Raw genomic sequence first — 57,671 nt, 5'->3', positions numbered from 1 at the left:
TCTCTGGCGCGCCAGACACCCCTAAATCAAGGGCTAATGTGCGCTTTAAATCTAAGATATTGAATTGATATGGGTCGCCAGCACGATTAAGCATACTGGTAACGTCTTCGCGTAGTGCGTTAATATCAAACTGGCCATCAAAGTCAGGGTCGTAGCCTTGCTCGTAGTATAAGCCAACAATCTTAACGCCCTGCTCTCTAAGCTCAGTTAAATAGCCCAACTCAGCTAAACAGGTCGGGCACCATGTGCCCCACACATTGAGTAAGTAAACTTCACCTTTTAAATCACTATCTGTCCAACGCGTTGACTCATCCATCAAGTCTGGCAAGTTGAAAGCTGGCATAGCCTGCCCAATACGCCCAGTTTGCAGCTCACGCGGGTTAGCAAACAAGCCTTGATATAAAAACACACACAGTAAAACGAAAACCAGTAAAGGTGCTAGTGCGAGTAGTTTACGGTTCATGCTGATGCCTCCTGCTTAGTCGATTTTTGGCGATAGCGTTTATCACCAAGCACTAAAAAGCCTGCCAGTGAAATCAAGATACCACCGAGCCACATCCAACGAACATAAGGCTTATGGTAAATACGTAACGACCACGCACCTTGGCTTAATTGCTCACCCAGTGCTAGGTATAAGTCACGCGTAAAGCCAGCATCAACAGCTGCTTCTGTCATAAACTGCATGCCAATGTCATAACGGCGTTTTTCAGCATGTAAAACGGTTACTTGTTTATCATTTTTCAGCACAGTGACAACCCCAGCATGGCCGCTATAGTTAGCGCCGCGAATAGACTTAACACCATCAAAACGGTACTGGTATTCATTTAAAGCCACAGTGTCACCCGGCTTCATTGATACATCACGCTCTACTGAATAAGCAGAGGTTAACGTTACACCTGCAATCACGAACGCTAAACCAACGTGACCTAATACCATCGCCCAATAGCTTAGTCCTAAACGTTTAAAGCCTTCGCCTAAGGTTTTGTGAATAGTTACTTTTGCCGTTAAATCAACCACTGTAGTAACAACAATCCATACCGCTAGCGCAGTTGCAATAAAGGTAATTGGCGCAATTACATCGTAACTTGAATATAACCACGCTGCCGTAGCCACGAGACTGACAACAGCCGATAGTGCAAATTTGTTTTGCAACATTGACCATTTATTTTGTTTCCAGCGTAACAGCGGACCCATACCCATTAAAATGGCAAACGGTACCAGTAAAATAGCAAACATCTTATTGAAGAACGGCTCACCAATCGAAATGCTACCTAAGCCAAGTTCTTTGTGGATCATTGGCAGTAATGTACCTAGCAATACAATCAGTGTTGCCACAACTAAGAAAATATTATTTAACCAAAGCGCAACTTCACGTGAGGCAAACTTATAACGGCCTTCACTTTTCACCTGCGAAACACGCAGTGCATAAAGCGATAAACCACCACCAACTACAATGGCTAAGAATGCTAAAATAAACATACCGCGGTTAGGATCTGAGGCAAAAGCATGCACAGATACAATGATACCCGAGCGAACAATAAAGGTACCCAGTAAGCTTAACGAGAATGCTGCAATAGCCAGTAATACGGTCCACGACTTAAATACACCACGCTTTTCGGTGGTTGATAATGAGTGCAGCAATGCGGTTGCCACAAGCCATGGCATTAATGATGCGTTTTCAACGGGATCCCAGAACCACCAGCCGCCCCAGCCAAGTTCTGAGTATGCCCACCAACTACCAATGGTAATACCAAGTGTTAAAAAGCCCCATGCTGTCATAGTCCAAGGACGAGACCACTTAGCCCAAGTATTATCAAGCTTACCAGTAAGTAACGCTGCAATAGCGAATGAGAATGACACAGATAAACCTACATAGCCCATATAAAGCAATGGCGGGTGAATAATCATACCTGGGTCTTGCAATAACGGATTTAAATCGCGACCTTCAACAGGGAAATACGGTAATAAGCGCTCAAATGGGCTCGACATTAACAAGGTGTATAACATAAAGCCAACACCTAAAAAGCCTAGTACACCAAGTACACGAGCACGTAATACCCAAGGTAATGATTGCGAGCGCATAGCTACTACGGCTGTCCAACCCGCTTGCATCACTAACCAAAGTAATATCGCCCCTTCATGACCACCCCATGTCGAGGTTATTTTGTAGTACCAAGGTAAGGTGCTACTTGAATGATAAGCAACATACGAAACAGTAAAGTCGTCGGTTAAACTAGCATAAACAAGTGCCGCAAAAGACAAAAGCACAAATACGAACTGTCCAATTGCCAGTGATGGGGCGGCACGCATTAAACGTAAATTGCCGGTATGCGCCCCCCACATAGGAAAAATACACAATAGAACACTGAGCACCATGGCCAGTGTTAAAGAAAAATAACCGAGTTCTGGGATCATATTAATTGCCGTTATCTAAGTTATACGTCGGTTTTTCGTGCTTGATACCCTTCACTGCTTCAGCAACTTCTGCAGGCATGTATTCTTCATCATGCTTTGCAAGTACTTCAAAGGCATCAATTTCATTGGCTTTAACTAACACGCCCTGCGCCACAATCCCTTGGCCTTCACGGAATAAGTCCGGCAAAATCCCTTGATAATTAATTGTCACCATAGGGCCTTTATCAATCAGCTTAAAGCTTACCTTTAAGCTTGATTCGTCACGAACAACTGAGCCAGGTACAACCATGCCACCAATACGTAACTTTTGACCAATATGCGGTTTTTCTTTATTTGGTCCTTTACCATCAACAAGTTCACTTGGGGTATAGAATAAATTGATGTTTTCTTGCAGTGCATACAGCACTAAACCAATCGTTGCACCCACACCAAAAATAATGGCTACAACTGCTAATAAACGTTTTTTACGTCTTGGATTCATTGCCCTGCCTCTTGCTTCGCTTTCTTAATGCGCTCTTCACGTTGTGCTTGCTGCTTTACTGAAGAGAAAATACGTTTTGTATCGTTTAACGAACTAAATAATATACCGAGTAAAATTAATGCACAGCTACCAAAAGACAACCATACATAAAAGCCATAGCCACCCATGGCAATAAAATCTGCAAAAGAATCAAACTGCATGATTAACCTCGCTCAACCATATCACGCACCCAAGGGCGATGCTTTTCACGTTGTAGAATTTCGTTTTTAAGGCGGATTAACGTCACCACACCAACAAAACCTGCAAACGCAACAATGTTAACCATTAATGGCCAAAACATGCTTGGATCAATAGCTTTAGTATCAAACTTTGTAATGGTTGCACCTTGATGCAAGGTATTCCACCACTCCACCGAGAAGTGAATAATCGGTAAGTTGATAACCCCAACAATGGCTAAGATACAAGCAGCACGCCCCGCTGCTTTTTTATCTTCAAAAGCATGATAAAGCGATAACACACCAAGGTATAAAAATAACAGAATTAACTCAGAGGTAAGACGTGCATCCCACACCCACCATGCGCCCCACATAGGTTTACCCCATGCTGCACCGGTAATTAATGCTATCGCTGTCACACATGCCCCGACAGGTGCAATTGCAATCACTGCAAGTTCTGCATTACGTAATTGCCATACTAGTGCGATCACTGCTGCAATCGCCATAGAAGAGTAAGCGCCCATAGATAAAATAGCTGAAGGCACATGGATAAAAATAATTCGGTAGCTGTCTTTTTGTTGGTAATCGGCTGGGGCATAAGCAAGCCCCCAGACCCATCCAACAATCATACAAACCACCGTAACGACGGCGAAATAAGGCAGTAAGGTGTTACACAATTGGTAAGCACGATCTGCTTTTGCGTAGGGATGTAACCACTTCCACATATTAACTTACACTCACTTTCAATGCTGACGATATGGCAATTGGCGCCGCTATAATCGCTACGATTAGCATGGCACCAAGGATTGCAAGCTGTCCGCTATAGGCAAGCTCCATAGAGCTGGTATCAATAGCCGAGGTTGCAAAAATTAGTACAGGGATATACAAAGGCAGAACAAGCAAACTCATTAAAATGCCGCCTTTTTGTAGTCCCACAGTGAGTCCAGCGCCAATTGCGCCAATGAAGCTAAGCAATGGCGTACCTAACAATAAGGTCAGAACGGTTGCTAAAAGCGCTGAACTTTCTAAATTCAATAACAAAGCAAATACAGGAGTCATTAACACTAAAGGCAACCCCGTGATCACCCAATGCGCTGCCACTTTTGCAAGGACAGTTAACGGTAAAGGGTATGATGAAGCAATTAATTGCTCTAGTGTTCCGTCGTGATAATCATCACGAAATAGCTTATCTAGGCCTAACATGGTCGAGAGTAACGCAGCGACCCAAATAATGCCCGGCGCCATACGAGCAAGTAGACCGGGTTCAGGGCCAATTGCTAACGGAAAAAGTGTAATAACGATAAGAAAAAACAAGATAGGGTTAACGATTTCAGCACGCTGACGAAACGCTAATTTAAGATCTTTAGAAAAAACCGCAGAGAATAATTGCCAATACGAATGCTGTTTTACCATCAGTGGCGATACTCCAAAGTCACTGTTTGAAGGTCACTAAAATGTGTCGTTAAATCTTGGTGGGTGGTTAATAGAATCGCGCCGCCAGCATTTAGGTGCTCAACAAAGCGTTCTTGTAAAAATGCAACACCGCTTTTATCAAGGGCTGTAAATGGCTCATCAAGGATCCATAGTTTGGCACTGTTTAACCACAGTCTTACGAGAGCGACACGGCGTTGTTGCCCTGCTGACAACATACGAACAGGTACATCTTCAAGACCTACCAAGCCTATTTTTGCTAAGATCGGATACAAGTCTTGTTTGCTATCGTAGCCATTTATTTTTAGCCAAAATGCGACATTCTCAAGGGCGGTAAGCTGTGTATTTACCCCAGTTTTATGGCCGATGAATAATAACTCTTGTGCATATTCATCATAGTATTTTGTAATTGAGCGATCTTGGAACAAAACATCACCTTCATCCGCCATAGCGAAACCCGCGATAATACGCAATAATGATGTTTTACCAGCCCCATTCGGACCAGCTAATTGCATAATTTGTCCCGATTTCAAGCTGAAATTAAGATCCGCAAACAAACAACGATCTTGCTTGATGCAGGTGACGGCCTTAATGTGTAACAAGATGACGATTCTCTATACCCAAAATTAGGCGTTAGTCTACCATAATGATAGGGTAATACGAATATTGCTTTAAAACGATTAACTTATATTTGATCTAAAATAATGAATAAACAAAGCCAGTTGACTCTCAGCACTCAGCTTAATCTAGACCCAAAAGCAATCAGCAGTGCACTACTGCAATCACCTAATGATGCCTTGAAAATGCTGGCTGAGCAGAGCCTAACTGCTCGTAATATTGTGGTTGGTAAGCACAGTGTGCAAATGGACGTGCTAATCAATAACTCATGGCAAACACTGCGCTTATCAACAGAGCAAGAAAACCTCAAAACTGAGCGCTTTTTAGCGGCCAATATTCAATTAAGTAGTGATGGTAAACAGCTGACTATCACACCAGCACCGCTGACTATTACTCTTGGCAAAAGCCAGCAATTACAAGCACTGCTGAACTTGCTAACGCAAGGGAGTGCAAATACAAATATGCCGCACCCAGCTCAGATTGCGCCAAGTAAACCTTTACTACAACTACCGGCATTAAAAGCTGAGTTTGCTCTTAACAATAGCCTGGTTGCTCTTTTAAAAGCTGAAGCACCACTTAAAGCCATTTTGCTGCCTGCTACCAACCAACAAAATAGCTTTAATTTAAACATTATTAATCGCTTTGGGGATTCTCTCCATCAGCAAAGTGTTAGCCAACAAAAAGTCGCTGAGTTGGTGGCTAAGCTAACCCCTGAAATGAATTTAAAATTAGCTGGGCAACAAGTACAGTTAAGCGTTGCAAACAAGCAAAGTAATGAATTAACTTTACCACTGCCGGCCATATCGCCAAAACAAGCTAAGCAAATTCAAGCCCAGTGGCAATTTCATCCTCATGCATTAAAACTAACCCCCCAGCAAGTTAAAAATACTGTTGAACTTATAAATAAAGCACCTGTGCAACAAATACTATTAAAGAACTCGCTGTCAGAGACATTCAATCATGCATTAAAAAGCCAAGCAGTTGAACCTAAGAAAACGTTGTTAGCACCATCGAGCAGCTCACATTCACCCATTAGCTCTTGGCTAAAAGACAGTTTTGCTGATTTAAAAACGCGTATTAGTGATGCAGTGCGCTATTTTGAAAAGCTTCCTGCTACCACTAAAGCGGCTGTTAACCAGTCAACCCATCAGCTGATTGAAAGCAAAAATACGATTAGCCAACTAGGTTTTAATGCTAATAAAATCAATATAGTAAAGTTTGCCGCTGCTCAACAAAGCACGCCAAAACTTGCTTCGTCTCAAGTGCTGCAAAAAGAAAGTAGGCCAGTTACAGCTAATACGCCACCACCTGCGGCTAAACAAACAGAGCCATTAACCGAAAGTCAGCCTGCAAAGCAAGTTAGTTTACCCGTGAGTTATAACAAGGCAGCACCTTTAATACAGTTACTGCAACGGTTAAAAGTCAGTTTAGAGCCGCTTGTTAGCGCACAAAATCAAGCGACTCAGTTGGCTACAAACCATAGCAAAGCGCAACTCCCTGTATTGAGCATAGACAATGCTATGCAAAAAGCACCTGCAGACAACAAGTCAATTAACAGTTCTGTTAATACTCTAAACTCTGACAAAGCAACATCTGAACAGCTTGCCCCAGTTAAAAGTAGCCTCGCTAATTCAGTACTGAAAAATATGAGTGAGCAAACTAAACAGCATAACTTCGTGACTCGAGCACCCAATGAGCAAACCGTAGGGTTACAAAAAGTTGTTCAACAGCAAACTCAATTACACGCCCCCTTCTTAGCAACAAAAGAGCCGAACTTGAGTCAGCCATTATTGCCGATAAGGCCAATCGAAGCCGCGTTGATTGCTAAGCTATTACCGCTCCCTGAAAGTAAACCGTTAGCAAGTATGCCTCTGCCAGTGCAATTAACAGAGAAACTTGTAGCCCTGAGTGAGCAAAACACATCGCCTTCGGTAGATTTAAACAGGCTCGTTAATCAAGCATTTAATCGCATGATCTCGAGTCAAAACATGCACCCTACAACGATTGAACGAGAGCTTTTAAGTATCCTCAGGCCAACAGCACTGCCTAGTCAAACTCAGCAGGCAAGCTTCAGCCAAGGGTTAGAACAACTAGCAGTGGCTTCACTTGCCGCGCCAATTATTAATCAAGCACCAACCAACCTTAGTTTTAATAATCAAACTGGTCTTGATGCCTTACTGCAAGTGTTAGTGCCCAACTTTAAAGCCGTTAACGGCAATAAATTACTCGAGCAACTACAGCAGCCTGCGATGCAAGCCATGGCGGCTGAAGCCTCGCAACTGAAAAACACTCTAGCTCAGGTGCAAACAACGCCCATCAATCAGCAACAAGATAACAGTGCTTTAGCGCAGTTTTTCTTACCGATGAAATTACCTCCTGAAACAGGGCAAACAGAAATCAGCTTAGGACAATATAAAAAGCCAAGTAAAAATAAACTCGAAGCAAAGAATGTCTGGTTTGTGCGCTTGAACTTTGATTATGCACAGCTTGGCAAGTTACAAATTACCGCAGAGGTGATGGATAAAGCAGTTGATTGCCAGTTGCTAGCGTCTTCACAAGAAGTGACAGCGCTTGCTCATCCGCATTTAGAAACACTACGCCATAAATTAGCAGGCCATGGTTTAAATGTAGGTGAGTTAAACTTGCAACAAGGGACATCAAACCACCAAGCTTTTTATAAATCCCATGCGATTATTAACATTAAGGTGTAATTTTTATGAGTGAACAAGCGGTGCATAAATCAGCAATTGGCTTACTCTACGAAGCGGGTAGCTCGCCACGAGTAACCAGTAAAGGCTTTGGTGAATTGGCTGAAGAAATCGTCAAACTTGCTGAGCAAAAAGGCATTTTGATACATCAAGATGCGGACTTAGCTCAAACCTTATCGCATCTTGAGTTAGGTGAAGAAATCCCGAAAGAGCTCTATTATGTTATTGCCGAATTAATTGCTTTTTCGTACGTATTACGTGGTAAGTTTCCACCGGGGTGGCAAGACTTTCAAGGTAAGCTCAACATCAAAGCTTAGCTCAAATAAAAAAGCGCCTATTCGGCGCCTTTTTGTTTATGAAGTGACATGAGTAGCTCAGCTTCAGCTCTGGGTAATTCGCATTCACGAATTATTTCTTCTAAATCAGCGCCTAGCTCAACCATTTTAACCGCTCGCGAATAAATTTTCGCATTCGGATCATCATATTTTTGTGCATCTTGTAGCTGTTCAAGCTCTTTACTTTTTTCTTCAACAGCAACAACACGTTTGCCAATACTTAGCATGCCAGCTCGCATTTCAGCCACTTCGCTACGTAAAATACTCAATTGCTGTTGAGCTTCTTGTAACTGTTTTTGCTTAGCTTGAATCGCCGCCGCTTGCTTATTGTTATTGACAAAAATAAGCCCCAAACACACTAATACAAGTAAGATTGAGGCACCAAACAAAGAGTATAACAGCATATAATTTCCAAACGCTTATAGTGCGCTTAGCTCGTCCCACTCATCGTCATTTAATAATTTATTAAGATCAACCAAGATCAGTAACTCACCATCACGGTTAGATACACCTTGGATAAACTTAGCACTTTCTTCTGTGCCAATATTTGGCGCACTGTCAATTTCAGAGCTACGTAGGTAAACCACTTCAGCAACACTGTCGACTAAAATACCAATCACTTGCTTTTCAGCTTCAATGATAACGATACGAGAGTTATCAGTAACCTCAGCACCCATTAAACCAAAACGTGCACGCGTATCGATCACAGTAACAACATTACCACGTAAGTTAATAATACCTAATACATAAGAAGGCGCACCTGGCACAGGAGCAATTTCGGTATAGCGAAGTACTTCTTGTACTTGCATTACGTTAATGCCGTACGTTTCTTCTTCAAGTTTAAAGGTTACCCACTGTAACACTTCATCGTTGCTATCAGCATTTTTATTTGCTGACAGTAGTCTTTCTTCACTCATGCTATTACTCCGTAAAAATAGTTACTGCTCACGGCTGTCTAAGCCCTGCTCTAGCAATTGATTTAAATTTTCAACGTCAATCAAGGCGCACATTTTCTCTTTGATAACACCTGCAAGCCAAGGCCGCTTACCTGATTTTGCTCGCCATTTTACATCTTCTTTACGAAGCGTAATATTATTTACGAGCTTTTCAGCCAATAATCCCCATTGACTGTCACCTAAGGTGATTAAATACTGATAATCTAATGATTGTTCTAATTTTTCATCATACTTTTCTGGCATAACCCAACGTGCAGTATCAACAACATTTAGTTTTTCTTCACGGTTTAGCATGACACCTTTAAACCATTTTGGTTTACCAAATAATTGGTTAACCTCTGCCAGCTGATGAATTCCCCCTAATGCTTTTAACGGTACAGCAAGGGTTAACCCTGCAACCTCAAAGAATAATGCCTGAAATTCACCATCAAAATAGTCTTCTTGACGATCAGACGAGGTTTTTGCAACCAGTTCAGCTTTAGGTTCTGCGACTATATCTTTGATATTAGCTTGGTTCTCGGTTTTCTCAAGCTCTTTAGTCGGTTCTGGGGGTAGTAAAACAGGTTCAGGAGTAGGCTGAACGTCTGTCAGCTTTTCTTCTGTCTTAGTTTCAGGCTCTTTAACCTGCTCCAGCAGCTTTGCGACTGGCTCAAGATTTTGGTCTGTAGGCTCATCTTCACACAACAAAGCGCCCAAATATTGGGTCATCACTTTTTCATTGGCAAATAAATGCTTACTCATCTTTAACCTTGTGCAACTAAGTAATCAAGCAGGGCGCGATAGGCAAATACCCCACGCGAACGCGGGCAAAATTGAATCGGCACTTGCTGTGCTAAACTAGCATCTCTAAACTTTGTATCGACAGGAACCACGCCTGACCATACTTTATCTTTGTAATTATCCTGCAGAGTCTTGTAAGCTTCAAGTGATGCTTTAGTACGTTTATCGTACATTGTAGGAATAATTGTATATTGGTACTGTTTTGCTTGCGATGTTTGCATCAGCTCCATGGTGCGCATCATACGATCAAGCCCTTTTAAGGCCAAAAATTCTGTTTGTACTGGTACTAAAATTCGCTCACTAGCTGCAAGAGCATTGACCATCAAAACACCTAAAACAGGCGGGCAATCAATAATTGCATAGTCATAATGGTCGCTAATTTTGGCAAGCGCTTTTTTTAGTATTAAGCCCATGCCATTTTTATTGCCCATGCTTCTATCAAGCGTCGCGATTGCCATCGTCGCAGGTAAGATATCTAGGTTTTCAAGTGTTGATGGACATAGAGCCTGCAAAATTTCTTCACTGGCCATGCTGTTACCACGCGCGAAAATATCATACACGCTGACTTCTAAGTCTTCTGAATCTATACCAAAATAATAAGTCAATGATGCATGCGGATCGGTGTCAATAAGTAACACGCGTTTTCCTTGTAAAGCGAGAATACCAGCAAGGCTAACGGCTGTTGTTGTTTTCCCTACCCCACCTTTTTGATTCGCTACGGTCCAAACTTTCACATCACACCTTATTATTGTTCATTGCGCGTGGTAATCCTAATTCCACCATGTGGTAATTGAATCACTTTAATGCTGTTATCATCGCTTGGCAACTCAATTTCTGTCGTCTGTTGCGGTTGGTTTTGTGACTCTTGTTCAGTATTTTCTGGCTCTTTTGGCGGTAAACCATATTTAGACAATGCAACAACCACTTTGCGGTTTTCTGCGCGTCCTTGCTCAGTGTCATTACTTGCGAAAGGTGAATATTGCCCGTAACCTTCAATAGCCATACGCGCAGGGTTAATACCTAAACTCTCAAGCTCAACTAGGACAGATGTCGCCCTCGCTACAGATAGCTCCCAGTTAGAGCGAAACATCTCATTACGAATACCTTCGTTATCGGTATAACCACGCACACGAATGTAATTATCAACTGGTGCAATAATATCTTTCACTAAACTAACAACTTGTTTTGCACGCTGCTGTGCAACAGCACTGCCCGATGAAAACAACATACCAGAGCTTAATTCAATGATGAGCCAATCTTGATGAAGCTCTAAACTTGCTTCGCCATCACGAATTTCATCAATGAGCGCAGACTGTAATTTAGTAAGTAAGCTGTCGAGAGACTTGCCGAGATGTTTTTTCTCAATATTGCTGGTTTCGCTTTGCCCATCGAGTAATTCAGGGCCTTGCTCATCTTTACGAATGCTCTCACCGTATAGAATGTCGTTCTCAGGGCTGACTCTGTCAGTTAGTATGCCTGTGCCGTTAACCCCAGTGCCAACCTGTTGTTGCTGACGAGCAGACTTTTCAAACACCTGCTCTAGTGAATCTGAGAGAATTTGAAAATCTTCATTTTTACTAATTGCGATCGCATACATGACCACAAAAAAAGCAAACATGATGGTCATATAATCGGCATAAGAGACAAGCCAGCGTTCAGTATGTTGGTTTTTTGACGTGTTATGACGCAGACGACGGCGCATCATAATAAATTACTCGTCAACTAAGCTTGGGCGCTCTACACGGTACGCCTCAAGTTTTAGTTCAATATTTAGTGGGCTTTCACCTTGCGAAATAGCAATAATGCCTTCAGCAAGTAGTTCATGATACAGCATTTTTTGTTCCACTTGCTGCTTAAGTTTATTCGCCATTGGCAAGAATAATAAGTTCGCTAGGCCAACACCATAAATCGTGGCAATAAACGCTGTAGCAACACCGGCACCCAGTTTTTCAGGATCCGTTATAAATTGCATAGCCTGAATCAAACCGAGTACTGCACCTAAAATACCGATTGTAGGGCTATAACCGCCCATAGCTTCATAAACTCGGCTTACCTCGAGTAAGCGTTCGCGTTCAAGCATTAAATCAATTTCAAGCGTATCTCTAAGCTTTTGCTCATCAATCCCATCAACAAGTAGACTCAAGCCCTTTGCCGCATACGGGTCTGAGTGCGACAGCGCTTCCGACTCAAGGGCTAAGTAACCTTCTTGACGTGCTTTATGTGACCAACGCTTTACTTGCTCGATGGCTGCATCAATATCGTGATACGGCGGAAAAAACACCCAATGACTGATCTTAAGTGTTTTAGTAAAAACACTTGCTGGGGTCTGAAGCATGACAGCCCCAAGCGTACCACCAAGCACGATGATAAGCGCAGGACCATTAAACAGTGCAGAAACAACCCCGCCCTCTAATGCATAACCAAAGGCGATGGCACTTACTGCGACAATTAAGCCAAGGAAAGACAGTTTATCCACAACCAGTCTCACGCGTTAAACGATTCGCAACATCTGCGAGCGCTAAGCTTTCACTCGCCAAGCCGGCATTAGCAACAGCTTGTGGCATACCATACACCACACTGGTTTTTTCATCTTGCGCCCAAATAGTCGCACCGACTTGCTTAAGCATACGCGCACCATCACGGCCATCTGCGCCCATGCCCGTTAATACTACAGCTAGCACATCACCGCCGAAGGTTTTTGCAGCACTTGCAAAAGTCACATCAACACTCGGCTTGTAAGTAATACGCGGACTATCGTCTTCAAATACTCGCAGAGTGCGAGAACCACCACGCCCCTCTATTAGCATTTGTTGGCCACCTGGCGCTAAGTAAGCGGTGCCAGGCACTAAACGGTCACCATTTTGCGCTTCTTTAACATTGATTTTGCATAAGCCATTTAGCCTTGCAGCAAAAGCTGGCGTAAACGCAGCTGGCATATGCTGAATAAGCAAAATAGGATGTGGGAAATTAGCTGGCAGCTGAGTCAAAATTGTTTGCAGTGCCACAGGTCCACCGGTTGATGTACCGATAGCAACCAATTGATATTTCTTGCCCGAAGCGCGAATATTACTCGTACTCGATGACGATGCAGCCGGCGAACTTGCAGCAGCAGGACGGCTAAAACTGCGATCAGGCTGGACAATACCGCTACTGCTTGTAGCGCCACTACTTCTTAGTGTAGGAGTCGGAGTTGATCTCGAAATAGGTGCTGGGCGCGAGAAACGAGAAATGCGACGGCGACCAATTTCTTTTACTTTATTTTGTAAAAGCGCGATTGCATCTTCATTATTGCGTGCAATGTCTTCGAACTTTTTCGGTAAAAAATCAAGGGCCCCAGCATCCAATGCATCTAGGGTTGCTGTTGCGCCATCACGGGTGAGTGATGAGAACATTAAAATAGGAGTCGGTGTTGCTGCCATTATTTCTTTCACGGCACTAATGCCATCAAGAACCGGCATTTCAACATCCATAGTAATTACATCAGGTTTTAATTCACGGGCTTTATCGACCGCTTCACGACCGTTTACGGCAAAACCAATTACTTGAATATTGCTGTCTTGCTCTAAAATTTCGCTGACTCTGCGGCGAAAAAAGCTTGAATCATCAACAACTAATACTTTGACTGCCATTGGCACTCTCTTGTTTTATATCACTTAAAGTGCAGTTAAACGCTGCACTTTATTATTTATTATTAGCCAACGTAGTGTTTAAGCATGCTAGGTACGTCGAGGATCAATGCAATCCCACCATCAGAAGTAATTGTCGCACCAGCCATGCCTGGCGTACCTTGCAATAAGGCATCTAAAGGTTTGATAACAACTTCTTCCTGGCCAATTAACGAGTCAACCACAAAGCCCACTTGTTTAGTACCGATTTGCACAATAACTACGTGACCTTCAGCTTTACGCTCTTGGCGGTTGGCACCTTTTACTAACCAATGTTGTAAATAGAAAAGCGGGATCGCTTTTTCACGCACAATTATTGTCAGTTGACCATCAACGACATTAGTTTTAGTTAAATCAAGATGGAAAATTTCACTCACACCAGCAAGTGGTAAAGCAAATGTTTGCTCGCCAACAATAACCATAAGAGTCGGTAAAATAGCCAGTGTTAATGGCACCTTGATTTCTAATACAGTACCTACACCAAGCTCTGACTGAATATTGACAGAGCCATTTAGCTGGGTGATTTTTGTTTTTACTACATCCATGCCGACGCCGCGGCCTGAAATATCAGATATCTCTTCTTTGGTTGAGAAACCCGGAGCAAAAATTAAGTTGTAAGCTTCGGTATCCGACAAGCGGCTTGCTTGGTCGTGATCAATCACACCTTTGCTGATAGCAATTTTTTTCAACTTCTCAGCATCCATACCTGCACCATCATCACGAATGGTCAATAAGATATGATCGCCTTCTTGCGAAGCAGAAAGAGTGACTGTACCGGTACGTGGTTTACCCGCGGCTTCACGCACATCTGGCATTTCAATACCATGGTCAACAGAGTTACGAACTAAATGCACGAGCGGATCGGCAAGCGCTTCTACTAAGTTTTTGTCTAAATCGGTTTCTTCACCAACCAGCTGCAGGTTAATGTCTTTTTTCAAGCTGCGAGCTAAGTCACGCACAACGCGTGGGAAGCGGCCAAATACTTTCTTAATTGGCTGCATGCGGGTTTTCATCACCGCACCTTGCAGGTCTGCAGTTACCACATCTAAATTAGAGATGGCTTTACCCATTGATTCGCTGTTACTGTTATTTGCAAGGCTAACCAAACGGTTGCGTACTAATACCAGCTCACCCACCATGTTCATGATTTCGTCCAAGCGCTTGGTATCAACACGAACCGTTGTTTCAGCTTGTGGTGGTGGCGCTTTTTTCGGTGCAGCAGAAGCTGCTGGTGCTTTTGCAGGAGCTGGAGCCGGTTTAGGTGCAGCTGCGGCAGGCTTAGGAGTAGGTGCCGGTTTTGATGCTGCAGGCTGTGCCGGTTTTGCAGGTTCAGCTTTAGGTGGTTCAGGCGCTTTTTCTGGCGCAGCCGTTTCTAAAGACTGTGGAGCTGTACCTTTACCATGTAATTCATCAAGCAACGCCTCAAACTCGTCATCGCTAATTTCATCGTCTGAGTCACTGCTTGTAGTATCTACTGCTGGCGCTTGAGGAGTTGGTTGTGCAGATTTTACTGTTTCAGGTTTGGCTATATTTTCTTGTTTTACTTCACCAAAATTACCAACACCATGTAATTCGTCTAATAAACTGTCGAATTCATCATCGGTGATGTCATCACTATCACTGCTAATAGCTTCAGGAGCAGCCGCTGCCGGCCCTTGACCTTTACCATGTAATTCATCGAGGAGGCTTTCAAACTCATCTTCAGTAATTTCATCAATATTCTGTGGTTCTGCCTTACTATCAGCAAGACCGCCGCCATCAAACAACATATCAAACGCAAATGGATCATCTTCATCAATATTGTCTGCTGCCGTGTTAGCTGTTACTTCAGGTGCATCAACAACAGCCTCTTCAACAGCAGGTTCTTCAGGTGCAACTGCTACATCGTCTGCTACTGATACATCTTCACCTGCAAGCTCTTCCGCTGTAGGTGGTTGGCTTAATTTATGAAGAACGTCTAGAAGCGCAGGATCTGCAGGCTCTGGTTGCTCACGATTTTGAATCGTTGCGAACATTTCGTTGATGGTATCCAGAGCTTGTAAAATAACATCCATAAGCTCAGGAGTGACACTGCGAACACCTTGGCGTAATAAATCGAAAACATTCTCTGCACCGTGACACGCATCAACAAGTTCAGTCATGCTTAAAAAGCCTGCACCGCCTTTGACAGTGTGGAAGCCTCTAAAAATGGCGTTTAAGAGATCTTTGTCTTCGGGATTGTTCTCAAGCTCAACTAATTGCTCTGACAAAAGCTCTAAGATTTCTCCTGCCTCAACAAGGAAATCCTGTAAAATATCTTCATCGACTTCAAAGCTCATGCAGCTACTCTCCTCTTAGAAGCCCAGACTTGATAATAGATCATCGACTTCATCTTGTCCTGAGACAACATCATCACGAGAGTCTTTATCAATAATCGGCCCTTCAGGACCTGCTAGTGTATCACTTGTTGCAGGTGCTTTTTCTATGGCCTGTTTTTCTTGTTGTTGATGACCATCTTCTTGACTGCCAAACACAGTTAAGAGATTAATTAAACTGTCTTCTACTTCTCGCACTAACTCAATGACGCGACGGATTACTTGCCCCGTCAAATCTTGATAGTCCTGTGCCATCAGCACATTGGTCATCAAGCCCTGTAGCTCATCGGTTTTAGTATGCGAGTTATTCATAAAATTATCTAAGCTATGACATAGCTTTTTAAACTCACCGAGCTCTATTTCTCGGCTCATTAAACGATCCCACGTTGGTTTAATCGTCGCTATTTCATCTGCAAGTTGTTGCGCTATAGGTAAACTAGCTTCAACTGCATCCATGGTTTTGTTAGCGGCGCTTTCTGTCATTTCCATAACATAATTTAAGCGCTGCTTAGCGTCTGGGATCGCATCGGTAGTTAAATCTGAAAGACGAGTATCTAGATCAAAGTTTTTTAACGCTTCATGTAATTGTCGCGTCAGTTTACCGATTTCAGCAAACAGCTCTGATTGTTCTTTTGATGCTGTTTCAAGTATCAGCTGATCAGCTTTTTCTTGTTCACCATTTTCAAGAAACTCAACAAGTTGACGAGCTTGCTCTAAACTTATTTGAGGCGCAGCTAGTGCTGACATAAGCCTCTCCCCTTAGATTAACCTAAACGTTCAAACACTTTTTCCAATTTGGTTTTAAGTGTCGCAGCAGTGAATGGTTTAACGATATAGCCATTAACACCCGCTTGAGCAGCAGCAACAATTTGTTCTTTTTTCGCTTCAGCTGTCACCATTAATACAGGAATATGCTTAAGGCTATCATCAGCACGAATTGCTCTTAACAAATCAATGCCTTGCATACCTGGCATGTTCCAATCTGTTACAACAAAATCAAATTCTTGATTTTGTAGCATTGGCAATGCTGTTGACCCATCGTCAGCTTCCTGCACATTGGTAAAACCTAAATCCCTTAATAGATTTTTAATGATACGTCTCATTGTAGAAAAATCATCAACAACAAGAATTTTCATGTTTTTATCCAAAACATCCTCCGGTGAGGTTTGAACCTATATTTACTTACTACTAATTAATCCAGTCATTGATTTTTGCTTTGAGCTTAATCATCGCCTGACCATGTATCTGACTCACACGCGATTCACTAACATCGAGTATGTGTCCTATTTCTTTTAAGTTCATTTCGTCGTTGTAGTACAAAGACAAAACAAGTGCATCTCTTTCTGGTAACGATTGGATAGCCGTTAATAGAGACTGGTTAAACCGCTCATTTTTAACGTTATTAAACGGTTTGTCTAGTCCTAAATCCTGACCTACAGGTGTAATGACGTCTTCATCAACGCCTAAGTCCTCTATACCTAATACTTTACTAGAATTTACATCATGTAGAATATGATGGTACTCATCGAGCGTTATATCAAGTTTTTCAGCGACTTCTGTATCTTTAGGTTCACGATTTAGCGTGCTTTCTAATTCGGAAATGGTTTCAGCCACAAGGCGAGCATTTCGGTGAACTGAGCGTGGTGCCCAGTCACCTCTACGAATTTCGTCTAACATCGCACCACGAATACGAATTCCAGCGAAAGTTTCGAAACTAGCCCCTTTGCTAGCATCAAAGTTTTTTGATGCTTCAATTAGGCCTATCATGCCTGATTGAATTAAATCATCGAGTTGGACACTGGCAGGTAAACGAGCAATTAGATGGCACGCCACTTTTTTAACTAAAGAGGCATGTTTTTCAACAATCGCATTTAAGTTTTGTGCTGATTGATATCCCATCGCTTTATTCACCGATGTTGTCATAGTTAGCCGTTTACTAGTTTTTCAATGAAAAATTCTAAATGGCCAGAAGGTTGATTAGGGATCGGCCACTTAACTGCTTTTGTTGCTAATGTTTTAAACGCCACCGCAGCTGGTGAGTTTGGAAATAATTCAACAATCACCTTTTGGCGTCGCGTAGATTTACGCATGTTCTCGTCATAAGGAATGGTAGCTACCAACTCCATTGAAACGTCTAAAAAGCGATCCGTTACTTTTGAAAGTTTAGCAAATAATTCTTGCCCTTCACGCAAACTGCGCACCATATTAGCAACAATTTTAAATTTATATACGCCATGCTCACGGCTAAGGACTTTAATAAGCGCATAAGCATCGGTAATTGAGGTAGGTTCATCACATACAACCACAACAACATCTTGGGCTGCACGAGAAAAGCTTAATACCATGTCAGAAATACCTGCGGCGGTATCGACAATTAAAATATCAAACTCGGTGTTTAACTCGCTAAAAGCGCGAATAAGACCTGCATGCTCAGATGGTGTTAATTCCACCATGCTTTGCGAACCAGACGTCGCTGGTACAATTTTTATACCTGCAGGACCTTCAACGAGAATTTCGTCAAGCTCACACTCGCCTGACAAAACATGAGATAAGTTACGTTCAACACGAAGGCCAAGCATCACGTCACAGTTTGCCAAACCTAAATCGGCATCTAGTACTAATACACGATTTCCTTGCTGCCCTAATGCGATTGCGGTATTGAGTGAAACGTTGGTTTTACCCACACCACCTTTACCGCCAGTCACAGCGATAACTTTAACGCCACTATTATTATTTTGATTCATTTTGCGCAGGCCGCTTGCTTGATCTAATACTGTGTTAATCATACATCCCTACTGTGTTCGACGCTACTGCTTGACGTCGTGAATGTTGTGCTTTTGCTCGTTTTAAATACAATTGTTCAGCTTTTTTCACTAGTTTTTCAGCATTCGCTACGCGAATATCTTCAGGAACACGCTGACCGTTAGTAAGATACCCTATTGGCAGGCGATTTTGAATCGCTATACTAATAATCTCACCTAAACTTAAAGATTCATCCAATTTAGTGAAGATACAGCCACTTAGATGAACCTTTTTAAAGTGTCTTACGGTTTCTTGCAACACATTTATCTGTGCTGTCGCACTTAATACTAAATAACTACGAATATCAACACGCTGATTACGCATTAGGGTGTTTAATTGCTCAGTTAAACGTAAATCACGTTGGCTCATACCCGCTGTATCTATTAATACTAGACGCTTATTACGTAAATGGTATAGCACTTCAGCTAATTCATTCGCATCTTTTACCTGCTTAACACCACAGCCAATAATACGACCATAAGTAGCCAATTGTTCGTAGGCACCAATTCTATATGTATCAGTGGTGATCAACGCCACTTTATCTGCACCATATTTTTGTGCACCCAGTGCAGCTAATTTCGCAACAGTCGTTGTTTTACCAACACCCGTTGGGCCCACTAATGCGAATACACCACCTTGACGTAGGATTTCGTTATTCGTTGTATGCATTTGGTTTTCAACCATTTGCAGTAATGCTTGCCACGCTTGTTGACGTGATACATCGTCAGGAATGAAACAGGCCATTTGCTCAGCAACATCACGTTCAATGCCCATACCCGCTAAGCGGTCAATCATACATGCACGAGTCGGATCGCGGCGAGCCATATCTTGTTGCATTAAGCCAGATACTTGGTGTTCAAGTAATTGACGAATCGCATTCATTTCTTCACGCATGGTCATCATTTCTGATTGATTCGCAGGTGCTGAGTTTTTGTGCTCGGCTGGTGAATCTAAATCATCAAAACTAGAATCTAAGTCGTCATCAAAACCTAAGCTATGTGCTTGAGTTTGTACACGAGGTGCTGCTTGCTGTTGATAACGAGGAGCTTGCTTGTATTGTGGCTGTTGCTGCTCAAAGCTTGGCTCTTTTGCTTGATAGTGTTCACTCGTATCAATACCAGATTGACTAAACATTGACGCAAGCTCTGGCGAACGAGGGCGTGGGGCTTGACGCTCAAGTAACGCTTGAAGGCTATCAGCAACTTTCGCTTGCGGCTCAGGTTTAGCACGCATTGGCTCAGGTTTAACAAAGTTATGCTGTGGAGCAGGTGCTGATTGTGCCACTGCTGGTTTAGCTTCGGCTTTCGGGGCTGCTTTATCGTAATCAACAGCTGCAACGATTTCAACGCCGTTAGCAAGCTTTTTGTTCGACATAATAACCGCATCAACACCTAACTCATCTTTCACTTCTTTCAGTGCAGTGCGCATATCTTTAGCAAAAAAACGTTTAATTTTCATGGTTCAACCCCTTTACTATCCTATTGTTGGCCTACTGAGCTGACAATCTTAATCTGTCTTTCGTCTGGTACCTCTTGGTAAGACATCACCCTTAAACCTGGGATGGTGTACTTAACGAAGCGAGATAGCACAGTTCTTAACATTCCTGACGTTAACAGTATCGAAGGTTCACCGGCCATTTCTTGGTTTTGATGCGCTTCATTCAATGATTGTTGAAGTCGCTCTGCAAGGCTTGGCTCTATTCCGGCACCTTCGTCACCTGCATTCTGAAGTGACTGATGCAACATCTGTTCCAACTCAGGCGCCAAGGTTATGACAGGGATCTCAGAAGACATACCAACAGCATCTTGAACGATCAATCTGCGCAGTGAAATTCGCACTGCAGCCGTTAGTACATCAGGGTCTTGGCTACGTGGGCCATACTCAACAAGGGTTTGAACAATCGAGCGCATATCGCGAATTGCCACCCCTTCATTGAGTAAGTTTTGTAGCACTTTTACGATAGTAGTGAGTGGTAATACGTCAGGAACCAGTCCTTCAACTAAACGTGGATGACTCTTCGCTAACATATCTAATAAGTTTTGCACTTCTTCATGACCAAGCAGTAAAGCTGCGCTATTAGTAAGTAACTGACTAATATGAGTTGCAACCACAGTTGCTGAATCAACGACTGTGTAGCCAAGTGATTGTGCTTCATCTTTTTGATCTGGTTTGATCCAAACCGCATCTAATCCGAATGCAGGGTCTTTTGTGGCAACCCCTTTGATTGGACCAAATACTTGGCCTGGATTAATCGCTAACTCATCACCATGCTTAAGCTCACCCTCACCGCTTGAAACACCCATCATAGTGATTCTGTAAGCGTTAGGGTCCAGTTCTAAGTTATCGCGAATATGCACAGGAGGTACCAAGAAACCAAGCTCCTGAGACAATTTCTTACGCACACCTTTGATACGATTTAATAGTTCACCACCTTGAGATTGATCAACCAGTGGAATTAAGCGATATCCCACTTCTAAACCAATAACGTCAACCTGTTGAACATCATCCCAACCCAGTTCTTTTTGCTCTTGTTTATTAGCAACACCTGTTCCTGGCGCACCACCATTTGCTTCTTGCTCTGCTTTTTCGGCTTCTGCTTTGGCTTTTTGTTGTTGGGTGAAGTAAGCTAGGTAACCCAGTAATCCACCTAGGCTTAAAAATGCAATATGCGGCATACCTGGCACTAGACCCATGATGATCAAAATACCTGATGCGATATACAAAGACTTTTCGTTACCTAGCTGAGTCTTAACTTGGTCGCCCATGTTGTGCGATTCATTTTGACGGGTAACAACGATTGCAGTACCGATTGACAGTAACAATGAAGGCAGTTGTGCAACTAGACCATCACCAATGGTTAGCAAGGTGTACACTTCCATCGCACGGCTGAACGATAAATCATGTTGGATCATACCAACAAATAAACCACCAACGATGTTAATCACTAGAATAACGATACCCGCTATTGCATCGCCTTTTACGAACTTACTCGCACCATCCATTGAACCATAGAAATCTGCTTCGCGGGTAACCTCTTCACGGCGTTCACGGGCTTGCTCTGCACTGATAAAACCAGCGTTTAAATCAGCATCAATCGCCATTTGTTTACCCGGCATTGCATCAAGAGTAAAGCGAGCTGATACTTCAGAAATACGACCTGCACCTTTGGTGATAACCACAAAGTTAATAATGATTAAAATCAGGAAGACCACTAAACCAACTGCATAGTTACCGCCGATAACCACCGAACCAAAGGCCTCGATAACTTTACCGGCTGCATCACCGCCGTTATGACCTTCGAGTAATACTACACGCGTACTGGCGACATTCAGCGCTAAGCGCATGATGGTTGCAATCAGTAGAACCGCAGGGAACATACCAAATTCAAGGGGTTTCATGGTGTAAACTGTAACCAGTAACACCACCAGTGCTAACGCGATATTAAACGAAAATAGAATATCTAAAAGAAATGGCGGCAGGGGTAAAATCACCATACCCAGCGCAGCAAGTACCATTAACGGCGTGCCGATACCCTTCGCATATTCTTTTTTATCTCTGTTAAGTTGTTGTAATACCGCTTTAAATTCCATAATTCAACAATTTCAAAAAATTGACACTACACGGAATTTGCAATAACTATTCCAAGTTATAAATTTACTGTTTAGTATTTGTAGGCATCGGGTATTGGGAGCTTTTTATTGAGTGGTACAGGACGTTTACCGCGCCCTTTTTGGAAGCGTTTTAACTGGAAGACATAAGCTAACACTTGTGCAACGGCAGTGAATAGCTGATCAGGTATTTGATGACCAACATCGGTGGTGTGATACAGCGCACGAGTAAGCATGGGTGATTCAACAATTGGCACGTCATTCCCCTTGCCCACTTTACGAATTTGCATAGCAAGCTCGTCCACGCCTTTGGCAAGAACAATAGGCGCACCCGCTTTAGCTGTATCGTATTTTAGTGCTACAGAATAATGGGTAGGGTTAGTTACGATCACATCTGCATCAGGCACGTCTTGCATCATACGCCTTTGCGACATTTCACGCTGAGTACGGCGAATACGCGCTTTTATTTGCGGATCACCCTCAGAGTTTTTAAATTCGTCTTTTACCTCTTGTAAGGTCATTTTTAACTGTTTATGGTGTTTGTGACTTTGATAAGGAGAATCTATTGTAGCAATAATGATTAACGTACAAGTTAATCCCAAGAACATCCAAGATAGTATTTCGAGTGCATGGATAAAATTTCCGGGCGCGCTTTCAATGCTTAGGTGCAGTATTTCATCAAAGAAAGTATTAATTAAGAACACAGCAAAGCCTGCAACCACTACAAATTTTAAAATAGACTTAACTAGCTCTACCCCTGCTTGAGGGCCAAGCATACGCTTAATACCTTTAGCTGGCGACATCTTACTTGCTTTTGGGGCTGCCGCTTGCCAACTAAAGTTATAACCCCCCAGTAAAGTATTCCCAACAAAAGCGGCTATGACGATGATCAACACAAACATTGCCATAGGGAATAACAATGCATCCGCAACAATTCCCCACACTGAAAACATCTTAGTGGTGTCGTAGGTTTCATTACGGTTAAGGCTTAATAAACGTCCCATTATATTATAAAGACCTTTACCAATTTCAGGGCCATACAATAAGAGTGAAACTGCAGAAAAAATAAGCACAAACATGGTACCTAGCTCTTTTGAGCGGGCAACCTGACCTTTCTTCTTGGCATCATCAATTTTTTTCTGCGTGGGTTCTTCGGTTTTTTCTTGACCAGAATCTTCAGCCATGGCGCGCTCCTAAGGTGTACAACCAACAAGGCTGCACATTAACTCAACCATTTTTAACCACTGAAACTCAAATTGAGTCATAAAGTTGCCTAATGTTGCCCAAATAATCACAAGACCTGCTACTAAGGTAAACGGAAAGCCAATTGAGAAAATATTTAACTGCGGTGCCGCTCGGGTCATTACACCAAACGACATGTTAATAACAAGCATGGCTGTCAGTGGAGCTAAAGCAAGCACCAAGGCTGTGGTGAACATCCAACCACCCCAAGTAACGATATCCCAGTAATGATCAACCGCCCACCAATTGCCATCAATTGGTAGCACTTCAAAGCTATGAATGACCATTTGAATCATCATTAAGTGGCCATTGAACACAAAGAAAAGCAAGGTCGCCAAGATTAGATAAAATTGTCCCACAGCGGGTACACTCAGACCATTCGATGGATCAACTACGGACGCAAAACCAAGACCTGTTTGCATCGCGAGTATTTGCCCAGCAAGAACAAAAGTATTTAGCAATAAAACAGATGCAAACCCAATCGCGACACCAATAAGCATTTGCTGAATGACCACAAGAATCATCTCAAACGAAAAAAGATTGTTGAAAGTCGCAGGGGGCAGCATAGGCACAGCAACAAAGGTTACAACTACAGCTAAACCAAGCTTAATTCGGCTTGGTACATTCTTCGCACCAAGGCCTGCCATAATCATTATCATTGAGCTAATACGCACTAATGGCAGCAAAAAGTCGCTGAGCCATTGAATAATGACCGCAAATGGAAATTCCATTTAGCCTGCAATCTCCGGTATAGACATCACTAAACGGGTAAAATAGTCCATAAGCTCTTGCGTGAACCAGTGACCACCTATAATAAGTGCGCTTATGGTAATTAGCAAACGAGGTAAAAAGCTTAAGGTTTGCTCATTGATTGATGTTGCCGCTTGGAAAACTGCCACGACTAGACCGACTAATAAGCCAGGTACTACGATTGCAGACACTAACTTTATAACTAAAAATAGCGCGTCACTGAGTATATCGACAAAAATTTCGGGTTCCATTTTGTCTCTCCTACCTAATTATGTGCCTTGAATTGCATTGTTACACCCCGAGCCCAAAGCTCTTCGCCAGCGTGCCCATCACAAGGCTCCAGCCATCCACCAACACAAACAGCATGATCTTAAACGGCAAAGACACAATCATCGGCGAAAGCATCATCATACCCATGGCCATTAATACGGAGGCCACCACTAAATCAACTATCAAAAATGGGATGAAGAACATAAAACCAATGATAAAGGCCGTTTGCAATTCGCTGGTAACAAACGCTGGGATCAATACAATCAACGGCGTGTCTTCTGGCGAATCTAATTGCTCATAACCAGCTATTTTCGCAAAGGTCTCTAAATCTTTTATACGAACTTGCGAGAGCATAAACGCTTTCATAGGCTCTTTGGCAAGCTCTAAGGCTTGCACTGAAGTAACTTGCTCATTCAAGTACGGCTCAATGGCGCGCTCATTCACCTGCTGATAAATTGGCGCCATAATAAAAATACTTAAAAATAGCGACATGCCTAACAAAATTTGATTCGAAGGCGTTTGTTGTAAGCCTATTGCTTGGCGTAGTATCGCCAGAACCACAATAATCCGTGTAAATGAGGTCATCATAATGACCGCCGCTGGAATAAAGCTCAGCGCCGTCATGATCGCTAATACTTGTAGCGTCACTGAGTAATCTTGAGAGCCATCAGGGTTGGTGGTAATGGTCAGTGCTTCTATGCCTTCAGCGTTAACCGACGGCAAAAACAACACACTTGCTAAAATAAGTATCCACTTGATCATAGCGTTAATTCTTTTTATTTGAAGGTGATTGTGGGTTCAGTAACTTTCCAAATTTCTTGGCAAGTTCTGGCAGTTCTTTTTCTTGTAATGGTGTTTCTAGTTTATGCAGATAGTTAATACTGTGCGGGGTCACACCAATTAAGTGCTGTGCGTTATCAATTTCAATGACCATCAAACGCTCACGAGAGCCTAAAGGCAAACTGCGCACTACTTTAAACTCCTCACTATTGGCAAGGTTTGGGTTTAATTTTTTCACCAAAAAAGCCAAAGCAATAATAACCACCAGCACTAAAAGCAAAGACATCACCATAGACAGTAAGTCTGCCGTCGGTGATGCCGTAGGAAATGCAGTGCTCGACGCACTTGTTAAAGCGACTAAAGCATTCATCGTAACTTTTTAATACGTTCAACTTGGCTAATGACATCAGTTAAACGAATACCGAACTTATCGTTTACAACGACCACCTCACCATGGGCAATCAGCGTGCCGTTAACCAATACATCAAGCGGCTCACCAGCGACTCGGTCTAGTTCTACCACCGAACCTTGGTTAAGTTGTAATAAGTTACGAATGTTGATTTTTGAACGGCCCACTTCCATAGAAATAGTAACCGGAATGTCCAAGATGGTATCAAGTTTTCGTTTTTCGTCGCCCGATAGCTCATGTCTTTCATCTTTTAATTCATCAAGCTCTGCCACAGCAGCATCGCCTGAGCCACCCTCAGCCTCTTCAGCTTCGGCTAGTGCCGCGGCCCATTCGTCCATTGTATCTTGATCATCACTCATTATGTTTAACCTTATAAATCGACTACCAGTCTAAATCTACACCTTCAGATAGATGTAGATCTTCTTCTAGTTCTGCTAATTCTGCATCTGAATCCAGTTTTTTGCCACCTTTTGTGAACACATGTAGTTCTGACTTAACTGATTCAGGGCGTTTAATTTTTTCGCTAATTTGTAGTGCCACATTGTCACGTGAGCGGCCCATTTTCGCTCTAAAGGTCGGCAGTTCTTCTACAAATACGGTGATATGCTCTGGCATTTCAACTGGGATAATATCGCCAGCTTTAAGCTCCATAATCTGTTGTAGCGTTAAATCAACCTCAAGTAATTGAGTCGATAGATCGACTTCTACATCCATGATCTCATCACGTAATGCTTTACTCCAACGTAAGTCGGTGTCTTCGGTGTCTGATTGCACACCGGCATCGAGCAATTCGCGAATAGGCTCAAGCATTGAATACGGTAATGCGATATGGAAATCACCACCACCACCATCTAGCTCAATATGGAAGGAGCTAATAACAACCACTTCAGTTGGACTTACGATGTTCGCCATTGCTGGGTTAACTTCTGAGTCAAGGTACTCAAAAGATACATCCATTACCGGCGCCCATGCTTCTTTATAATCTTCGAAGATAATTTTAAGTAGCATTTGAACAATACGTCGTTCTGTTGGCGTAAATTCACGGCCTTCAATTTTTGCATGATAGCGGCCATCACCACCAAAAAAGTTATCCACTAAAATGAATACTAATCGGGCTTCCATGGTAATTAAGCCAGTGCCCTTCAACGGACGAAAACGTACCATGTTCAAACTGGTTGGCACGAATAAGGTATGGATATATTCGCCAAATTTAATCATTTGCACGCCGTTGATTGACACCTCAGCGGTGCGGCGCATCATGTTAAATAGGCTAATTCGCATATGACGGGCAAAACGTTCATTCACGATCTCCAAGGTCGGCATACGACCACGGACAATACGATCTTGTGATGAGAAGTCATACTGTAAGGTATTACTGTCTAAGTCATCACCTTCGTGAATATCTTCCTCTTCGACTTCATCAACGCCGTGTAAAAGCGCATCAATTTCGTCTTGAGATAATAAATCGCTCACGCTGACCCCTTATTGCATCACAAAGCCGGTGAATAATACCCGCTCTATCACTTTGCTACCTTCAACATCACTTAATGCTGATTGTACTTTTTCAAGTGCAGCAACACGCACTGACTCTTTACCTTCACTGGTACCTAATTCATCTGCGGTCGTTGTTGAAAGAACGCCAAGTAAGGTACTTTCGATAAGTGGAATATGCTTTTTGGCAGTTTCTTCATTCACTTCACCGCGAACAAGTAGCTGAACTTTTATTTGTACAATACGGTCGCGACTCGCACCGGGTACATTAAATACAAATGGGCGTGGCATTGCGACATAGAGAGCCGAACCAATCTGTGCGGAGCTCGATGGTGCAGCAGCCTCAGTCACTGTGGTTTCATCTGCTAGGCTCTCTTCAGGGGCATCATCACCCATAAATAAAAAGTAACCTGCGGCGGCGCCAACTATCAACACTACAGCTGCAATGATGATAATCAGCTTCTTTTTGCCTTTACCCGTATCTTCTATTTCTAAATTTGCTTCTTCGGCCATTGTTACTTCCCTCAAAGTTACAGCAAGTTGTTTATCACACTGTAACTATTTTATTTCTTATAATAGCAGGACTTATGCATAGTAATCTATTGATGATGAAGATTGTTGTCGAGAAGTTTCTGCGCTTTGCGCTGTTACTTCTGGCTGTTGCTCCTCAGCTTGTTGATTTCCTGCAAGCTGCCCTTGCCCAGACTGCCCTTGTTGTTGCTCAGGGTTACCTTGCTGAATACTACTTTCACCAAGTTCAATACCTTGCTGCGCAAGCATTTCGCGCAAACGTGGCATTGATTGCTCTAAAGCTTCTTTAGCCTGCTGATTTTGAACAACAAAATTAATTTGCGCTTGTTCAGCATCGCTACGTATACGAATTTGCATACTGCCCATTTCTGGTGGATCTAAGCGAATTTCCGCTTCTTTGTTATTTATATTGAGTAACGCACTAACTCGCTCTTGAAGCATCTTTGCGGCGTCACTCTTTATAATATTGATCGCTTGCATTACACCAGGGTCAATGCTCACCGATTTAGAGTGAGCCTGAGTTTGTGTCGTTGCTTGAGTCTGCATTGTTTGTGCATCTATTGCTTGCTCATATTGCTGATGAGCTACCTCATAGGCACCTGGTTGTGTTGCTGCATTGGCTTGAGTCGTTAACTGAGTAAATAACTGAGCTACACGCGAAGGCACAGCTTCTTGTGTACGTTCGGTATTAATTTTTGTATCAAGCTCTAAAGTTACTTCTTCACTAGTTGCAGCCTTTGTAACATCGGCTGTAACCTGCGCAGTATTGTTTTGTTTTGTATTATTATTTTCAGCATTGACTGTGGCGGCGGTTATCGGCATCGCTGTGTTGACTATTGCAGGAGCATTAATAGCCTCTTTGAGCACAGTTTGTGCCGCAGAAAGTTTTTCGTACTGAGCAGTACCCGGCGTTAACGTTTGCAGTTGAGTATTCACTTTATTTAACAGTGCTTGCTGCTCATCTTTCGTCAGTGCAGTGATTTGCTTTTCGATGCTAGTCGGCAGTTTAGTATCAAGCGCTTTATTATCAGCTAATTTAGCATCTTGTTTTGTCAGACTTTCATCAGCAATGCCTTGCTCTACAGCAAATTGTGATACAGGGCTCTGTGCAGGCTTACTACTCATCACATCAGTCAATAGCGACTTGATTGTTGCCAGCTCATCAGCGCCGAGTTTATTGTCAACTTTTAGTTGATTGATTTGTTGTTCAAGTTGCTTTTGTTGATCAGTGCTGAGCGACAAACCTTTAGCGAACTCACTTACAGCCTGCCCGTCGCCACTTTGTAGTTTGGCAAGCAGGTTAACGATTGACTTATCAGTTACTGGTTTATCTGATGCTTTTGCCGCGCTTGCTTCAACGCTCTTCGGAGCTACCTGCTCAGTAGCTAGGTTTACTGCTGGCTTATCAACGTTGCCATGCGCTTGCTTTGTCGTCACTTCAGCCGCTTTTGCATCAGTTTGAACGCTATTATTTGCATCGCTAAGCATCTTGCTTAAAACAGCTTTGCTTTTATCATTCGCGCTGAGTTCATTTCCATCAGCTGTTTTTACAGCGTCTAAATCAACAGTGGTTTCTTTACTGTCAGTTGCTTGTATTGCACTGGCAAAGTTAGCTACCTGAGGTTTTGTATCCGGTGTATTAACAGCTGAAACACCCTGCTTTTCTTTGTCTGTTAATGGGCCATCAACAATAGGGGTCACGCTATCTTTTGGCGGTAAATCACCAATCGCTTTTAGTTGGCTATCTACCGCTGTCGCAACTTTAGACTTATGTAATAAACTTGCGATTGAGTTGTCATCTTCTGCTGCGACTTTTGAATCATCGGTTTGCGCAACGTCTGTCATAGGTGAAGGTATTACAGGTGTAATGGTATCGATTGGGGTTGGTTTTTTATCAACAACTACCGGGCTAAAGTCATTATTTTCAATCAATTTATTAACACGTGTACTCATAGCTTGAGCCGCATTAATTTGCGAAAGCAGTGAGTTATCATCATCTTCTACAAGTGCAAGTTCATCGCTTTGTTCTTTAGTTACAGCTTCATTACGAACATCTGGATTTATTTTAGGCTGCTGATCTGTAGATGTGGGAGTAGTTGCAGCTTTAGCATCAGTCGCTGTATTCTCATCGCCTGGTTTTGCATCTGATTTAGGTTCTTCAGAAGTACTGATAGCTTTAGGTTCATCAATTGAGTCAGCATCTGCATCACTTTTTGCTTGCGCGTTTGCCGCTTCACTTGCTTCTGTCAGTGAAGTTAAAAAACTTAAGCCCGATGCTTTGTTGTTAGACTCTGAGTCTTTGCCTGAAAAACCAGTACCTTGCTCAGTTTTAACCTGCAAATTGATATCACTGATCGCCATAATTCACCTAAACCTAGTCATCTAAAGTAATGAGGCAATTTGCCGCCGCAAGTGCCAAAATTAATGCTACTGGTTAGGTAAATGCAATTAACATGCCTAAAAAGGAAGTATTTTAAAGAAGTGCGTTTTTAAGTTGACGCTGATAAAACTGATTTGCAGCAAATTCATCCAGCATTTTTTGTTCTGCTTTTGCCACTTGCATCGCTTGTTTTTCAGCTTGCTTTTCGATTAACTTCGCTACTGCTTTTGCTTTCACTTGTTGCTTTAACCACAGTGCTTTTCGCTGTGTCACAACTTGTTTTGCGGTATTCACTGTACTTGCTTGCTGGCGTATCGCTTCTTCAATTTTTGCAATAAAAGCATGATATTGGCTGAAGCCAGCACTAGACAAACCAGAGCGACCTTTCAAATGTAACTGCTGAGAATACTCTAAACGAAAGTTATTAAGCCCTTGCAGTTTTTGTTGATTACTTTGTAAGTGCTGCTGTGCTTTTAAATAATCCATGCGTAAAGACTCTTCTTTATCGCTCTCAAGCTTTAACAATAAATCAAGTTTACTTTTAGCCATTAACCTTGCCCTAATAACTGCGCTAGACCTTGCAGACCTTCATCATAACTGATCACATCTTTCATACCTTGTTGAAGGAATTGATTGACTCGCGGCATCATATTAATTGCTTGGTCGAGCATAGGATCGGTCCCTTTTTGGTACGCTCCTAAAGTGATCATATCTTTGTTTTGTTGATACATTGAATACACTTGCTTGAGCACACGCGCTTGTTGCATATGCGCTTCAGATACAACCTGCGGCATTACACGAGAAATCGATTTTTCAATATCAATAGCCGGATAGTGACCACTGTCGGCTAAATCTCGAGATAAAACAATGTGGCCATCTAAAATAGCGCGGGCAGAGTCAGCAATTGGGTCTTGCATATCATCGCCCTCACTAAGTACAGTAAAAAACGCAGTAATGGCACCTTGCCCTTCACCACCATTACCGGCACGCTCCACCAGCGCAGGTAATTTAGCAAATACTGAAGGCGGATAACCTTTCGTAGCCGGAGGCTCACCAACCGCTAAGGCAATTTCACGTTGTGCCATGGCATAACGGGTAACCGAGTCAAGTAATAACAACACGTTAAGTCCTTGATCACGAAAGTATTCCGCAATGGTCACTGCACTTTCACAGCCTTTTAAACGCATTAATGGTGACGCATCCGCAGGGGCTGCAACTACCACTGAGCGCTTACGTCCTTCGACTCCTAAAATTTCTTCAATGAATTCTTTTACCTCACGACCACGTTCACCCACAAGGCCAACCACGATTACATCTGCTTCAGAACCACGAGTCATCATACCTAGTAGCACTGATTTACCAACACCAGAGCCTGCAAACAGACCCATACGCTGGCCTTGACCCACGGTAATAACGGAGTTGATGGCTCGTACACCTACATCCATAGGTTGACTGATTGGTCGTCTTGCCAGCGGGTTAATTGCGTTTTGCGCAAACTTTAAGTGATGCTCAGCATTAATTGCACCTAAGCCATCAAGTGGCCGACCAAGGCCATCCACTACACGGCCAAGTAAACTCATGCCAACAGGCAGTCCTGTTTCATTTAGCTTTGGGATAACTCGTGCACCAGGCAGTACGCCAGAGATGTGATCATTTGGCATCAAGTAAAGTGTTTGGTCGTTAAAACCAACGACTTCAGCATCAACAAAGCCGTTAATGGTTTCAATTTTACATTGACTGCCAACAGGTGCTCTGAGCCCTTTTGCTTCTAGCGTTAAACCAACGACACGCGTCAGAATACCGGCAACAGCTGGTTTTGGGGCCTTGATATTTTTTTCATAGCGCTGTAAGCGTTCGCTTAGAGTCATTGATTGAGCACTCATAATGAGCCTAAAAAGTGTTAGATACCACTGCTATGCAAAAAGTTTTCCAACGTTTCTTTGACGCGAGTTTTTATCGTCATATCGAGGGATGATTGCGGGGTTTTAATTTCGCAGCCACCGCGCTCTAAAGTCGGCTCTGCCACTAACTGCCAATGGTTATCTGCAATAGTTTGTTCGCCATAACTTTCGGTAATTAAAGCAATATCATCAGGATGTAAGTGAATACGTACTTTCACTTGCTCTTCACCTAACGCATCAATGGCTTGCTTCAAAGCATGTAAAATGACTTCTGGTGAGGTTTTGATTTCTTGGTAAACTAAGACTTCAGTTAACATAACAGCTAATTGCACTAACTGCTTTTCGGCACTTTCATCGACTTTAGATAATGGTTGAGAAAGGCTATCAAGTAAGCTTCTTAAGTTAGTGAGCTGCTCTTCTAAAATAGGTTTAATTTCTTCTTGGCCTTGCTCCTTACCAAGCTCAACACCTTCTTTAAAACCAGCTTCTTTCCCCTCATGCGCGCCTTTTTCAAAACCATCTATATAGCCTTGTTCATGACCTTGCTTTAGCCCTTCTTCATAGGCATCTTGACGGATTTTTTCAAGTTCAGCCATGGTCAATGACGGAATTTCAGGCTCTTCTGGCTGCTCTTCGGCCTGCTGCTTTTGCTGCTCTTTACGATATAAGTCAGCTAAAGGCGTGCCATACGCCGTTGAGCGTCCAGCGAGCTTTGTTGTATCTTGCGTCACTTCAGGAATTGGCCAGTTTTCCAATAATTCATCGGCAGCTTCACTGGCATGCACTGGGCGTCCTGTATGAAATGAAGACTTACTCATGGCTTACAGGAACTCCTCACCACCACCGCCACCAAGCATAATTTCGCCTGAGTCAGCTAAACGTCGTGCCGTAGAAAGAATTTCTTTCTGTGCCGCTTCTACTTCGCTAATACGAACAGGGCCCATTGCCTCAAGATCATCTGCGAGTAATTCAGCGGCACGTTTTGACATATTGCCCAAAATCTTCTCTTTTAATGCTTCGTCAGTACCTTTAATTGCTTTCATTAATACATCTTGCTGTACTTCACGAAGAATTGCTTGAATACCACGGTCTTCAACATCCATTAAGTTCTCAAAGACAAACATAAGGTCTTGGATTTGCTGTGACATCTCTTCATCGTGTTCACGGATTGAATCCATTAACTGACCTTCAACATTGGTATCTAGGTAGTTCATGATATCAGCAGCCGCTTTCAAGCCACCCATTTTCGCAGCTTGCGCACCAGCTTGACCTGCAAATTGTTTTTCCATGATTTCATTCAACTCTTGCAATGCTGCTGGTTGAACTTCTTCAAGGTTTGCAATACGCATGGTTAAATCTAAACGCACTTTTTCTGGGAATTGCGACAAGATTTCCGCTGATTGCTCTGGCTCTAAATAAGATAAAACAATGGTTTGAATTTGCGGGTGCTCGTTGCGAATGATATTCGCCACTTGCTTTGAGTCCATCCACTTCAATGAATCAAGACCTTTCGCCCCTGAGCCCATAACAATTTGGTCAATAAGGCTGGCAGCCTTGTCTTCACCAAGCGCTGCTGTAAGGGCTTTTTTAATAAAGTCTTCAGACTGGAAGCCAATGGTACTGAAGCTTTGAATTTGCTCAATAAACAAATTATGGACTGCGCTAATTTTCGCTTGCGATAAATCATCTAGCGCAGCCATTGCCATACCCACTTTTTGCACTTGCTTTGGCTCTAAGTGCTTAAGGATTTGCGCAGCATCTTCTTCTGATAAGCTCAGCAATAAGATTGCCGCCTTATCAACACCGTCTAATTTATCAACATCAAACGCCGGTGGTAATTGTTTTTGTTCTTGATCAGTCATCTTCTGTTAACCACGCTTTCACTACTTGAGAAGACAGTTCTGGTTCATTTGCAACCAATGCACGAACTGCTTTGAGTAAATCTTCATCGCCATGTAAGTCTGGCAGCTGTAGTGTACCATCACTTGAGAATCCTACAGCAGCAGAGTCAAAGTCTTTATTTAGCATATCTAGCGTGCTATCACCAATATCTACACCTGCACTTAATGCATCTTCATCATATTCTTCTAGTGTATCGTCTGGGTAAATTAGACGTTTCAGCATAGGTCTTACAACAAAGACAATAAGTACGATGATAACCAGTGCACCTAATGCTAAGCGTAGCATCTTCATGAACCAATCTTGCTCCCAAAGTGGAACTTCAATCGCTTCACCTGTATCTTGTCTTACAAATGGCACTGTGACGACTTCAAGTGCATCACCGCGTTGCATATCAAACCCAACACCACCTTGTAGTAAGCGACGAATATTTGACAATGCTTCGACAGAGCGAGGAACCATAGTTGTTTCACCGTTTTCACCTACTTGTGGTACATAATCAACGGCAACTGACACACTGATGCGGCGGATAACACCGGTTTGCTGGCGCTTATGCGAAATTGTGGTATCAAGTTCGTAGTTACGTGTTGCTTCTTTATGCGAACGACTTGGGTTCGTTGCTGAACCTGCACTACCTTGGCCAGCGACCTCAGGAATATTAGAGTTAACTGGCGGCTGATTCGTTAGCGCACCAGGAATGCCCACAGCAAGACCACCAATGTTGTTTTCTTCGAACGTGGTTTCACTGCGCACAGCGGGTAAGTCTGGGTTATAACGTTTTTGTGTTTCTTCGACTGCACTAAAATCCATGTTTAAATCGACCTGCGCGGTATAGTTACCTAAGCCTACAACTGGAATAAGGATGCTATCGATTTTATTTAAGTACTCTTCTTCACGCTTACGTTCAATTTCATACTCTTTACGAGAGCGAGCAGCAAGTGAGTTTTGTGAGCCTGAATTAAGTAAACGACCATTTTGGTCGGTAACAGTAACACGCTCTGGCGATAAGCCTTGGACTGCAGAGGCAACAATATCAACTACTGAGTCAACTTCTTCACCGTCAAGTGTACGACCGCGTTTTAAGGTAAGCACTACCGTCGCTGAAGGTTGTTTTTCACGACGAGCAAATACGTTTTCTTTTGGAATAGCTAAAAGTACTTTGGCGCGAGTAACATTTTTTAGCTCTTCGATGGTACGTGCAAGCTGTTGCTCACGACCATGTTTTAAACGTTCACGTTCAAGGCGTTGGCTAACACCAAACCCCATGTCTTGCATGATGATGTCAGTACCTGAGCTTGGCGCTTGCTCTAGGCCTTCACGAGCCATCAATAATTTAATGTTTTGGTATTCACCTTCTTCAACAGAGATGACGTTACCATCAAGTTCGTAATCAATCTTTTGAGCGTCTAAAAAGTCCAGCGTTTGAATAAGCTCTTCCGTTGGCATTTTGCCAAGCGGACGCATATCTGGTTGACGAGCCCAAATAATAATAAAAATTGCGATAGCCAAACAGATTGCCAAAGCAATCACTAAAGTAACCTGGCGTAAAACATCTACACCGTTTAAGGCACTAAGGTAGCCTGACTTTTGCTCTTGTTGATCATCAGTATCGGTTGAGTCGATACCACCGCCTGCTAAGGCTAGATCAGTTGATTGATTAGATTGCGCCACAATAATTCTCCACTACCTAGTTACACAGGCATGTTCATGATTTCTTTATAAGCTTCAACAAGTTTATTTCGAACTTGCACCGTAGCTTCAAAAGCGACTGATGATTTTTGCGAAGCAATCATTACGTCAGCTAAAGAAACACTGCGATCGCCCATTTCCATTGCTGTTACTTTTTGCTTAGCGTCTTGTTGTAAGCCATTCACTGTATCAAGTGCATTGGTAAGTAAATCACCAAACTGTGCCGACGATGTTGGCTGAGTTTGTGTTGGTAAATTATTAATTGAGTTACTACGGCCTACTTCTGAAGCCATAGCTTGCATTTCTTGAAATAATGCGCTGTTTTGAACTTTCATAATACTCTCTGACAATGCAGTTTACTTATGCACTGATAAAGCACAAACCGTGCCACAAAATAAATCAAGTAAATTCAACAGCTTGAACCATTAATTTACATGTCAGAGTTTTGACAGCAAACAAGCTCACAAAAATGTAAGCTTGTTTGAGCAACTTTTGGAAGGAGTTTATACAGGTAAGGCGATACCCAAGTCTCGCATTTGCGCCAGTTTATAACGTAACGTGCGCGGACTAATACCTAAGGTTTCTGCAACCTCTTTGCGCTTACCATTACAGCGCGCTAAGGTTTCTAAAATAATACGATGCTCTTTGTCTTTCAGCTCGTCTTTGTAATTACCTTGCTCACTCACTTGTGGCACGGTATCTAAATTAACTTCAACAGGCTGTTCTTGATATACCGGTGCGTTGTGTGGCGGCGTAGCGACTGGCTTTATATCCACCGTAAGCAACTCTTCAATAAAGACATCATCTTGATGAATACTATTCCCATCGCATAATATCAACGCCCGTTGAATAACGTTATCAAGCTCTCGTACGTTACCTGGCCAAGCATGCGATAGCAGCTTTTGTTTCGCCCCCTCACTTAGTTGAGCGATAGGTTCTTTACTTTTCAGGCAATGACGCTCTATTAAATGTTCAGCCAACACAACAATGTCACCAGGACGCTCGGCTAATGGTTTCCACATTAGCGGGAATACATTTAAGCGATAATATAAATCTTCTCTAAATAGATTTTCGCTCACCGCTTCTTTCAAATCTCGGTTACTTGTAGCAAGTACGCGAACATCAAGCTCTATCGTTTTACGACCGCCTAAGCGCTCTACTTCGCGCTCTTGAAGTACACGCAGTAATTTAGCTTGCAAGCCTAAATCCATCTCAGTGATTTCATCAAGTAAGATGGTACCACCTTGAGCTTGCTCAAATTTACCCGGACAGGCTTGAATAGCGCCGGTAAACGCCCCTTTTTCGTAACCGAATAAGGTTGCTTCAAGCATGTTTTCAGGAATAGCAGCGCAGTTAATAGCCACAAAGGGGGCATCGCTACGATTTGATTTATCGTGGATAAAACGAGCCAAGACTTCTTTACCCGAGCCACTTGGGCCGAGTACCATGACACTGGCATCTGAGCGGGCAACTTTGCTCGCAAGCTCCAATAGCTTAATACTTGATGGATCGGCAACGATTGGGCCATCGGTTTCTTTTTCCTTTTCAGGCAAATAACGACTCACCATATTAAGAAGCACTTCTGGTGCAAACGGTTTTGCCATATAATCAATCGCGCCTAAACGCATTGCTTCTACAGCATCATCGATAGTGGCATAGGCCGTCATCATTAAGACCGGCAGCTCAGGATAATTAAGTTTAATGCTACGTAGTAGGTCAAGGCCGCTCATGGCGCCCATTTGCACATCACTAACAACCAATGAATAGCTATTTTGCTTAAGCAAGATCATCGCTTGTTCAGCGCTATCTGCAGCAACGCAATCAATACCCGACATTTCAAGGGTATCGATCAGTGCTTCTCGTAAGCCTGCGTCGTCTTCAACGACTAAAATAGAGTTAGTATTCATTTTGCCTCCGCTGACATAGGTTCTGCACTAATTGGCAAGATCAAACTAAAACATGCTCCCCCATGAGCATTATTAGTCACTTCAACCCGTCCTTGGTGCGCATTGGCGACTGAACTTACAACTGCAAGTCCAAGCCCCGTGCCTTGGCTTTTGGTAGTGTAAAAAGGTTCAAATAATTTGTTGGCATGACGTAAATCAACACCTGGGCCATTATCACTGACACTGATACGAACACAGTTTTCGCTAGTTTCGTCACGTTCGGCACTCAGGGTTACCACAGCCTCAGAGCCAATAATTTGAATACTGTTGTGGATCAGGTTTTGAATAGCACTCGCCAGAGCAGTTTTATTACCCATAATTTCAATATCTGGCTCAGGCAAGTTCACGCTTAGTTCACTGTTATTTTGCGCAACCATCGCATCAGCACCGGCTTTTACTTCATTAAGTAACTGTTGCATTGAAACGCTTTCGACAACTTGTTGCTCACCACTTTTGGCAAATAACAGCATATCGTTCACTTGGGTTTCTAAATCTTTTAAACGCGACATTAGCTTTGTATGAAAGTTGCCACGAGAGCTTTCTGGCAATCGCTTTGAGCCTAAATTTGCGGCATACAGCATGGCCGCTGATAACGGTGTTCTGACCTGATGAGCAAGCGAAGCAACCATTTTGCCAAGCGCACTTAAGCGCTGCATATGTGCAACTCGCTTTTGTAAGCGTCTGGTTTCAGTTAAATCTGTCATTAAAATTAACTGTCCTGGCTCTGGAGCAAGCGCAGTAATATCAAGCTTAATTAAACGGCCATCTTTAAGTGATACTTCATGTCCATCGTCTTGCTTTGGTCGAAATGAGCGTTGAATAACGCTAAACCACTTTTCACCTTCAAGGGGTTCACCTAGCATATCAATAGCTATTTGATTGGCTTTTGCGATCATGCCTCGGCCATCTAAAACCACCACACCCGCAGGCATGGTATCAACCAAGTGGCCTAACCAACTGGCTTGTTGGCGCAGCTCACTCAATTCACCCACATACTCTTCTTGTTGTAAGCATGGGTTATATTGTTTGGCTGTGATAAATTGTGGTTTTAGGACATTTGCTAAGGCCATAATCGATACTCAAAAAATCGTGTCTACCTAGCTAAATGCACAATCCGTACCAAATTTATTTTTGTTTTATTTCAATAAATTAAAGACAAAACAACACTGACAAAAAAATGACAATCGCGAGGGAATAATGCAAAAAGAACACCATTGTCGTTGCCCGTGGCTCGATACCAGTAAAGAAGATTATGTGGCCTATCACGACCAAGAATGGGGGGTGCCATTGTATGATGATCACCGCTTATTTGAGTTTATAACCTTAGAGTCAGCACAAGCGGGACTGAGTTGGTATACCATACTTAAAAAGCGTGATGGCTATCGCAGTGCCTTCAGAAACTTTGTTGTCGAAGAGGTTGCCAAAATGACCGAAGACGACGTCGAACGATTAATGCAGTTTGAAGGTATTATTCGTAATCGCGCTAAAATCGCCGCCACTATCAATAACGCACAGCGTTTTATTGAGATTCAAAAAGAGTTTGGCAGTTTCTCAAATTACCAATGGCAGTTTGTTGGTGGCAAGCCATTGGTAAACAATCTTGATAAATTAGAGGATTACCCGGCTATTACTGAAGCCTCTACAGCATTCGCCAAAGATTTAAAAAAGCGCGGCTTTAAGTTTTTAGGGCCAACCACTGTGTATGCGCATATGCAAGCCTGTGGCATGGTTAACGACCACAGTAATGATTGTTTTAGAAAACAAGAGATTATTGATAGTTATTAGGTGATATGGGCTAAGCTTGGCTTCTATCTTCTCGGTGCTGCAAGCAGCCTCCGGTGGTAAAAAGCTAATTAAGTAACTTATTCACAAAGAGGCTAAGAGACGCTGCGCTTATGAGGTAAAAATAAAGATGTTAAATTTTAGGCTCTAGGCTACTAGGTGTAGCGCGCAGCACCTCGATTACCTTGGTGGTAAAAGTATTAAGAGCCTGATTCACAAATAGGTTAAAGGAATATTGCGCTTTAAATATTAAAAGAAAGGGCTTGGTTTCTCATTTGTTCCTCATTATTTTCTCTTTGTGCAAAAAGCTTTTAGTGATTTATTACAACAGCAGACCCCGAATGAAAGACGGTGAGCGCGCCCGTAAGTTTAGCGCCTATAAATAAAGACACAGCCCATTCTATAGGCGTAATAACCATAGTACTTAGTTAATTTTTGCCTAAAACCTGCTCTTAACTATTAGTCACGCGTTAGGTTGTATTTCTTCATTTTTTCGACCAGTGTGGTGCGCCTAACACCTAAAATTTCTGCTGCACGTGCAACAACGTAATCATAGCGCTCTAATGCTTGGCTGATTAAGCTAATTTCTAGCTCAGCAAGATACTCTTTGAGCTCAATTCCTTCATCTGGTAATAAACCTGAGTCAACCGTTGTTGCTGGTACATCAGGTTCTTCATCATCATAATCACTAAAGCCAGTACTGAAAATATCGTTGAAAGCATCTCGCTCCATCAACTCTTCAGGGTACTCAGGCTCATAAGCCTCAACTTCAATATAACGATATTTAGCTGGAAGGTCTGGCACATCAACCACTTTATCAGGAAACATGATTACCATGCGCTCAACTAAGTTAGCAAGCTCACGAATATTCCCCGGCCACGCATGCTCTTTTAAGCTTTGAATCGCACGCTCAGTAAATTTGGCCGTTGTGCCACTTTGCTCGTTCACACGACGCATTAGCTCTTTTAAAAGTAGAGGAATGTCGTCGGCACGCTCACTAAGCGAAGGGTTTTCAATTGGAAATACGTTTAAGCGATAAAAAAGGTCTTCACGGAAGTCGCCCTGTTCAATCATCTCTTCAAGATTGCGGTGAGTTGCAGCAATAATGCGTACATCAGCTTGAATAGGCTTAGTACCCCCTACTCGCTCATAGCTGCGCTCTTGCAACACACGCAGAAGTTTAACCTGCATTTGCAAAGGCATATCACCAATTTCATCAAGAAACAGCGTGCCGCCTTGTGCTAGTTCAAAACGCCCTTTTCGTGCAGAAATAGCGCCCGTAAACGCACCCTTTTCATGGCCAAATAGTTCACTTTCAAGTAATTCACCAGGAATAGCACCACAGTTTACCGGCACAAATGGCCCTGTATTGCGTTTAGAGAGTAAATGAACGTTACGTGCAACAACTTCTTTACCTGTGCCTGACTCACCTAAGATCAGCACATTGGCATCGGTTTTTGCTACTTGCTCAATTAAAAAGCGCACATCTTTTACAGCTTCGGTTTCACCGACTAAACCATCAAACGATTTGTTGGATTTAGCTTGTTTATGGTCACCCGGTAGCATGCGCTGATATTGCTGACAATCATGCAATAGCTGAGTAGTTACATCATGGTTAAATGGCTCACAAATTAAACCAACGACATTAGCAATGCTGAGTAACGGTTTGAGTGTTTCACCAATTAACAAAAACGGAATGGCAGGAAACTGTTTGATCACAGCCTCGTGATTTAGCTGCTGTAAAGCACCAAGAATGACCATGCATTCTTGCTGTTGATGTTTTTCACAAAAAGACTGTAATGAAGTCTCATCAACTAATTGTGCAGTTTCACCAATGAAGGTAAGTGCTGCATGTAAACCTATCGCACGATTATTATTATTGTCTAAAATTAAGATCATTATTGGCGAACCACAGTTACCACGAGGTTAGTTAATTTCTAAATTGTAAGCGAGTTTAGGAGGGATGCAAGCGCTAAGCGGCAATTTATTGACATCAACGCCAAAAAATAGTCACTTAGCACTAAAATTTAATACTAAAGAATTAAAGTAAACCTAATATAGATTCGGCTGAACGATTTGCCTGACCACGTAAGGCAATCGATGCTTGCGATAAAATATCATTAGCTACTTGATCAGACACAGCTTTTGCATAGTCAGTATCTTCTATTCGGCTTTGGCTCGCAGCAAGATTCTCTCGCTGGTTACCTAAACCTTTTATCGTACTCGCTAAGGTGTTTTGAAAAGCGCCTAGCTCAGCTCTTTGGGTGTTAATTTCCTCAGCTGCTTGGTCACTAATATCAATGGCAGCTTGTGCCCCTGCTTGGGTTGAAATATCGATCCCCGCAATCACAGAAGCAATACTGCCATCCGATGGCGTCACTGATTGTGTGGTGTTGGCATCAGGACCAACTTGAAACGACACTTGCTCACCATCAAATAAAGGTTTACCACCGAATGTCGCATTTTCGAATGTTTCTGAAATTTGCGTTTGCAATTGCGACACTTCTTCTTGAAGTGCAGCCCTATCATTATCTGTGAGCGCACCATTACCCGCTTGAATAGACAGCTCTCGAATGCGAGAAACGGCATCATTTACACCAGACAAATTTGACTCAGTTACTTGCGAGTAAGAAATGCCATCGTACGCATTGTTAATTGCTTGACTGTAGCCATCTTGTTGCGATGTTAATCTATCAATAATTTGCAGTGCAGCGACATCATCTGCCGCTGAATTTACTTTTTTACCTGACGCTAGTTGCTCAGCAAGCTTATTACTCGTTTGCTGAGTTTGGTTAAGATAGGAATTTGAGTTATCAATTTTCATGTCTAACTCCAAAAATTATAGTCATTTTGAAGTATAGACTATTTATACAGCAGTCCAACCACCATCTAAAAATAAACTTTGCCCTGTCATATAATTTGAAAGCTCAGAGCTTAGATATGCAATAGCACCTTTAATATCTTCTTCTTTTGCCATCCTTCCCATTGGAACATTAGCATTGTATTTCTCTAAAAAGCTCTCAGGCTGACCTCTTTCAATACCACCTAAAACAATATTGTTAACTCTAACTGCAGGTGCTACATTTGCTGACATCCACCGTGTCAATTGCATTAGCCCTGCTTTGCTAGTTGCATAGGCAGCAGGATTACCCATGTCAGTACCATCATACAATTCCATTTTAGGACCAACGACCCCATAGATAGAGGAAATATTGATAATACTCTTAGCCCCATATTCTTGACGTTTCATTAACTCGTAAGCTTGTTGACTCAATAAAAATGGAGCAGAAAGGTTCACGTCTAAACAGTCGGTAAACGTATTAATAGATTGTTGTTCAAATGGAACACACCATCCAGTTAATTTATCTGTGCCAACAAATGCTGCGTTGTTGATCAGAACATTAAGTTTATTGTCTGTAATATTGGCCACTGACTGCATCGCCAGACTGATTTCAGATTTATTTGCTAAATCACATTCAACAGCAAATACATTCCCTGAACTTTTATATTTACTTTCTATTAATTGCTTTAAACAGGCACCATCTCTGTCTAATAAAATTACTTTTGCTCCGAGTTCAAGCAAAGTATCTGCAGCAACTTGTCCAACATGACCACTTCCGCCAGTAATTAAGACCCAACATCCTGCCATATCTTGTAACTGTTTTATGCTTCTCACTTTTTTACCTTTTATCAATCAAGAATTGCGCAAAATCAAAATCTAATTGCGTATCTATATCAACAGCTCTTTCTTTAGGAACACAAACACTCGTAACATTTCCTGACATTACTCCCATACTATGCTTGATAAAATAAGGTGTTGTTGCATACGCAACTGTTGTTATGTCAAACACCTCAGGAGCATCTTGTCGCCTTACTATATTGCCATGATTTATCACAAGCTCGACAAAATCACTTTCGTCTTTGCATTTAATCATATTAAAAAAAGGGCTTCTTTCTGAAGGGGAGACTGTAATGCAAATATCTGCGGAAGTTTCTTTCAGCCTATCTATCGTAGCTTCAACATCCTTAACTGCTCTTAATGGACTGGTTGCAGGTAAACTAACAAAATACTCAAAAGGACCATACTTATGTTCTACCCATTTAACCGCATGCTGCCAAGATAACCACTCAGCAGATGTGTCAGATGCCAGCTCTTTAGGCCTATCAATAATTTCGGCTCCTGCGGCTTTCGCTACATCAGCAATTTCTTCATCGTCCGTGGATACGAATACACGGCTGATATCAGGAACTGATTTTGCTATACCTATCGACCAATTTATTAATGGCTTTCCCGCGAGCGGTAAAATATTTTTTCTCGGCAAGCCCTTAGAGCCACCTCTAGCAAAAATAAAAGCATAACAAGTCATTATGAAATCGCTCTTATATTATCAATCAGCTTAAGTGTCTGTGCACCTTGTTCCAAGTCAATTGCTGAATGCTGCTTATTAGTACACCAGTTATGAAAATCTTTTAACATATCTATATACATATCATTTGCCTGCCAATCCTTAAAGCAAATAAGTTCGTCATTACGGTGTTTTAATGAGATATCTATTGTATTTGCAATTAAATCCCAATGTATACGACCATTCGCTCCAATCACTGTGCAATACCTTTGCGGAGTGCATTGCAAAAAATCAAGATGAATATTAACGAGGCTACCCGTTTTGGTGCTTAAAACAACATCTACTAAATCTTCTACATCCAAATTAAGCTTTTTGGAACTACGTAATACAGAGTGAAGAGGCTTTAATGGACCAAAAAGCCAGTTTGCATAATCAAGCTCATGGCTTAATTCTAATAATGCCCCACCACCCAATTGTTTTTGAGCAGATACCGTTTTTCTATAGTCGATATTTTTACGCCATTCTGGCAAGTACTGCCCTACTGCAATCGAGATATTATAAAGTTCTCCTAAAACATCATCTTTTATTAGTTGTCGCATTTTTAAAGCTGTGGGCATATATCTCAAACAATAACCAACAGCACATGGGATCTGAGATCCTGCTTTAAAGTTTATAAACTCTTCAGCCTCTTCATAATTAATAGACAATGGCTTTTCAATTAAACAAGGAACATCAGCTTTAATAAGTCTCTTTGCATGATTTAAATGTAAGTTTGCCGGTGAAGCAACTACTGCAAGTTGCGGTTTTAATGACAATACTTCCTCAATACTAGAAGCTAAGTAATCAACATTCTCAGGCAACTCCTTGATAACTTCCTCTCGCGCAGAAACAGCAATAATCTTAGATTCAGGATACAAAACCTTAAGGTTTCTTCGATGACGGTGAGATATATTACCTAAACCGATAACTGCAACTCGCTGCATTAATTCATCCCTAAACTACGTATATCAACTTGCGCTCTATTAAAGTCATCCATTCTGCCTATGTCCAACCAATACTCATGAATGGGAAACATAAGAACATCCTTTTGCAAAGATATTTGTTGTTCGAGGATCGTAGGCATATCTATATTCAGGTCTTGAGGTACTGAGTTGACAACACTTGGAGACAAAACATAAATTCCTGCATTAACGAAAAATCGTTGGATTGGTTTTTCAACCATTTCTGTGATCCGGTTGCCATCTCCACTGATTACTCCATATGGGATCTGATACTCGTACTCCCTTACGCACATTGTTGCATCGGCATCATTGTCATTATGAAATTCAAGTAATCTAGCAAAGTCTACTTTCGTTAGTACATCTCCATTCATTAATATCAAAGGTAAGTCCTGAGGAATAGTATCTGGTAACAAACCTATAGCACCACCAGTTCCAAGTGGCTTATCTTCATGGATGTATTCGATATTTACTCCCCACTTACTACCATTTCCAAAGTGCTCTAAAATAAGCTCTGGCATATAATGAGTTGAAATATAAAAGTTACTAAAGCCAGCCTTAACAAAGCTCAGTAAAACAGTTTCAAGAATCGGCTTATTACCTATTTCTAACATAGGTTTTGGACAGTTATTGGTTAGAGGTCTTAATCTTGTGCCAAAACCTCCCGCCATTAAAAAAACAGGATTATCAAATTTAGGCTTCTTGATGATACTTTGTAGAGTCTCCAAACCGATGACTTTATGTTCTTTATTCACGACAGGTATTGACAAGATCCCTCTTTTTTCCATAATATCAGCGAGCTCAGACCTTGAAGATCCTTCTTTGGCTGTTATTGGATTAGGTGTCATAACCAAGCGAACTTCAGCATCCAGACCAAGATTTTCAAGTAAGCCACGTCGCACATCACCATCAGTGATGATTCCTTTAAGCCTCCTCTCAAGATCTGTTACTAAAACAGTTCTTATGGCTTGGGTATTCATAATTTTTAAAACGTCTTTAAGCTTTTCATTTGGCTTTACACAAAATTCATCTAAATCTTTAGTAATCATTTTCTTCCCTCTAACCTTGTTCCAATAGGAAACTGTGGTGTGAAAGAGGCATGTTCGATCGAGTTTAAATCTCTGATTAAATTTATTAATAGTGTTTTATCTGCAACTTTTACGATAATACCATTATGATTCCGCCCAACAACCTCACCCTCAGTGGAAATATAATTAGGAGCTCCCGGAATTAATTCTGTCCTAACAATTGAAAACTCTTTAGCACCTATTCTAAATCGTGCTTCAGGGCTTGGAGCCGATAAAGCTCTAACAAAGTTATGAAAACGAGTGGCATCCCAGAAAAAGCTCACTAATTCATCCCCTTGCTTTCTTTGAGAAAAATAAGTGCCTACTGGATGAATTTCACCTTGCTCTACTAATTTGTAATTTCCATCAGCAATTTTATTTAAACCCTTTAGCAGGACTTCAGCACATTTTATAACCGCTAATTCAAGTAGTGTTCCGTAGTTATCATCATCACGAATACTAAAATGCTCCTGATGTAAAATAGGACCTGTATCAATACCTTCGTCAATAAAGTGAGCTGTAATACCAAAACTTTTTTCACCATTTATTAACACCCAATTTAAAGGGTTTCGACCTCTATAAAAAGGTAGTGCTCCAGCATGACAGTTTAAAAAACCCATTGGAGGCAATAAGAGAATGCTTTTCTTCAATATTTGATTAAAGGACATTGAAATAAAAATATCCGCCTCATACTTCGAAATCTCCTCAAGAAATGAAGCGTCATTTACATTTTTGCAAACTAAAAAAGGAACATCTAACTTATTAGCCCACTGAGCGAGCACAGGATCTTTTCTATCGTACCTAGGGACAATGAATACTATCTTAAATAGATTTGAATTGGATATATACTCAATTGCTTTATGTGACCAAGGCCCGTCGGCAAAATAACCAATTTTAATCATATGATTTCATCCTCAGAGTAACTTTTAGTTGCTATAGTTCCTATATAATCCCAATAGAGCATCGGGCTTTTACCATAGCCTGGCCGTTTTGCTGTTAGATTATTTTCTGTGAAAATATCGCCCTTATTAATAGCCTTTGAAGCTACTAAGCTTTTACGAGCTATATTTTTATTTTTTATTTCTGAATTTACAGCAAACTTTTGGCCAACCCCTAAAGAAAGCTCAACATGCCTTATTGCATTAATCATTTGCTTCAATTCAATTGGATCTAATGAAGCTTTATGATCAGGCCCTTCCATATTCTTGTCTAGTGTGAAATGTTTTTCTATAACGACAGCTTCCTTCGCGGCAGCAGCTATAGGAACAACAATACCCTCACTATGATCAGAGTACCCGAAAGGCAAACCAAAAATTGAACCTAAATTATTCATAGCAGTTAAATTTATTTCATTAAATGGGGCTGGATATTCTGTAGTGCAATGTAAAAGAATAACTTTATCTTTTAAGAGACCAGTCATCATAGCTTTAGAATAATATTCTTTGATAATATCTATCTTAGGGTTTCCTACATCATTAATAAAACCAAACGCAAGAGCACCTAACGCATCCTCAATATCACCTAAACTAGCCATACCAGTAGATAGTATAATTTTTTTACCAGTTCTAGCATGCGCCACTAGTAATGGAGCATTAGTGATTTCTCCTGAGGGCACTTTTAAATATTCAGATTGGAGTTTAGAACAAAGAAACTTTAAACTTTCCAAGTCAAAGGCTGTTGAGAGAAAACCTATATTCCTATGATGACAGTAGTCAATTAATACTTCGTGAGATTCATGTGAAAGCTCTAACTTTTTTAGCATTTCAAGTTGAGTACCATCTATTCCCGTTGCTACGCTTTGATACTCTGCTTTTTCTGCATGAACAGAAGCTAGCTTTGACGCTTTAAAAGTCTGAAACTTTACAAAATCAGCCCCAGCATCAGAAGCTACATCAATTAGCTTTTTAGCAATATTAATATCACCATTATGATTTACACCAGCTTCGGCTATTATTAAGGTCTTACACATTAATTTAATCCAAATTATAGAACTGTTTAGGAATAAGAGTATCAAACTTAGTTTCAGATAGAACCTGGACTATTTTTTCTGACGAATTGCCTTCCCCATACGGATTTAGCGCTTTCTTACATAAAGAAATAAAGTCATTATCTAATGCCTGATTCACAGCTAGATTCAAACTGCTTGCTTCCATGATTGTATCAATAACGCTGCAACTTTTGGGCCTACCTTGCTGTCTTGTGCCGATATTAATAATAGGTATTTTAAAACTAGGTGCCTCTATGAGTCCGCTAGATGAGTTACCCATAACACACGCAGCCTGTTTCATGACGGCTAAATAGCGCTTAAAACCTAACGAAGGACAAATACTCACATTATCCATATTTGTTAGTTCGAGCCATTGGCTTATCATTTTCGCACCATCACCATCGGCATTGGGGTAAGTCACCAGAAAATTAATACCTTTACGCTCTTTAATTACATTGAGTAACGGGTTGATATCATTCTCGCCAGGCAACCCATTTGTTACAGGGTGATATGTAACTAGAAACAAAGGCGCATTTTGATCTTTAAATTTTAAGACACTATTCAAGTCTATATTGTCAAAATTATTCGCATTTAAGATATTATCAATACCGGGAGCGCCTGTGACAAATATTTGACTTGGCTGCTCACCTAGTTGCATTAACCTTTTTGCAAATGCATCCGTTGCAGGGAAATGTATACTCGCCATTTTGCTAATACTATGCCGAAGAGCTTCATCAAACGCTCCTTCTGTGATTTCTCCGCCATGAATATGCGCAATCGGTATACCGAGGAATAAGGCTGCTTGAGCTGCAGCAAAAATTTCAAATCGGTCACCCAAAATAAGCAAGCAATCAAGTTGTTGATAGTTAAAGGCATCTGCAAAACTAATCGTTGCTAAACCTGTTGACTTAGCAATGCCGACTCGAGTAGTTGAAGAAAGGAGCATTTCAATCGGTACTATATTTTTTATGCCATTATCTTCTAGTTCGTTTAACGTTAAACCGTATTCAGGAGATAAATGTGTTCCGCACGCAAAAACCACAGTCTCAATATCTGAATGTTGTTGTAACAATAAAATACTTCGACTTAATAAACCGAAATCAGCTCTAGTGCCAGTGACGATACCTATTTTTCTCATTAAAGCTCCTTAGTTAACAATACTGAGCTTGGAATATTAACCAGCCGTTCGGCAAGAAATATTGAATTATTCAAGTTACCGCACAACGATTCTTTAAACATAGGTAAAGTATGCATTAACTGCCAAACAGGCCGTGTCATCACTCCCGCATTATTAGTCTCTGCAAGTAAAATATCCCGATGCTCTTTTGAAGGGCATAAAATAGCATTCAACCAATAATTCGAACGAGCATTTTCTGGCTCAACAATAAATTTCAATGGTGTATTCGCTAGCTCAGACTGATAAAGTGAAGCCAATGCGCGTTTACTTTCAATAAATTCAGGTAATTTTTCTAGTTGCGCACAGCCTAAAGCAGCATTTAAATTTGGCATACGGTAGTTAAATGCAAGCTCATCATGATAAAACTCAAAGGCATGGGGCTGTTTAGCTGTCGTTGTAATATGTTTTGCATGTGCCGCAACTTTTTCATCGCTACACAACAACATTCCTCCGCCACCAGTCGTAATTACTTTATTGCCATTAAAACTCAGTGCTGAAAGCGAAGAAAATGTACCTGTATGCTGTCCTTTGTATAGTGTACCCAAGCTCTCTGCAGCATCTTCTATTAATTCAATAAAGTTGTCTTGGCATACCTTTTTTAGCTCATCCACTTTCGCTGGATGACCAAATGTGTGCATAACCACAGCTGCACGAATACGCTCACCATTTTTATGAAAGCATTTTTGCTCTCTAACTTCACATTGCTCCTCAATGAAACTTAAAAGCGCAACAGGGCATAACCCTAAAGTTTCAGTATTCACATCTACAAAAACAGGTTTTGCACCCAGATAACTAATTGCATTACAAGTTGCAACAAACGTTAAAGCTTGCGTGATAACAAGCTCACCACTTTGAACTCCGCTTAAATATAGCGCAGTATGCAGAGCAGCAGTTCCATTAACCGTAGCAATAGCGAATCGAGATTGAGTGAACTTTGCAATATTTACTTCGAAGTCATTAACGTAGGAACCTACACTAGAGACAAAAGTAGAATCTAATGTATCCAGTACGTACTTTTTTTCATTGCCTACAAAGGTAGGCGCATGTAATGGTATAAAGTCTTTGCTTTGATAGTAATCTTGAATGAAGCTTATTAAACGCTTTGTATACATTTGTTACCTACATCTTACTTTCAAGGTATCTACCTGTCTCTTGATGAGCAAACTCAGGAAGCAACTTAAAGAACAAAGTTAAGATTTGCTCCTTATTCCAATGCTGCTGATTGAGAAGCGTTTCTATCCCGCGACTAAACTCGTTAAGCAATTTACTTTCATAATCAAGAGATTTTTTTACAATGCCGAGACCATTAAATCGGTTCATTTCTAACACTTCTTGTTCTGTGAAAAATTCTTCGAAGTCCTTTTCACCTGTAGTATCACTTTTTGTGAATAAACACGGCCATATACGTTTATCTGGCAATGAAACAACTAAACTCCTAGCTTCATCTTCATCGCTACATAAATAAGGCTCAAAGCCTCGAGCTCTTAAATAACGACATGCAATGGTAGAAAATGTTAGAAGGTGTAATTCATCATTTAGCTTAGGAAAGAAAATATCTTCATTTTCTCCAAGTAAACAAGAAAACAAACATATCAATCCAGACTCTTCAGGTGTAACGAAGTAACGTTTTATATCATTAGGAGCTACGATCGGCTGCCGCTTTTCTATGCGTTGTTTAAAAGAATGTAACAATGAACCATCACTAAACGCTACATTTGCAAAACGAGCCATTGACACATCAATATCTTTACTGGCTCGAGATAAAAACATCTCCATTATCTTTTTGGAGGCTCCCATCATATTAGCTGGGTTAGCAGCTTTATCTGTTGATACGCAAAAGTATTTTTTTACCTTCTTACTAATACACTGTTGGAGCGTTTTTTCTGTGTTGAGAATATTCGTTCGTACCATTCTCATCAGAGTAAAAGGGTCCTTTTCGTTGCGTACATGTTTTAACGCGGAAAGGTTTAAGACATAGTCATATTGTCCATCGGAATGAAAGAATGAGTCATACTCAACGCTACCGATATCAAGAGTAAAAGTTTGAAAATCGCCTTTGATATAACCAAAGGAAGAACGCAAATCTCGGACTAATTCAACAAGATTGTTTTCACTGAGATCAACGACATGTAGTTTGCGAGGTTGCCTTTTGAAAATTTCTTTAGTAACTGCCTGCCCTATTGTACCGGCCCCACCAAGCACTAAAAAGCGCGAATTAGTTACGAGACCTGTGAGCTGCTCTTCAAACGTTTTTAAGTCACTCTCAAATAAATGCTTTTCACGATTCAATATGGATAATAATTCCACACTAATGTCCTTTTTCATATCAACACCCAGTAACTTGTGTCATAAATATAGTTATCAAACAATTATACTTCCAAGAGGTTTGAAAGCTAAAACGTGATTACAAAAATATGCTAGGCAAGTTTAAACATAAAAAGATTTATTACTTAAGAATAAGCTTAATCCCCAGTTAGTTCTGGTAAAGAAGTTTCTTTACCATTTTGCAGCCTATTCATTAGCACAGAAAATAAAGCAGTCGTATTAACCTCAGTTCCTTTAGTTAATGAACGAAGCTCTTTTTCAACTTCATAAAGAACAATTGTTTTCATGGCAATTTCTTCATTACCTTTATGATCTAATTGAGGAAGTCTTGGGTTATTTTTGACGAGATTATACAACTCAACATCGTCAGCATTTAACCGTTCAACCTCTGCTTTATGCTCTGTTGCATCAATCTTATATAAAGGAAGTGTTTCATTTAACCTTTCAGTAAGAACGTTACTTAAATTAAGTTCGCTAATGAAATAGGTGATCATTTGGTCTATTTGATCACTCGTGCAATATAGATAAAAATTGTCATTCAAATTTTTAAATACGGTTTTGCTACAACCTCTAGAGTAATCTCTGGGGCAAAGTTGTTTGCAAGCAAGATTTTGATTTTCAGGCTTGTTGTAAAACTCGATAAAGCCATCAACACTTACCGCTGTTTGTTGTCTCATATTTTGATAAGTGTATGCAGAACGAACTCTATAGAATGGCTCTCTTAGAAAAGTTATCAACCGATGCGAATTTGCATTAAGTTGATTATGTATTCCATAATTCAAATGACTCGAGATTAATGTCACATTATTTAAGTTTACCAACGCTTCGACATGAGATTGAGTATCAGCCCTAGAATAGCTTAGCCCTTCGCTCTTCATTGCTATTCCTAGAGTATTAACAAATGACAATCCACCTGATTTTGGTACATGATAAAAAAATATCGGACTGCGGTTTTTCGATGAGTTAATATAATTTTGATAAATCCTAAAGTTACTATTAACTTTATTAATAAAGCCTTCGATTTCAGACATAAAAAATCCTTTTAGCTAGAAGTACTTTGTGATTTTACATACATAGTTAATATCTAAGTTTAAAAAACAACTTAAATGGTTCCTAGTTTTCATAAGTAGGCTTACTCCAAGTGCATTTAGTTTTCCAATTTACTGGGAAATCGGCCTTAATAGCACCTAAAAACTCTAACCAAAGCTCTAATAATTCTTTAAATTTATCTAATGTATTCTTTGTATCTTCGAAGTAGTAAAGCTGCGTAATTAACGGGCAATGAAAATAAAGTAATGTGCCTTTAATGAGGTGGAAAAAATGAGGGTGGGCAGATTTTCTATAAGCATATACTAGCCGTTGTTGTGCTTTTAGAATATCATGGGCCTCTTCTCTTGAACAAAACTCACGCTTACCTATATCAATTAAGTAGTCACACAGCTCTTGAAACTCTTCAAAACCAATAAATTCTTCGGCATCATCAAATTCAATATTTTTAAAATGCTGAGATTTAATTAGCTCAATCGTAGATTGTTTATCAATTGGCTGGTTATTTAGGAAAATATCTTCCTCGTGAAGTGGAACTGTACCACGTATTTTTGCTCCATTTCCAACATTATAAACATTACATTGTGGTGCCGTTGAAAGCAGCCGTTCAAAGGTTGTTTTTGATACAGCAAGTAATGGTGCAGCCATAACATCTTTTCCAAAGTTGCCTTCAAGACGAATATTAGCACCTTGTAGAGGCTTAAATGATTTTTTTAACTCAGTGTCATTATAAATACTCAGTTTAGAATGTGTTTCTCCAGACAAAGGGTAGCCATTATCTACACCAAATAAATAAATATCTTTGAATCCCATAGTTACCGCATATGCTAGTGCTGTATTTGAGACTAACGGGCCTCCTCCAGGCAAAGCATTCACTGAACGACCAAACATTCGTTGGGTATACATAGATAGGAAAGTAGAGCCAGCTTCAGGACCTTTTAATGCAACACCTGACCACTTATATAAACCTAATACATCAGGATACATAACATCTACTGTAAGTAAATTAACATTATGATACCCAGACTCTGGGGCGATTTTTTTCTGAATATCATAGGTAATTTTTGGTCTTTCAACTAAAACATGAAAATCGCTTTGTATATTTGCTTTTTGTAAACTTTGAAATGCCGTACCACCTGCAATAATAATAGCTTGATCTTGATAAGCTCTAATTATTTCTATTGATTCATCAAGAGACGGGCCATTACCAACGACAAATACAGGTATATCTTTAAGAAGATCAGCAGCATATTTACTTGCAAACATTAGCGCAGCTTTATTTTCTACATTTCTAAATGTATGGGCTAAGCCTGTAATTGCGTCATTATAAAAACCAAATCCTTGATGAAGCTGATAATAATTATCAAAAAATGTTTTTATTAACTGCGTAATATCATCCGATGGATAATGTTGATAACAAAAACTATTTATTATTGAAAAGGCGCCGATGTCTTCAGCTATTTTAAAAATCTCATTAAAAAAATCTTCATAGCTAACGCCAATGTGTAGAAACAAACATCCGCCACGCTTATCAATATCTTCAACTATTTTTTTCCAATCAATACAAAATAAGCTTGCATAGAAGAGTTCTAAATCAGGCTCACAAATAAAAAGATAATCAAAAGAGTGTTTCGTCAAAAGTTCAGGTATGTGATAACCCAAGCCAACACCAAAAATTAAGCAACTCGGAAAGTTATTTGGTAATTGATCAAGACGTTTATTATTTGAGCTTTTAAGAGTTCCTAATTTCTTTGCTAGCTTAAGCATGTATTGAACATGCAACCTTGAATCACTACTTTCCCATCCATTGTTTTCAAAATAGTTGGTACGACTAAAGTTTGCATTTTTGGTATAATGATCTACTTGATCAATAGCTTGTTGCAAGGGGTTATCCCCATATAGAGGAATGTCTTTACCGTTCGGGTAAATATTTGCATGACCAGAAGTAGTTACGTGAATGCAGAAGTCTTGACGCAACTTAATGTCACTTATTACGCTATATATATCCGGATAATACTTCTTAAAAACCGTTAAGTTATTTTCAAAACGAACATTTGCTTCTTGGGCAAATTTACGCTCTCTTTCTTCATGGTTTTTTGCCTCATTTAACCTTGATTTAAGCTCACTTAATTGTTCATTGATATTATCAGCAGATGTCATAACAAACCTATTTACTTTGACTGTAAAAACCTATTTTTTTCTTATTTTTTACCAATCCAACCAATTCTTTTTTCGTTTCTAATTGTAAAGAAACTAAATGTGAGTAAAGCTGACTGTATCTTGTTTCAATATCTCTTAGAGCAGGAAACTGTTCAGGGGATAAGAGCTCAGGATGTGTGAAAATCTGCTCAAAAGAAAGCTGAATAGCATTCAACTTTTCCGCAAGGTCTTCAAAACTTTGCTCATTGAGCTGTTCGTCTAGTTCCAATAATGCTAACTTTAGATCATCTAATTTAGCTTGCATGTGCACTGTTTTCAGAAAGAGTTTGATTTCTAATTTCCACTGGGATCGCATCCCAAGCAGACTTAATTTCTTTCAATAAGTTAATAACTTCGTCAACAATTTCTGAGTCATTTGCAATCGTAGCATCAACTAAACGATCAATCATATATGAGTAGAGTGCGTATAGGTTCTCAGTAACCTCTCCTCCAACCTCAAAATCCAAACACCCTCTCAAAGCTTCCAAAATAGCTGAAGCTTTAGAAATATGCTCGCTTTTAGCTTCTAAATGCTTATTATCAATTGCAACTTTTGCATGAACCATTTTTTCAACAGCTCCTGACATCAACATTTGAATAATCTCATAACGGTCAGCGCCCGCAACTCGTGTTTTAAGCGCTTCTTTCTGATAATTTTTTACTTTGGCGTTATACATATATCACCCACTTACAATTTTTAAATTACAAGAAACTCAGTTTAAGATGACTTAGTAAAGCCTGGTAAACTTGACAACTGAGCACTCAAATAAGACTGAGTTGATTGCATTTGAGCTATCAATACATCTAAACCAGCATACTGCTGACGAAGCCTTGCTTCGAGAGATTCCATACGATATTGATGGTTAGCAACATCATCATCCAGTTCATCAAGTTGACCGTTGAGGCTTTCTTCGCGTTGTTTCATAATACCATCGGTATCAAGATAGTTTTCTAACAATCCTTCAAGTTTCTTTGCAATACCATTTTCACCAGCAAACGCTGCGCCTATGTCATCAAAGTTTTCATCCATTGCTTCACTCAAGCTTCGGACCAAACTAGATTTTTCTAGATAGCCTTCTTTATTTACGCCTAGCCCGATATCAAAAATACTCGAAAAAGGACCTGCATCTGTCAACTCTGTAGACAAAGTACTTACTAGCTGTGAATCAAATGAACGAATGGTTGAATCGCTATTTAACGGGTTTCCAACTCTAGTTTGAAGACCAATTTGACCAATTAAGTTATTATAATTTGCTATAAATTCATCAACTAATTTTGTAACACTCTCTCTGTCATATTCAACAGATAGCTTAGCCGTCTCACCGTCAACACTTTGGCGTTTTGCTATGATAGTCATATCCTGTACTGCATCTTTAAAAGTGTTGGTATCATTTGTTATCTCTATACCGTCAACTTTAATTACAGCATCAGTAGCTTGATCTTCTGCTGCAATATTTATTCCACCTGCGCCACCTGTATTTGCAACAGTCGAAACATTATCCAGTTCTGCATTATCATTCGTTATAACTAGGTCATTACCCGTACCGCTAACCGATGATGTTAACACTAACTTAGACTCACTACCTGTGTTGATAATATTGGCCGTTACTCCAAAATTATCATCTGAATCATTTATAGCATCACGCAATTCAGCAAGTGTTGCGCCCGCATCCAAGTTCAAATCAAAGCTTTTGTCTCCAGCAGTAAATGAAAGTGTACCACCAGAAGCTGAAACAACATCATCAGTTGAAGTAAACAAACCGTCATTAGACATAGCACGACTGCCCTGAGCTACCTCAACAACTTCAATATTAAAGTTACCAGTGCTAATTTCGGATGTAGTTGAAACAGAAATCAGGTCGCCATCATCACTTTTTGGTTGTTTTATGTTGGCGATGCGTTTGTTAAATTTGTCAATATCTGCTAGCTTTTCAATAGTATCTTGCAGTTTTGACATTGCTGATTTCACTTCACCTAGAGAGGAAAGTTCAACTTTTAATGACTCTTCTTTTTTAGCAAAAGCATTAATTTTAGGTGTATTCTCAGCAGACAAGGTCGCACTGATTATGCTTTCTAAATCAAGGCCAGAGCCGACTCCAGCGGATGTAATTAATGGCATGGTAATACTCCTAAAATGTAAACACCGCTAATTTTTTAAGCAGTACGATCAAAAAACAAACCTTTACTGCTTAATTTATCGGCAAACTCTTCTAAAGCTTTAGCTACTTCACGAAATTCTTCTGTTGGAATCTCTCGAATCACTTCATCATTTTCTTTATCAAGAACTTTGATAATGGGTGGTTCCCCCTTTTCATCAAATTCAAAAATTAAATTTGTTGAAGTCACAGGGATGTAATTATTTAACTTCTCAAGGTTATGTTTAACTTCAGCGATCAACTCTTCTTTATCTTTTTGCTCATTCTTATTAGAAATCTGCTCAATATCTACAGCTTCTCTACCAGCAAGTTCTGTGCCTTTATTTGCTTTAGTAGTGTCTATTTCAGCTTTTAAAGTTGCAGAGTTGCCGCTAGCAGCAAGGTTATCATTAGACCTTTGCGTTGAATTAAGATCTATCATAGTAACACCTCTTCATATCTTACTTGTTAAGTATAAGCCACTTCAGAGCAAATTTCCTTGCGCTGAAGTAGCCTATAAAACAAAATTAGCCTAGTAGTGAAAGTGCTACTTGAGGGCGTTGGTTTGCTTGACTTAAGATTGATTGGCTAGCTTGTTGTAAAATTTGCATTTTAGTTAGGTTAGCCGTTTCTTGTGCAAAGTCAGTATCTTGAATACGTGATTTCGCTGCACTTAAGTTTTCAGCAATATTTGATTGGTTACGAATTGTTGATTGGAAACGGTTTTGTACCGCACCAAGCTCCGCACGTTTCTTATCAACTACTGCAATGAGTGCATCCATACCAGCTAACACTTGCTGTGCTCCTACTTGAGTAGAAACCGAAATGCCCGTTTCAGTAAATACTGTTGCAAATGTGCCGCTTGCATCATAATCAGAATCAAGCGCAGATAAAGTAGACTGTTGCGCAGAACCAATGAAAGCTCCATCTGATGCATCCCCATGAAGCGCTT

Annotated in this window: 59 protein-coding genes (1 of these 59 running past the window's edge); 3 read left to right on the top strand and 56 right to left on the bottom strand. The window is 41.0% G+C overall.

The window, feature by feature from the left end; all coding sequences use genetic code 11:
• The 7 genes in view from IRQ78_RS14160 to ccmA are tightly spaced (at most 2 nt apart) and all read right to left on the bottom strand, a layout consistent with a single transcriptional unit that may run on beyond the window.
• On the bottom strand, positions 1-463 hold the 5' portion of the coding sequence (locus IRQ78_RS14160) for a DsbE family thiol:disulfide interchange protein (RefSeq protein ID WP_138599028.1). 107 nt of this gene lie to the left of the window's left edge; the window shows 463 of its 570 coding nt (coding positions 1-463); the start codon lies at positions 461-463; the stop codon falls past the left edge of the window.
• A complete protein-coding gene (locus IRQ78_RS14155; protein ID WP_194442548.1) occupies positions 460-2,415 on the bottom strand; it encodes a heme lyase CcmF/NrfE family subunit in 1,956 nt (651 codons plus the stop codon). The genes IRQ78_RS14160 and IRQ78_RS14155 overlap by 4 nt, the downstream gene beginning before the upstream one ends.
• Before the next feature lies 1 nt (position 2,416).
• A complete protein-coding gene (gene ccmE, locus IRQ78_RS14150; RefSeq protein WP_054553243.1) occupies positions 2,417-2,896 on the bottom strand; it encodes a cytochrome c maturation protein CcmE in 480 nt (159 codons plus the stop codon).
• Positions 2,893-3,096: a heme exporter protein CcmD gene (gene ccmD, locus IRQ78_RS14145; RefSeq protein ID WP_054553244.1), complete on the bottom strand. Its 204-nt coding sequence runs from the start codon at positions 3,094-3,096 to the stop codon at positions 2,893-2,895. Before ccmD ends, ccmE begins: the two co-directional genes overlap by 4 nt.
• Positions 3,097-3,098: 2 nt before the next feature.
• The gene (locus IRQ78_RS14140) at positions 3,099-3,836 is read right to left on the bottom strand and encodes a heme ABC transporter permease (protein ID WP_054553245.1); all 738 of its coding nucleotides are present in this window, start codon (positions 3,834-3,836) and stop codon (positions 3,099-3,101) included.
• Between the two features lies 1 nt (position 3,837).
• Positions 3,838-4,524 carry a heme exporter protein CcmB gene (gene ccmB, locus IRQ78_RS14135; RefSeq protein ID WP_054553246.1) on the bottom strand — a complete coding sequence of 229 codons (687 nt, stop codon included), beginning with the start codon at positions 4,522-4,524 and terminating at the stop codon, positions 3,838-3,840.
• Positions 4,524-5,144, bottom strand: coding sequence for a cytochrome c biogenesis heme-transporting ATPase CcmA (gene ccmA / locus IRQ78_RS14130; RefSeq protein ID WP_138599030.1), 621 nt, complete (start codon positions 5,142-5,144; stop codon positions 4,524-4,526). The genes ccmB and ccmA overlap by 1 nt, the downstream gene beginning before the upstream one ends.
• Before the next feature lie 102 nt (positions 5,145-5,246).
• On the opposite strand from ccmA, the gene fliK reads away from it, so the two are divergent.
• Positions 5,247-7,871, top strand: a complete 2,625-nt coding sequence (gene fliK, locus IRQ78_RS14125) for a flagellar hook-length control protein FliK (protein ID WP_228482639.1) — start codon at positions 5,247-5,249, stop codon at positions 7,869-7,871.
• A gap of 5 nt (positions 7,872-7,876) precedes the next feature.
• The gene (locus tag IRQ78_RS14120; protein WP_054553249.1) at positions 7,877-8,185 is read left to right on the top strand and encodes an EscU/YscU/HrcU family type III secretion system export apparatus switch protein; all 309 of its coding nucleotides are present in this window, start codon (positions 7,877-7,879) and stop codon (positions 8,183-8,185) included.
• A gap of 17 nt (positions 8,186-8,202) precedes the next feature.
• Here the strand turns inward: IRQ78_RS14120 and IRQ78_RS14115 are convergent, their stop codons facing one another.
• The 31 genes from IRQ78_RS14115 to IRQ78_RS13965 all read right to left on the bottom strand — a co-directional run bounded on the left by IRQ78_RS14115 (position 8,203) and on the right by IRQ78_RS13965 (position 38,726).
• On the bottom strand, positions 8,203-8,607 hold the full coding sequence (locus tag IRQ78_RS14115; RefSeq protein ID WP_054553250.1) for a DUF2802 domain-containing protein: 405 nt from the start codon (positions 8,605-8,607) through the stop codon (positions 8,203-8,205).
• A 15-nt stretch (positions 8,608-8,622) separates the two neighbouring features.
• Positions 8,623-9,120 (bottom strand): chemotaxis protein CheW, encoded by a 498-nt coding sequence (locus IRQ78_RS14110; protein WP_054553251.1) that lies wholly within the window; start codon positions 9,118-9,120, stop codon positions 8,623-8,625.
• A 21-nt stretch (positions 9,121-9,141) separates the two neighbouring features.
• Positions 9,142-9,900 carry a chemotaxis protein CheW gene (locus IRQ78_RS14105; RefSeq protein WP_194442547.1) on the bottom strand — a complete coding sequence of 253 codons (759 nt, stop codon included), beginning with the start codon at positions 9,898-9,900 and terminating at the stop codon, positions 9,142-9,144.
• 2 nt (positions 9,901-9,902) lie between these two features.
• The gene (locus IRQ78_RS14100) at positions 9,903-10,673 is read right to left on the bottom strand and encodes a ParA family protein (protein ID WP_054553253.1); all 771 of its coding nucleotides are present in this window, start codon (positions 10,671-10,673) and stop codon (positions 9,903-9,905) included.
• A gap of 11 nt (positions 10,674-10,684) precedes the next feature.
• Positions 10,685-11,644: a flagellar motor protein MotB gene (locus IRQ78_RS14095; RefSeq protein WP_194442546.1), complete on the bottom strand. Its 960-nt coding sequence runs from the start codon at positions 11,642-11,644 to the stop codon at positions 10,685-10,687.
• A gap of 6 nt (positions 11,645-11,650) precedes the next feature.
• Positions 11,651-12,415 carry a flagellar motor protein gene (locus IRQ78_RS14090; RefSeq protein ID WP_054553255.1) on the bottom strand — a complete coding sequence of 255 codons (765 nt, stop codon included), beginning with the start codon at positions 12,413-12,415 and terminating at the stop codon, positions 11,651-11,653.
• On the bottom strand, positions 12,408-13,568 hold the full coding sequence (locus tag IRQ78_RS14085; RefSeq protein WP_194442545.1) for a protein-glutamate methylesterase/protein-glutamine glutaminase: 1,161 nt from the start codon (positions 13,566-13,568) through the stop codon (positions 12,408-12,410). Before IRQ78_RS14085 ends, IRQ78_RS14090 begins: the two co-directional genes overlap by 8 nt.
• A 62-nt stretch (positions 13,569-13,630) precedes the next feature.
• The gene (locus tag IRQ78_RS14080; protein WP_054553257.1) at positions 13,631-15,922 is read right to left on the bottom strand and encodes a chemotaxis protein CheA; all 2,292 of its coding nucleotides are present in this window, start codon (positions 15,920-15,922) and stop codon (positions 13,631-13,633) included.
• 15 nt (positions 15,923-15,937) lie between these two features.
• On the bottom strand, positions 15,938-16,705 hold the full coding sequence (locus IRQ78_RS14075; protein WP_138599034.1) for a protein phosphatase CheZ: 768 nt from the start codon (positions 16,703-16,705) through the stop codon (positions 15,938-15,940).
• Positions 16,706-16,722: 17 nt separating this feature from the next.
• Positions 16,723-17,106 carry a chemotaxis response regulator CheY gene (cheY, locus tag IRQ78_RS14070; protein WP_016708035.1) on the bottom strand — a complete coding sequence of 128 codons (384 nt, stop codon included), beginning with the start codon at positions 17,104-17,106 and terminating at the stop codon, positions 16,723-16,725.
• 40 nt (positions 17,107-17,146) lie between these two features.
• Entirely contained in the window at positions 17,147-17,857 is a 711-nt protein-coding gene (locus IRQ78_RS14065; RefSeq protein ID WP_054562345.1) for an RNA polymerase sigma factor FliA, read from the bottom strand.
• A gap of 26 nt (positions 17,858-17,883) precedes the next feature.
• On the bottom strand, positions 17,884-18,744 hold the full coding sequence (locus tag IRQ78_RS14060; RefSeq protein ID WP_054553259.1) for a MinD/ParA family ATP-binding protein: 861 nt from the start codon (positions 18,742-18,744) through the stop codon (positions 17,884-17,886).
• Entirely contained in the window at positions 18,737-20,218 is a 1,482-nt protein-coding gene (gene flhF / locus IRQ78_RS14055; RefSeq protein ID WP_194442544.1) for a flagellar biosynthesis protein FlhF, read from the bottom strand. Before flhF ends, IRQ78_RS14060 begins: the two co-directional genes overlap by 8 nt.
• 20 nt (positions 20,219-20,238) lie before the next feature.
• Positions 20,239-22,350 carry a flagellar biosynthesis protein FlhA gene (gene flhA, locus IRQ78_RS14050; protein ID WP_054553261.1) on the bottom strand — a complete coding sequence of 704 codons (2,112 nt, stop codon included), beginning with the start codon at positions 22,348-22,350 and terminating at the stop codon, positions 20,239-20,241.
• Between the two features lie 71 nt (positions 22,351-22,421).
• A complete protein-coding gene (gene flhB, locus IRQ78_RS14045) occupies positions 22,422-23,552 on the bottom strand; it encodes a flagellar biosynthesis protein FlhB (RefSeq protein WP_194442543.1) in 1,131 nt (376 codons plus the stop codon).
• 9 nt (positions 23,553-23,561) lie between these two features.
• On the bottom strand, positions 23,562-24,341 hold the full coding sequence (gene fliR, locus IRQ78_RS14040; RefSeq protein ID WP_054553263.1) for a flagellar biosynthetic protein FliR: 780 nt from the start codon (positions 24,339-24,341) through the stop codon (positions 23,562-23,564).
• Entirely contained in the window at positions 24,342-24,611 is a 270-nt protein-coding gene (fliQ, locus tag IRQ78_RS14035) for a flagellar biosynthesis protein FliQ (protein ID WP_054553264.1), read from the bottom strand.
• Between the two features lie 40 nt (positions 24,612-24,651).
• Positions 24,652-25,392: a flagellar type III secretion system pore protein FliP gene (fliP, locus tag IRQ78_RS14030; RefSeq protein ID WP_054553265.1), complete on the bottom strand. Its 741-nt coding sequence runs from the start codon at positions 25,390-25,392 to the stop codon at positions 24,652-24,654.
• A gap of 4 nt (positions 25,393-25,396) precedes the next feature.
• Positions 25,397-25,780: a flagellar biosynthetic protein FliO gene (gene fliO, locus IRQ78_RS14025; RefSeq protein WP_194442542.1), complete on the bottom strand. Its 384-nt coding sequence runs from the start codon at positions 25,778-25,780 to the stop codon at positions 25,397-25,399.
• A complete protein-coding gene (gene fliN, locus IRQ78_RS14020; protein WP_054553267.1) occupies positions 25,777-26,178 on the bottom strand; it encodes a flagellar motor switch protein FliN in 402 nt (133 codons plus the stop codon). Before fliN ends, fliO begins: the two co-directional genes overlap by 4 nt.
• Before the next feature lie 22 nt (positions 26,179-26,200).
• Positions 26,201-27,292 carry a flagellar motor switch protein FliM gene (gene fliM, locus IRQ78_RS14015; protein ID WP_054553268.1) on the bottom strand — a complete coding sequence of 364 codons (1,092 nt, stop codon included), beginning with the start codon at positions 27,290-27,292 and terminating at the stop codon, positions 26,201-26,203.
• Positions 27,293-27,301: 9 nt separating this feature from the next.
• Entirely contained in the window at positions 27,302-27,823 is a 522-nt protein-coding gene (gene fliL, locus IRQ78_RS14010) for a flagellar basal body-associated protein FliL (RefSeq protein ID WP_054553269.1), read from the bottom strand.
• Positions 27,824-27,895: 72 nt separating this feature from the next.
• Positions 27,896-30,202 carry a flagellar hook-length control protein FliK gene (locus IRQ78_RS14005; RefSeq protein ID WP_194442541.1) on the bottom strand — a complete coding sequence of 769 codons (2,307 nt, stop codon included), beginning with the start codon at positions 30,200-30,202 and terminating at the stop codon, positions 27,896-27,898.
• 112 nt (positions 30,203-30,314) lie between these two features.
• The gene (gene fliJ / locus IRQ78_RS14000) at positions 30,315-30,770 is read right to left on the bottom strand and encodes a flagellar export protein FliJ (protein ID WP_054553271.1); all 456 of its coding nucleotides are present in this window, start codon (positions 30,768-30,770) and stop codon (positions 30,315-30,317) included.
• Positions 30,770-32,104 carry a flagellar protein export ATPase FliI gene (fliI, locus tag IRQ78_RS13995; protein ID WP_194442540.1) on the bottom strand — a complete coding sequence of 445 codons (1,335 nt, stop codon included), beginning with the start codon at positions 32,102-32,104 and terminating at the stop codon, positions 30,770-30,772. Before fliI ends, fliJ begins: the two co-directional genes overlap by 1 nt.
• Positions 32,105-32,121: 17 nt before the next feature.
• The gene (gene fliH, locus IRQ78_RS13990; protein ID WP_054553273.1) at positions 32,122-32,940 is read right to left on the bottom strand and encodes a flagellar assembly protein FliH; all 819 of its coding nucleotides are present in this window, start codon (positions 32,938-32,940) and stop codon (positions 32,122-32,124) included.
• Between the two features lie 3 nt (positions 32,941-32,943).
• A complete protein-coding gene (gene fliG, locus IRQ78_RS13985) occupies positions 32,944-33,984 on the bottom strand; it encodes a flagellar motor switch protein FliG (protein ID WP_054553274.1) in 1,041 nt (346 codons plus the stop codon).
• Positions 33,977-35,692 carry a flagellar basal-body MS-ring/collar protein FliF gene (gene fliF / locus IRQ78_RS13980; protein ID WP_194442539.1) on the bottom strand — a complete coding sequence of 572 codons (1,716 nt, stop codon included), beginning with the start codon at positions 35,690-35,692 and terminating at the stop codon, positions 33,977-33,979. The genes fliG and fliF overlap by 8 nt, the downstream gene beginning before the upstream one ends.
• 20 nt (positions 35,693-35,712) lie before the next feature.
• A complete protein-coding gene (gene fliE / locus IRQ78_RS13975) occupies positions 35,713-36,045 on the bottom strand; it encodes a flagellar hook-basal body complex protein FliE (RefSeq protein ID WP_054562183.1) in 333 nt (110 codons plus the stop codon).
• A gap of 168 nt (positions 36,046-36,213) precedes the next feature.
• Entirely contained in the window at positions 36,214-37,617 is a 1,404-nt protein-coding gene (locus IRQ78_RS13970) for a sigma-54-dependent transcriptional regulator (RefSeq protein ID WP_194442538.1), read from the bottom strand.
• Positions 37,614-38,726, bottom strand: coding sequence for a sensor histidine kinase (locus tag IRQ78_RS13965; protein ID WP_130166637.1), 1,113 nt, complete (start codon positions 38,724-38,726; stop codon positions 37,614-37,616). The genes IRQ78_RS13970 and IRQ78_RS13965 overlap by 4 nt, the downstream gene beginning before the upstream one ends.
• A 127-nt stretch (positions 38,727-38,853) precedes the next feature.
• Between IRQ78_RS13965 and IRQ78_RS13960 the strand changes: the two genes are divergently transcribed.
• The gene (locus IRQ78_RS13960) at positions 38,854-39,441 is read left to right on the top strand and encodes a DNA-3-methyladenine glycosylase I (protein ID WP_194442537.1); all 588 of its coding nucleotides are present in this window, start codon (positions 38,854-38,856) and stop codon (positions 39,439-39,441) included.
• A gap of 456 nt (positions 39,442-39,897) precedes the next feature.
• Here IRQ78_RS13960 and IRQ78_RS13955 read toward each other — a convergent pair whose 3' ends face one another.
• The 18 genes from IRQ78_RS13955 to IRQ78_RS20640 form a co-directional block, all read right to left on the bottom strand.
• A complete protein-coding gene (locus tag IRQ78_RS13955; RefSeq protein WP_055020699.1) occupies positions 39,898-41,337 on the bottom strand; it encodes a sigma-54 dependent transcriptional regulator in 1,440 nt (479 codons plus the stop codon).
• 142 nt (positions 41,338-41,479) lie between these two features.
• The gene (locus tag IRQ78_RS13950) at positions 41,480-42,262 is read right to left on the bottom strand and encodes a flagellin N-terminal helical domain-containing protein (RefSeq protein ID WP_194442536.1); all 783 of its coding nucleotides are present in this window, start codon (positions 42,260-42,262) and stop codon (positions 41,480-41,482) included.
• Positions 42,263-42,304: 42 nt separating this feature from the next.
• A complete protein-coding gene (locus tag IRQ78_RS13945) occupies positions 42,305-43,114 on the bottom strand; it encodes an SDR family oxidoreductase (RefSeq protein ID WP_323741606.1) in 810 nt (269 codons plus the stop codon).
• A gap of 4 nt (positions 43,115-43,118) precedes the next feature.
• Entirely contained in the window at positions 43,119-43,805 is a 687-nt protein-coding gene (locus IRQ78_RS13940) for an acylneuraminate cytidylyltransferase family protein (protein WP_194442535.1), read from the bottom strand.
• The gene (locus IRQ78_RS13935; protein ID WP_194442534.1) at positions 43,805-44,767 is read right to left on the bottom strand and encodes a Gfo/Idh/MocA family protein; all 963 of its coding nucleotides are present in this window, start codon (positions 44,765-44,767) and stop codon (positions 43,805-43,807) included. The genes IRQ78_RS13940 and IRQ78_RS13935 overlap by 1 nt, the downstream gene beginning before the upstream one ends.
• Positions 44,767-45,828: a nucleotidyltransferase family protein gene (locus IRQ78_RS13930; protein ID WP_407681623.1), complete on the bottom strand. Its 1,062-nt coding sequence runs from the start codon at positions 45,826-45,828 to the stop codon at positions 44,767-44,769. The genes IRQ78_RS13935 and IRQ78_RS13930 overlap by 1 nt, the downstream gene beginning before the upstream one ends.
• Positions 45,828-46,751 carry a methionyl-tRNA formyltransferase gene (locus IRQ78_RS13925; RefSeq protein WP_228482638.1) on the bottom strand — a complete coding sequence of 308 codons (924 nt, stop codon included), beginning with the start codon at positions 46,749-46,751 and terminating at the stop codon, positions 45,828-45,830. The genes IRQ78_RS13930 and IRQ78_RS13925 overlap by 1 nt, the downstream gene beginning before the upstream one ends.
• Positions 46,748-47,818: an N-acetylneuraminate synthase gene (gene neuB, locus IRQ78_RS13920; RefSeq protein ID WP_194442532.1), complete on the bottom strand. Its 1,071-nt coding sequence runs from the start codon at positions 47,816-47,818 to the stop codon at positions 46,748-46,750. Before neuB ends, IRQ78_RS13925 begins: the two co-directional genes overlap by 4 nt.
• A 4-nt stretch (positions 47,819-47,822) precedes the next feature.
• The gene (neuC, locus tag IRQ78_RS13915; RefSeq protein ID WP_194442531.1) at positions 47,823-48,974 is read right to left on the bottom strand and encodes a UDP-N-acetylglucosamine 2-epimerase; all 1,152 of its coding nucleotides are present in this window, start codon (positions 48,972-48,974) and stop codon (positions 47,823-47,825) included.
• Positions 48,974-50,125, bottom strand: coding sequence for a LegC family aminotransferase (locus IRQ78_RS13910; protein ID WP_194442530.1), 1,152 nt, complete (start codon positions 50,123-50,125; stop codon positions 48,974-48,976). The genes neuC and IRQ78_RS13910 overlap by 1 nt, the downstream gene beginning before the upstream one ends.
• 7 nt (positions 50,126-50,132) lie before the next feature.
• On the bottom strand, positions 50,133-51,338 hold the full coding sequence (locus tag IRQ78_RS13905; protein ID WP_194442529.1) for a UDP-N-acetylglucosamine 4,6-dehydratase: 1,206 nt from the start codon (positions 51,336-51,338) through the stop codon (positions 50,133-50,135).
• Positions 51,339-51,475: 137 nt separating this feature from the next.
• Positions 51,476-52,369, bottom strand: coding sequence for a sulfotransferase family 2 domain-containing protein (locus tag IRQ78_RS13900; protein WP_194442528.1), 894 nt, complete (start codon positions 52,367-52,369; stop codon positions 51,476-51,478).
• Between the two features lie 82 nt (positions 52,370-52,451).
• Positions 52,452-54,545, bottom strand: coding sequence for a motility associated factor glycosyltransferase family protein (locus IRQ78_RS13895; RefSeq protein ID WP_194442527.1), 2,094 nt, complete (start codon positions 54,543-54,545; stop codon positions 52,452-52,454).
• A 7-nt stretch (positions 54,546-54,552) separates the two neighbouring features.
• Complete coding sequence (locus IRQ78_RS13890; protein WP_194442526.1) at positions 54,553-54,849, bottom strand: hypothetical protein; 297 nt, start codon at positions 54,847-54,849, stop codon at positions 54,553-54,555.
• Entirely contained in the window at positions 54,839-55,261 is a 423-nt protein-coding gene (gene fliS / locus IRQ78_RS13885; protein WP_194442525.1) for a flagellar export chaperone FliS, read from the bottom strand. Before fliS ends, IRQ78_RS13890 begins: the two co-directional genes overlap by 11 nt.
• A 41-nt stretch (positions 55,262-55,302) precedes the next feature.
• Complete coding sequence (gene fliD, locus IRQ78_RS13880) at positions 55,303-56,703, bottom strand: flagellar filament capping protein FliD (RefSeq protein ID WP_194442524.1); 1,401 nt, start codon at positions 56,701-56,703, stop codon at positions 55,303-55,305.
• A 35-nt stretch (positions 56,704-56,738) separates the two neighbouring features.
• Positions 56,739-57,161, bottom strand: a complete 423-nt coding sequence (locus IRQ78_RS13875; RefSeq protein ID WP_194442523.1) for a flagellar protein FlaG — start codon at positions 57,159-57,161, stop codon at positions 56,739-56,741.
• A gap of 85 nt (positions 57,162-57,246) precedes the next feature.
• The coding region (locus tag IRQ78_RS20640) for a flagellin (protein ID WP_267237911.1) at positions 57,247-57,671 on the bottom strand (425 nt) is incomplete at its 5' end.

Source organism: Pseudoalteromonas simplex, from assembly GCF_015278155.1.
Classification (GTDB): Bacteria; Pseudomonadota; Gammaproteobacteria; order Enterobacterales; family Alteromonadaceae; genus Pseudoalteromonas; species Pseudoalteromonas simplex.
The sequence above is the reverse complement of the archived record's forward strand: the minus strand, read 5'-3'. Positions and strand labels throughout refer to the sequence as shown.

What these genes read in the sequence shown, in the direction of transcription:
- IRQ78_RS14155 (WP_194442548.1), bottom strand. Translation starts at nt 2,415, where the DNA reads ATGATCCCAGAACTCGGTTATTTTTCTTTAACACTGGCCATGGTGCTC.
- ccmE (WP_054553243.1), bottom strand. Translation starts at nt 2,896, where the DNA reads ATGAATCCAAGACGTAAAAAACGTTTATTAGCAGTTGTAGCCATTATT.
- ccmD (WP_054553244.1), bottom strand. Translation starts at nt 3,096, where the DNA reads ATGCAGTTTGATTCTTTTGCAGATTTTATTGCCATGGGTGGCTATGGC.
- IRQ78_RS14140 (WP_054553245.1), bottom strand. Translation starts at nt 3,836, where the DNA reads ATGTGGAAGTGGTTACATCCCTACGCAAAAGCAGATCGTGCTTACCAA.
- ccmB (WP_054553246.1), bottom strand. Translation starts at nt 4,524, where the DNA reads ATGGTAAAACAGCATTCGTATTGGCAATTATTCTCTGCGGTTTTTTCT.
- fliK (WP_228482639.1), top strand. Translation starts at nt 5,247, where the DNA reads ATGAATAAACAAAGCCAGTTGACTCTCAGCACTCAGCTTAATCTAGAC.
- IRQ78_RS14120 (WP_054553249.1), top strand. Translation starts at nt 7,877, where the DNA reads ATGAGTGAACAAGCGGTGCATAAATCAGCAATTGGCTTACTCTACGAA.
- IRQ78_RS14115 (WP_054553250.1), bottom strand. Translation starts at nt 8,607, where the DNA reads ATGCTGTTATACTCTTTGTTTGGTGCCTCAATCTTACTTGTATTAGTG.
- IRQ78_RS14110 (WP_054553251.1), bottom strand. Translation starts at nt 9,120, where the DNA reads ATGAGTGAAGAAAGACTACTGTCAGCAAATAAAAATGCTGATAGCAAC.
- IRQ78_RS14105 (WP_194442547.1), bottom strand. Translation starts at nt 9,900, where the DNA reads ATGAGTAAGCATTTATTTGCCAATGAAAAAGTGATGACCCAATATTTG.
- IRQ78_RS14095 (WP_194442546.1), bottom strand. Translation starts at nt 11,644, where the DNA reads ATGATGCGCCGTCGTCTGCGTCATAACACGTCAAAAAACCAACATACT.
- IRQ78_RS14085 (WP_194442545.1), bottom strand. Translation starts at nt 13,568, where the DNA reads ATGGCAGTCAAAGTATTAGTTGTTGATGATTCAAGCTTTTTTCGCCGC.
- IRQ78_RS14080 (WP_054553257.1), bottom strand. Translation starts at nt 15,922, where the DNA reads ATGAGCTTTGAAGTCGATGAAGATATTTTACAGGATTTCCTTGTTGAG.
- IRQ78_RS14075 (WP_138599034.1), bottom strand. Translation starts at nt 16,705, where the DNA reads ATGTCAGCACTAGCTGCGCCTCAAATAAGTTTAGAGCAAGCTCGTCAA.
- IRQ78_RS14065 (WP_054562345.1), bottom strand. Translation starts at nt 17,857, where the DNA reads ATGGGATATCAATCAGCACAAAACTTAAATGCGATTGTTGAAAAACAT.
- IRQ78_RS14060 (WP_054553259.1), bottom strand. Translation starts at nt 18,744, where the DNA reads ATGATTAACACAGTATTAGATCAAGCAAGCGGCCTGCGCAAAATGAAT.
- flhF (WP_194442544.1), bottom strand. Translation starts at nt 20,218, where the DNA reads ATGAAAATTAAACGTTTTTTTGCTAAAGATATGCGCACTGCACTGAAA.
- flhA (WP_054553261.1), bottom strand. Translation starts at nt 22,350, where the DNA reads ATGGAATTTAAAGCGGTATTACAACAACTTAACAGAGATAAAAAAGAA.
- flhB (WP_194442543.1), bottom strand. Translation starts at nt 23,552, where the DNA reads ATGGCTGAAGATTCTGGTCAAGAAAAAACCGAAGAACCCACGCAGAAA.
- fliR (WP_054553263.1), bottom strand. Translation starts at nt 24,341, where the DNA reads ATGGAATTTCCATTTGCGGTCATTATTCAATGGCTCAGCGACTTTTTG.
- fliQ (WP_054553264.1), bottom strand. Translation starts at nt 24,611, where the DNA reads ATGGAACCCGAAATTTTTGTCGATATACTCAGTGACGCGCTATTTTTA.
- fliP (WP_054553265.1), bottom strand. Translation starts at nt 25,392, where the DNA reads ATGATCAAGTGGATACTTATTTTAGCAAGTGTGTTGTTTTTGCCGTCG.
- fliO (WP_194442542.1), bottom strand. Translation starts at nt 25,780, where the DNA reads ATGAATGCTTTAGTCGCTTTAACAAGTGCGTCGAGCACTGCATTTCCT.
- fliN (WP_054553267.1), bottom strand. Translation starts at nt 26,178, where the DNA reads ATGAGTGATGATCAAGATACAATGGACGAATGGGCCGCGGCACTAGCC.
- fliL (WP_054553269.1), bottom strand. Translation starts at nt 27,823, where the DNA reads ATGGCCGAAGAAGCAAATTTAGAAATAGAAGATACGGGTAAAGGCAAA.
- IRQ78_RS14005 (WP_194442541.1), bottom strand. Translation starts at nt 30,202, where the DNA reads ATGGCGATCAGTGATATCAATTTGCAGGTTAAAACTGAGCAAGGTACT.
- fliJ (WP_054553271.1), bottom strand. Translation starts at nt 30,770, where the DNA reads ATGGCTAAAAGTAAACTTGATTTATTGTTAAAGCTTGAGAGCGATAAA.
- fliI (WP_194442540.1), bottom strand. Translation starts at nt 32,104, where the DNA reads ATGAGTGCTCAATCAATGACTCTAAGCGAACGCTTACAGCGCTATGAA.
- fliH (WP_054553273.1), bottom strand. Translation starts at nt 32,940, where the DNA reads ATGAGTAAGTCTTCATTTCATACAGGACGCCCAGTGCATGCCAGTGAA.
- fliG (WP_054553274.1), bottom strand. Translation starts at nt 33,984, where the DNA reads ATGACTGATCAAGAACAAAAACAATTACCACCGGCGTTTGATGTTGAT.
- fliE (WP_054562183.1), bottom strand. Translation starts at nt 36,045, where the DNA reads ATGAAAGTTCAAAACAGCGCATTATTTCAAGAAATGCAAGCTATGGCT.
- IRQ78_RS13970 (WP_194442538.1), bottom strand. Translation starts at nt 37,617, where the DNA reads ATGAATACTAACTCTATTTTAGTCGTTGAAGACGACGCAGGCTTACGA.
- IRQ78_RS13965 (WP_130166637.1), bottom strand. Translation starts at nt 38,726, where the DNA reads ATGGCCTTAGCAAATGTCCTAAAACCACAATTTATCACAGCCAAACAA.
- IRQ78_RS13960 (WP_194442537.1), top strand. Translation starts at nt 38,854, where the DNA reads ATGCAAAAAGAACACCATTGTCGTTGCCCGTGGCTCGATACCAGTAAA.
- IRQ78_RS13955 (WP_055020699.1), bottom strand. Translation starts at nt 41,337, where the DNA reads ATGATCTTAATTTTAGACAATAATAATAATCGTGCGATAGGTTTACAT.
- IRQ78_RS13950 (WP_194442536.1), bottom strand. Translation starts at nt 42,262, where the DNA reads ATGAAAATTGATAACTCAAATTCCTATCTTAACCAAACTCAGCAAACG.
- IRQ78_RS13940 (WP_194442535.1), bottom strand. Translation starts at nt 43,805, where the DNA reads ATGACTTGTTATGCTTTTATTTTTGCTAGAGGTGGCTCTAAGGGCTTG.
- IRQ78_RS13935 (WP_194442534.1), bottom strand. Translation starts at nt 44,767, where the DNA reads ATGCAGCGAGTTGCAGTTATCGGTTTAGGTAATATATCTCACCGTCAT.
- IRQ78_RS13925 (WP_228482638.1), bottom strand. Translation starts at nt 46,751, where the DNA reads ATGATTAAAATTGGTTATTTTGCCGACGGGCCTTGGTCACATAAAGCA.
- neuB (WP_194442532.1), bottom strand. Translation starts at nt 47,818, where the DNA reads ATGTGTAAGACCTTAATAATAGCCGAAGCTGGTGTAAATCATAATGGT.
- neuC (WP_194442531.1), bottom strand. Translation starts at nt 48,974, where the DNA reads ATGAGAAAAATAGGTATCGTCACTGGCACTAGAGCTGATTTCGGTTTA.
- IRQ78_RS13910 (WP_194442530.1), bottom strand. Translation starts at nt 50,125, where the DNA reads ATGTATACAAAGCGTTTAATAAGCTTCATTCAAGATTACTATCAAAGC.
- IRQ78_RS13905 (WP_194442529.1), bottom strand. Translation starts at nt 51,338, where the DNA reads ATGAAAAAGGACATTAGTGTGGAATTATTATCCATATTGAATCGTGAA.
- IRQ78_RS13900 (WP_194442528.1), bottom strand. Translation starts at nt 52,369, where the DNA reads ATGTCTGAAATCGAAGGCTTTATTAATAAAGTTAATAGTAACTTTAGG.
- IRQ78_RS13895 (WP_194442527.1), bottom strand. Translation starts at nt 54,545, where the DNA reads ATGACATCTGCTGATAATATCAATGAACAATTAAGTGAGCTTAAATCA.
- IRQ78_RS13890 (WP_194442526.1), bottom strand. Translation starts at nt 54,849, where the DNA reads ATGCAAGCTAAATTAGATGATCTAAAGTTAGCATTATTGGAACTAGAC.
- fliS (WP_194442525.1), bottom strand. Translation starts at nt 55,261, where the DNA reads ATGTATAACGCCAAAGTAAAAAATTATCAGAAAGAAGCGCTTAAAACA.
- fliD (WP_194442524.1), bottom strand. Translation starts at nt 56,703, where the DNA reads ATGCCATTAATTACATCCGCTGGAGTCGGCTCTGGCCTTGATTTAGAA.
- IRQ78_RS13875 (WP_194442523.1), bottom strand. Translation starts at nt 57,161, where the DNA reads ATGATAGATCTTAATTCAACGCAAAGGTCTAATGATAACCTTGCTGCT.